Below are 46,651 nucleotides of genomic sequence, written 5' to 3' on the forward strand. Positions count from 1 at the left end.
CCCCTGACCCCCAATCCCATCCTTCCCGCAGGGCCTCGCCCGGCATTGCCCATTCATGACGTTCCGACACGACATCCCATGAAACAGCTCGAATCAGCATTGAGACGCCGAGGCCTTTGGCTCTCGGCCAGCCTTCTCATCCTCGGAGGCGCCGCCGCCTTCGCCCTCGGTGGCGGCGAAGCCCTCACGGAACAGGAGATCGACGAGAAGGTAGCCCAGGCCAGCCTCAATCCCATGCCTCCGCTGGGCGGCCCCACCCAGTTCGGTGAGTCGCCGGTAAGCCCCGTCCCCCTTGGCTCCCTCAGGCCCGGTTACTCCCATACCGACCTGAAGCTCGCCGGCGCGTTTGGTGGCGTCTCCCTGGAGCGCACCTATAGCGGCGCCAACAACGCCTGGCGGGAGGGGCGGCCCGCGCACAAGCTGCCCGCCCCGTTCGGCCACTCCTCGGCGCAGGGCTCGCAAACGGGCGCCTCGCTCCAGTGGTGGCACGGCCTCCACAGCTTCATCCTCCTGCGGGTCAACACCAATTCAGACTGTATCGGGGAAGGCCGCGATCAGGTCTGCGAGGACGCCCACTACTGGGACCTCCATGGTGGCCCGGCCGGCACGAAGAAGTCGTTCCGCGCCTGTGAGACGGACTCCTGCTTCGGAAGCAATGAGTCCGAGCAGGTCCTGAAGCTCCAGAAGAAGGGCAACGGCTTCATCGTCCACACCCCGCAGGGCCGCTTCCACTATCGCGACCTCCGGTCGATGTACGTCATCCAGGACCTCCCCTACCGGTCCCAGCAGATCATCTGGAGTGGCGCCTACTATCTCAGCTACATCGAACCGCTCCAATACGACGAGCAGGCATGCGCGGCGGAGGGCAAGGAGGACGCGGGCTCGGATCAGGTCCTCTCCTGCCACCGCCGCGCGGCGCGACTCACCTACGCGCTCCCCGGAGCGGAGTGCACCAGCGCCACCACCACGCCCCTGGGTGCGAACCTCCCCCTGCTGAAGTCTGCCCTGGCGTCCAGTGGCTCCCAGCTGGTCTTCCATTATCAGTCCCTGCCAACGCGCGCGCCGGCCGAGCTGAACGGCCTCACCGAGGAGTGCGTCCTGCGCTCCGTCGACATCGTCGGGCGTGATGGCAGCGTGGAGCAGGATGCGGTCCGCTACACGTACCTGGAGAACAAGGCGGGCCTCCTGTCCCAGGCCCTCTGGCCGGACCGCGCCGGGGGCCCCGTCACGAGCCGGGTGCTGGACTATCTCTATCAGCTGCCCAACGGAGCCCCGGCCTGGGAGGTGCGCGAGGACGGCGTCTCGCTGGTCAAGCAGGTGCTCTCACAAGGCGCGCCGGGCGAACTCTACGTCTCCCAGAGCATCAATCCCTATGAGGCCTATACCGTTTCCGTCGGAGGCAACGGCTGCGCTCCGGGCCACTTCTCGCTCAGCCAGACCTCTCCGTGCGGCGCGGCCCAGACGCAGCGCTTCACCACCCTCGCCCCCCAGGTGGGGGATGGCAGCGGAACCACCGTCACGGCCGTCGACCGCAGCTTCAACATGCTGCTGGCCGGCATGGAGCCGGACGGCGACCAGGGCCCGCTGCTGCGGAACTCCCAGACGTCGGTGCATTGCGAGAGCAACTGTCCCGGCACCGAGCCGGGTGGAGTGCACAGTGCCTGGGGCTGGACCAGCATCCCGCTTTCCCAGCGGGTGGGAGTCATCGAGCTGCCCACCCACACGCTCAACCCCAATGGCAGCTACACCGTCTATCAAGCCCAGGTCTCGACCAATCCGGTCGTGAATGCGGCGGGCTACCTTCCCCCGGCGGAACTCCGGCGGGTGATGTTGGGCGCGGAGCAGCCGGACGGCGGCGCGGCGCTCCAGCAGCGGGAGTACACCTATACCTATGGCTCGGCGGGCGGCCTGGGGCTCTATTACCCGCGAGAGCAGCTCCTGGAGACGGAGACAGCACCCTCCACCTTCAGTGACGAGCTGGCTTCGCTGACGACCACCGAGAAGCGTCTGTACGATCCGGCGACGAACCGGCTCACGGGCATCACCCGCTCCGGGTTCACCTGGAACTTCGCGAGCGGCGCCTGGTATCGGCTGCCCCGGTCGGTGGGCACCTACTACCGCACCCAGGACGTCTGTGGTGCCCCGGGCACCTCGGACCCCCAGGGCCGCGTCCGGACCGTGATGGGGCCTTGCAGCGTGCTCGGAGTCGGGTCTCCCACCTGCAACAATGGAGGGCTCGTCCCCATCACCGTCTACGACTACTGGGCGGAGACGACACCCGACGCTCGCGCGGGCCGAATGAAGGCGAAGCGCGTCTATCCCAACGGCTGTGGCTCAACCCCTGTCGAAACGCGCTTCGACTCCTACGACGCGCGAGGCCGGCTGTTGCGGCAGACGGACCCCAATGGCGTCATCACCGAATATGTCTACGAGGGGGAGCGTCTGGTCCAGACCACCGCCGCCGTGGGCACCGCGCTGCAGAGCACCATCGAATACGGCTATGACGACGCGGCGCACGGCGACTACGTCAAGCACCCTGACGGTCGCTACGAGGTCCTCTGCTTCCGCACGGGAACGACCCCGGGCCAGGGGTGCCGTGGAGGCGTGAAGAGCGCCCTGTTGCAGTGGAAGGCCACCTCCGCCACGCCGGACGGTGCCGTGGCCAGCGAACGGGTTGACTACACGTACTATCTGGGCAAGCTCCGGAGCGAGACGTTCCGCGACGGGCAGGGGCAGATCCGCAGCACGCGCTATTACGAAGGCGATCCGCTGGGGAGGCAGACCTTCGAATCCTGGGGCGCCGCCAATCCTTCGACGCCGGGCCAGGACACCGTCTACGCCCAGACCAGGCTGTTCGACAGCCAGGGCAACCGGGTGGGCCTGGGCCTTCCCTATCAGCCCAGCGCCGCGGCCCCGGCCGCGCTCTGCGCCGGCTTTGATCCGGCCAGCACGCTGCCGGGAGCGCCGCGCCAGCCGAAGAGCCCGCACTGCAAGGCCTTCGCGTACGACCGCCTCAACCGCCTCAACCAGTTCCTCGAGCCCCTGGACACCACCTCCAGCACCGGAGCCGCGGTCAGCACGCGAATCACCTACGACGTGGCGGGCAACGTCCGCACCATTCAGCAGGGGTGCGGCCGGAGCGCGTCCTGCAGCCAGCCCGTCCTGGAGTACAAGCACGACGACTTCGGCAACGTCGTCAAGGTCGTTGCCCCCTGGGCGGATGGAACGCCAGACGCAGCGGGACGCGGGCTCTACCAGTTCAGCTACGACGCGCAGGGGCATGTGGTGCGCAAGCAGACGCCCGCCATGCGCGCCAGCGCCACCGGGCAGTGGCTGGAGTACAGCTATGACGCCCTCGGACGACTGCTCCAGAACGAGTCGGTCCAGTACATCGAGGGCGCCGAGCAGCGCGAGACCCTCTTCTCCTACGTCTATGATCAGCAGGCGCCGTCCGCGTCGCAGTGCCCGGGCAGCAGCGCCAGCCATCCGGCCCTGTCGATGGGCCGGGCCCAGGTGCTGACCGACTCGTTCGGGGACACCTGGTACCAGTACGACGTCCATGGCCGGGTCATCGGGCAGTGGCGGACGCGCGCCAGCGCGGGCACCGCGCCCAGGGTCCAGAGCTGCAACCCGGTGCACGAGCCCACGTCTCCCAATCGCTTCCTCACCTACGACGGCGCGGGGCGGCTGCTTTCGGAAGCCCTCCCGGGCGGCCGGACCATCTCCTATCAGTATCCGGCGCCGGCGACGGGCAGGCCCCATCAGGTCTCCGGGCTGGGCATCACGCTGTGGGACGGAGCGGGCTGGAACCAGACCCAGCCGCTCCTGGAGGACATCCGCTGGGAGCCGTTCGGAGGCATCCGTTCCTACGTGATGGTCGCCTCCCAGGCCCCCTCGGGAGCCAACAAGGCCCGCGTCGAATTCCACACAGGCGGGGCCAACCAGCCACTCGCCCTGTGCAACGGCACCGCGTTCACCGGAGGAACGGACACGTCCGGGCGCTTGGCGGCCCTGACCGTCTCCGGGACGGAAGGTGGCAGCGCGCTGGGCGGCATCTTCAAGCGCGTCTACACCTGGAAGGCGGACCAGGTGCTCCAGGAGGACACCTGCCTGCTGGAGTCAGGCAATGTGGCCCCCAGCTCCATCCGGTACACGGAGAAGAGCAGCGGCCAGCCGGGTTACGACGCCCGGCTCCAGCTGAAAGCAGCGCACCGTCCGGCAGCCTCGTCCCTGTCGGGAGGCTCCTTCACCAGCCGCGCCTATGAGTACGACGCACGCGGCAACCGGACCGTGGCCGTGCAGGACGGTTGGCGGTTCTCGACCGAGTACGGAAACTTCAACGGCAGGGTGGACTGGCTGGGATCGCGCGTCCTGGACGGACAGCAGTGCACGGGCGGACTCTGTGCGCCGCCTTATTCCGTCACCCAGCGCTATGCCCATGACACGGATGGCCGGGTCCAGCAGGTCGCGACCTACAAGAACCTGGGCGACACGGCCGGGACGCCCTTCAACACCCTGACGTTGGATGCGTCCACGACCGGAGCCAACGCGGCGGTCGGGGCGGTCTACCGCCAGGTGACGGACAGCGACGGGCGCATCTACGAGTACTTCTACGATGCCTTCGGGCGCCGGCGGCTCAAACGCTACGCCCTCAGTTCCTCGACGGCGGTTGTCGAGGATGAGTTCTTCTACGACGAGACCCGCCTGCTGGAGGACTGGGGCAACACGAGCCTGGACCCGGCCACCGCGGATGGCGTCCATGACGAATACATCTGGCTGGATAACCGGCCGGTCGCCTTCGTCAAGAGCCGTTTCTACGAGCACCAGTACCGTGAGGAGGACTTCGCCGGGGACTGCCCCCGCAACGGGGAGTCCGCGCCCTGCGGTGTCTACTTCCTGGTCTCGGACGGACTGCGCAAGCCCGTCCTTGCGCTCGACTCGCAGCGGCGCGTGACGGGGGTGGGCGACTACGACCCCTTCGGGCACGTCAATCGCACCACGCTCGTTGCGGCCATTCCCAATCAGGCGCGGCCGAACACCGTGATGGCCTCCATGCAGGCTCCGGCCTCCACGGCGATGACGACCCAGGTCCGCGCACGCTGGGCCTTCCTGGATCTGCGGCGCGGCGGCAAGCTGACATTGACCCGGAGCGACGGCACGGTCGCGACGGATGACAACGGTGTGCCGGCCACCCTCTCCTCCGGCAGCGGGGTACGGCTCAGCACGCCCTGGGCGAACACCGAGGCGGGAGGGACCCTGAATCTCTCCTTCCAGAACCCGTTCCCCAGGCAGGACTCCACCGGCCTGACGGCGAGCTACGAGTACCGGCGATTCCAGTCCGGCGCCGCCCCGGTCTGGACGCCCCTGCGCTACCCCGGGCAGTACCACGACTCGGAAACGGACCTCTTCGAGAACTGGAACCGGTTCTACGACCCGGAGCTGGGCCGATACCTGGGCGCGGACCCCATGCTCGGCTCGTCCCTGTACATCCTGAATGCTGCGCAGCAGGGGCTGGGCGTCAATGCCTACGCCTATGGCAACTCCAACCCGATCGCATTCACTGACCCGACGGGGGAGATCATCCCCCTCATCCTGGTGGGCGTCTGCGTGTCGGGCGTGTGCGAAGCGGCGGCGGCGGCGGCGGTGGCCTCGGTCGCGACCATCGGCGCCATCTACGTGGGTGAGAAGCTCGGGACGGCGATGGCGGAGGCCGCCAAGGAGCCGGCGGCCACCGTTTCGGAAGCCGGGGAAACCGCCGCCACCGACGATGCATCCGTGACCACCGAGGAAGCGCCGGCAGCTGCGCCGGACCTCTCTCCCAGCCGTCCGGCCGTCCCGGGGACGCCCTACAGTCCCGGAGCGGTCAGCACCCGCATCAGCGCGGCAATCGCGCATTACGAAGGCCCGAATGCGAACCTTGACCCTGATAAGAGGAAAGCGGCTGATACCAAGCCGGCCGCCGAGACTCCCAAGGTGGACCCCAAGGCCGCACGAGGGCAGCGGCACAAAACGGGTGAACGCAACGTGAGTTCCAAGGAGGAACATTCCCGTGTCGCCAAAGGAAGCAATGGACAGCCGAGAAGACGATAGGCTTTCGAGGACGTTCCGGCTTCCCTCCAATGAAGGCGACGACCGCCTGGAGGGAACGCTCCTTCGCCCGGTGCGCATCCGTGAAGAGCCATGCCTGGTTCTCGAACTGCGCAGCAAGGGGGACGCGTTCAACCGCGATGGCAGCCCTCCTGACGAGGTGATGGAGGACTACGCGTTCCAGCTGTTCCAGGTGGTCGTGTCACGAGACCGCATGGATGAACTGCTGGGCCACCTGCGCCGCTGGCAGACGGCTCCGGAGGACTTCAGCGTCGACCTGGAACCCGAGGGACATGCAGCCACCTTCACGATGGAGGTCGGGATGCGCGAAGACATGCGCTGCGGACCGGGCAAGCCCGCCTTCACGCTGTACTACTCCAGCGTGAAGAACCGCGTTGAGGTCACGTTCATCGTCGACCCCTCCTGTCTGCAGGAGTGGGCGGATACGCTGGAGAAGGCCCTGGCGACCGTCGTCTCCTGAAGTACGCCGGCCCGCCGGAGGAAACCTGTCTCCGGCGGGCCGCGCCGTCTTTCGCTTCAGTTCGCGGTGAACGTCGTGTCGTTGCGGTACAGCAGCGTCTGGGACCAGTCCGCCGTGTAGACCAGCGTGTCCACGCGGTAGGTGCCCGCGCTCAGCGACGTGGGGAGGGTGAACGCGGACGTGTAGCTCCGCGTCTGGCCCGCCGTGAAGGCCTGGTTCACGTACTGCGCGGACGTCACCAGTGCCGAGTTGGCCGCGTTGCGGATCTCATACTTCAGCACCAGCGTGCGCGCGGTGGGCGACGTCACGGTGCCCGTCACGTTGAAGGACTGGCCGCGCGTCACCGTCGCCGGGCTCACCGAGGCCTTCGTGGTGGACAGCTGTGGGTTCTGGCCCGCGTAGAAGTTCTTGAAGGCCGCCGCGGCGTTGGGGAACTCGGTGACGAAGGTGTTGCCGCCGGTGTTGTCCGCGCTGGACAGCTGGTGGTGGCCGTCCGCCGCCTGGATGTCGAAGTACGAGTGGTAGCCCACGTTGTTCGCCGGGTCGAAGATGAACGCCAGCATCTGCTGCACGTAGTACGTGTCATCCCCGCCGCCGTGCGTGGCCGCGTCGTTGACGCCCCACTCGGGCACGGACAGCCGCTTGTTGTGGGACCGGGCGAAGGTCTTGAACTTCGCCAGCGCCGGACCGAACTGCGCGTTCCACACCGACTGCCACCGCGTGAGCGCGCACGAACCCGCGCAGCCCGCGGGAATCGGGTAGGCGCCGTTCCAGCCCTGGTCGTACATGTCCAGGCCGATGTAGTCGACGTACGCGTCGCCCGGGTACGTGGCGCTCAGGTCCGCGGCGGAGATGTCGTAGTTCGGGTTCCAGTCGAACTCGAAGCCCGCGTTCGGCTGCTGCGTGCGCATGGCCGTCACGATGCGGCGGAAGCACGCGGCGAAGTTCGCCTGCTGGCCGTTGCCCGAGTACCAGGGCATCCAGCTGCCGCTGAACTCCCAGCCCAGCCGGATGATGGTGCCCTGGAGTTCGTAGGCCACCAGGTTGGACGCCAGGTTCTTGAAGCGCTGGTCATACGCACCCGCCGCGCACGACGCGAGGGTGCCCTGGCCGCTGGGGAACATCGCCACCGAGTAGTTGAAGCGCCGCCCCGCCTTCGCCTTCACCCACGTGCGCCACGAGCCCAGCTGCCAGCCCGGGTTCTCGATGTTGCCCCAGGAGTCCTTCGCCTGATGCCCCTGCCCCATCTTCACGTCGAAGCCCAGCCAGGTGGAGTACGCGTTCACCGTGTTGGGCTGTGAGTACACCTCGCCCCGGTACACGCCCGTCAGCGGATCCGCCGCGGCGCTCAGGCCGGCACACAGCGTGGACACCACGGAGGCGGAGACGAACAGGCGCTTGAGGCGCGAATGCATGGAGCGGGCTCCTGGAGGGGGAAAGAAGCTATTTCCGAATCACCAGGAATTACCATTTACGTGTCAATGGAGACCCGGGCCGGTTCGTTGTCCGTGGGAGCCCGCCGGTACGCGCCGGGTCCCACGCCCCAGCGGCGCTTGAAGGCCTTGCTGAAGGCGGGCGCGCTTTCGTAGCCGGCGCGCTCGGCGATGGTGTCCAGGCTGTCGGTGGATTCACGCAGCCAACGCGCGGCGCGGATCATCCGCCAGTTGGCCAGGTAGTGCAGCGGCGTCTCGCCCACCAGCGCGTGGAAGCGCGCGGCGAACCCGGAGCGGGACACGCCCACGGACTGCGCCAGCCGCTCCACCGTCCATGGGGTACCGGGCTGTTCGTGCATCAGCGACAGCGCGTTCCCGATGGCGGGATCCGCCAGCGCCTTCCATCCCGCCTGCCGCGCTCCCGCCAGCGCCGTCTGGGCCCGCAGCGCATGGACGAGCAGCACATCCGCCAGCCGCCCCAGCACCAGCGCGCTGCCCGGTCCCGGCGTGGCGGTCTCCGCGGTGATGAGCTGCACGGTGGCCGCGAGCGAGGGCGTCCCCTGCCCGTCCTGCGTGGACAGCCGGACGATGGAGGGGAAGGCCCGCAGCAGCGGATGCGTGGGGTCCACGCCGAACTGGAAGCAGCCGGTGACCAGCGTGGTGAGCGGCCCTGTTCCACCCAATCGCAGGTGGGGTGGGCGGAACAACCGGGACGGAATGAAGTCACTCGCGGCGGGAGCGCGGCGGCTGCCGTCATCCAGCACGTGCGCGGGCGCTCGGGGCAGCAGCACCACGTCCCCGGCGGACAGGAACACCGGCTTCGCCGTGCCCTCCACCTGGAGGCGCAGGCTTCCGCGCGCCACCACGTAGAAGGACGCGTTGGCCTTGCGGGGCAGGCGCAGCGCCCAGGGAGCCCCCAGCTCGAAGCGGCCGAAGAGCAGCGTCTTGAACCGCAGCGTCTCCAGCACGTCGGAGACCACGTCGGTCTTTTCGTCCGGAGGCATTGGACTCGAAGACAGTTCTTTTGGACGCAGTGACATGGAGCGTCCATAACGGGAGGCCTATTCCTGGTCCATCACCTCTTGCTGGAGGCCGCACATGGACCCCACTCCCCCTGACCTGCTCCGGCTGATGGACGCGCACCTCGCGCTCATCGCCACGGACGTCGAACGCTGGCTCGCCCTGTTCGCGGAGGATGCCGTCGTCGAGTTTCCCTACGCCCCCTCGCTCGGCACGTCCTCGCGGCTGGAGGGCATCGACGCCATCCGCGCCTACTTCGCCCCCATCACCCAGCACTTCCAGGGGCTCACGTTCACGAACGTCCAGCGCTACCCGAGCGTGGATCCAACGACGGGCTGGCTGGAGGTGCACGGCACCGCGACGCTGCAACCCGGGAGCATCCCCTACGCACAGGACTACGTGATGCGGGTGCAGGTGCGGGAGGGCCGCATCGTGCACTACCGCGAATACTGGAACCCGCTGGCCGCGCCCCGGGGCACCTTCGAGTCCTTCACCCGGGAGCAGCCATGACGCGCGTCCTCGTCATCGGAGCGGCCGGCAACACGGGACGTCCCATCGCGGAGGGGCTCACGGCGGAGGGCCTCACGGTGCGCACCGCCACGCGCGGCACGCGACCGCCCGTCAGCGCGGCCGAGCACGTCCGCTTCGACTGGGCGGATCCGTCCACGCATGGGGCCGCGCTGGAAGGCGTGGACCGCATGTATGTCCTGGCCCCCGCGCTGGTGGAGGACCCTTCCGCCCTCATGCTTCCCGTGCTCGAGCGCGCGTTCGCCGGGGGTGTGCGGCGCGTCGTCCTGCTCTCCGCCTCCGCCGTTGCAGAAGGGGGCCCGGGGCTGGGACAGGTGCATCACCTCCTGCGCACGCAGGCGCCGGAGTGGTGCGTCCTCCAGCCATCCTGGTTCATGCAGAACTTCACCGACCCGCGTCACCACTGGGCGGCCGGCCTCCAGCGCGACGGCACGCTGACGACGGCCACGGGCGACGGGCGCGTGGGGTTCGTGGACGCGGCGGACATCGCCGCGGTGGGCGTCCGGGCGCTCGCGGATGACGTGTCCCATGACACCGCGCACGTCATCACCGGGCCCCAGGCGCTGAGCTACGACGACGTCGCGGCCCACCTGTCGCGGGTGTGGAACCGCCCCATCCGGCACGTGCACGCGAGCCCGGAAGAAGCCCGGCGGCACCTGCGGGATGGGGGCATGCCGGACACGTACGCGCGCCTGCTGACGATGCTCGACGGGCTCATCCGCGACGGAGCCGAGGACCGCGTGACGGACACCGTGCTCCGGGTGACCGGGCGGGCGCCGCGCGACTTCGGGTCATTCGTCCGGGCTCACGCCAGCGTCTGGCGTTGAATCCGAACCCTCTCCGGCAAACGCGCCGCCGCCCGGCTGGCGGACGGCGGCGCGGACGGCTCAGGTGCAGGTCTTCGGATAGCTGCTGTTCGGCAGGCAGGTCTTCACCTGTCCGCCGTTGCAGCCGCACCAGTTGGACGTGCACTGGGAATCGCTGGTGCACGCCGTCCAGTTGCCACACTGCTTCGGATACGACGGCCCCGGCAGACACACGCGGCTCGTACCCCCGTTGCAGCCACAGCGGTTGGAGACGCAGTCCGCGTCACCGCTGCACGACGCCCAGTTGGGCTGCAGCTGCGACTCCACACTGCCCATCTCCGTATCCGGCGTCACATCCTCCGACGCCACGTCCACGCCGCCGCACGCCAGCAGCGGCAACACCAACAAGGCCAGGAACAGGCTCTGACGCTTCATCACATCGCCTCCACGCAGGGGTGATGTCCCGGGTTGTTGGGAATGCAGTCCCGGAACACCTGATCCCTACCAAGACCATGAATACGCGTCAAAACCGCTTAATTTGATTTAATTGTACTATCTGTAAATTTCCAGCCATTCAACCAGCCGTGTTGAACCGCCCGCAGGTTCATCACCCCGCGGTCCCATTGTCTGTCCACAGGCGAACGCGCGCGCTCCGTGAAAGCGCACGCCCGCGGATGACACGGTGCGTCCGCCCCGGGACGGCACCGGGCGGAGGCCGCTGGACAGCCGCTTCACCCTTCCGTTGCCCCGGGCGGGCAATGCGCCTATGGGAGGGGCATGGCTGACGTGCCTCTTACCGCAGCGGACTTCCCGCCCCCTTCCGTCGAGGAGTGGCGCCGGCTGGTGGACAAGGACCTCAAGGGCAAGCCCTTCACGGTGCTCCAGTCGCCTCTTGAAGGCGGCCTGTCCCTCCAGCCCCTCTACACGCCCCAGGACGCCCCGGCGCCCTCCGAACCACCCGGCGTCGCGCCCTACGTGCGCGGCACCCAGCCCCTGGGACACACCGAGGGCGGCTGGCTGCTGTGCCAGGAGTACGCGGGCCCGGACCTGGCCGCGACCGCCGACGCGCTCCGCGAGGACCTGGAGCGCGGCACGCAGGGCGTCTGGCTGCTCCTGGACGCGCCCCACGGCCTGGAAGTGAAGGACGAGGCCACGCTGACGCGGCTGCTCGCGCACGTGCCCCTGGACCGCACGCCGGTGCACCTGGAGCCGGCCGCGGACGTGCTCCGCCCCGCTTCCCTGCTGCTGGAGGTGCTGGCGAAGAAGGCCGGCGCCGCGAAGGGGGCCCTGCGCGGCAGCCTGGGCATCGACCCCATCGCGGCGCTCGCGCGCCATGGCGCCGCGAAGGTGGACGTGGCCCGCACGCTGGCGGAGGCCGCGCCCATCGTCACGTCGCTGCTCAAGGACGCGCCGGGCCTGCGCGCGCTGCTGGTGTCGTCGCGCCCCTGGGCGGACGCGGGCGCCACGTCCGTGCACGAGCTGGCGTGGAGCATCGCCACCGGCGTGGAGTACCTGCGCGAGTTGGAGCGCGCGGGCGTGTCCCCGGGAGACGCCGCGCGGTCCATGCAGTTCGCCCTGTCCGTGGGCGGCCAGTTCTTCCCCGAAATCGCCAAGCTGCGCGCGGCGCGGCTGCTCTGGTCCAAGGTCGTCGCCGCTTCGGGTGGCGCGCCGGAGTCGCAGGCCATGGCGCTGCACGCGCGCACCGCCAGCGCCACCAAGACGCGGCGTGACCCGTGGGTGAACATCCTGCGCGGCACCGCGGAGTCCTTCGCCGCCGTCGTCGCGGGCGCGGACAGCGTGAGCACCTCCCCCTTCGACGAGCCCCTGGGCACGCCGGACGAACTGGGCCGGCGCCTCGCGCGCAACACGCAGCTCATCCTGCGCGACGAGTCCAGCCTCAACCGCGTCGCGGACCCCGCGGGCGGCAGCTACTACCTGGAGCAGCTCACCGGCGAGTTCGCCCGCGCGGCCTGGACGGAGCTCCAGCGCATCGAAGCGCTGGGCGGTCTCTCCCGCGCCATCGCGGCGGGCGACGTGGCCCGCGTCCTCACGGAGACGCGCACCGCGCGCGACAAGGCCGTGCGCACGCGCAAGCTCCCCATCGTGGGCGTCAGCGAGTTCCCCCACCTCCACGAAGCCCCCGTGCAGCGCGAGGCCCGTCCGGCCGCGTCCGCGCAGGGTGAAGGTGCCGTCACGCCTCCCCAGCCCGTCCGCGTGGCGGAGGCCTTCGAGTCCCTGCGCGACGCGAGCGACCGCCACCACGCGGCGCACGGCGTCCGTCCCCGCGCCTTCATGGCGAACCTGGGCACCGTGGCGGAGCACACCGCGCGCTCCACGTGGATTTCCAACGTGCTCGCCGTGGGCGGCATCGAGCCCGACGAGCACCACGGCTTCGCGGACGCGAACGCCGCCGCGGAGCTGTTCGCGAAGGCGGGCACGACGCTCGCCGTCCTCTCCGGCCCGGATGCGCTCTATCCGGAGGCCGTGCCTGTCTACGTCGCCGCCCTCAAGGCGAAGGGCGCCCGCACGGTCGCCGTCGCGGGCCGCCCCGGTGAACACGAGGCCGCCTTCCGCGCGGCCGGCGTGGACCTCTTCCTCTACGCGGGGGCGGACCTGTTCCAGCTCCTGAAGACGCTGCACACGCAACTGGGAGTGGCCTGATGCGCCCCACCGTTCCGGACTTCTCCCGCGTCGCCTTCGACGCCCCCGAAACCCAGACGCCCGCGCCGGCTGTCGAGAAGCAGCGCGCGAACGCGAGCCAGGCCACGCGCGCCGCGGAGGCCTGGGACACGCCCGAGGGCATCCCGGTGAAGCCGCTCTACACCCGCGAGGACCTGGAGGGCGTGGCGCACCTGGGCTCGCTGCCGGGCCTGCCTCCGTTCGTGCGCGGCCCCTACTCCACCATGTACGTGCAGCAGCCGTGGACGGTGCGCCAGTACGCAGGCTTCTCCACGGCCGAGGCGTCCAACGCCTTCTACCGCCGCAACCTCGCGGCCGGGCAGAAGGGCCTGTCCATCGCGTTCGACCTGGCCACGCACCGGGGCTACGACAGCGACCACCCGCGCGTCGCGGGTGACGTGGGCATGGCGGGCGTCGCCATCGACTCCATCAAGGACATGCGCATCCTGTTCGACCGCATCCCGCTCGACCAGATGAGCGTGTCGATGACGATGAACGGCGCCGTCCTCCCCGTGCTCGCGCTCTACGTGGTCGCGGCCGAGGAACAGGGCGTGAAGCCCGAGCAGCTCAGCGGGACCATCCAGAACGACATCCTCAAGGAGTTCATGGTCCGCAACACGTACATCTATCCGCCCGGCCCCTCGATGCGGATCATCGGGGACATCTTCAAGTTCACGGCGGAGCGGATGCCGCGCTTCAACAGCATCAGCATCAGCGGCTACCACATGCAGGAGGCCGGCGCGACGCAGGACCTGGAGCTGGGCTACACGCTCGCGGACGGCGTGGAGTACGTGCGCGCGGGCCTCGCCGCCGGCCTGGGCGTGGACGCGTTCGCCCCGCGCCTGTCGTTCTTCTGGGCCATCGGGATGAACTTCTTCATGGAGGTGGCCAAGATGCGCGCGGCCCGCCTCCTGTGGGCCCGCCTCATCAAGGGCTTCAACCCCAAGAGCGACAAGAGCCTGGCGCTGCGCACCCACTGCCAGACGTCCGGCTGGAGCCTCACCGCGCAGGACGTCTACAACAACGTCGTGCGCACCTGCGTGGAGGCCATGGCCGCGACGCAGGGCCACACCCAGAGCCTGCACACCAACTCGCTGGATGAAGCCATCGCGCTGCCCACGGACTTCAGCGCGCGCATCGCTCGCAACACCCAGCTGTACCTCCAGCTGGAGAGCGGCACCACGCGCGTCATCGACCCGTGGGGCGGCAGCTACTACGTGGAGCGCCTCACCCACGAGCTGGCGCAGAAGGCCTGGGGCCACATCCAGGAGGTGGAGGCGCTGGGCGGCATGACCAAGGCCATTGAAGCGGGCCTGCCCAAGCTGCGCATCGAAGAGGCCGCCGCGCGGACGCAGGCGCGCATCGACTCCGGACGCCAGGCCATCATCGGCGTGAACAAGTACCCACCGGAGCGCGCGGACAACATTGAAATCCTCAAGGTGGACAACTCCGCCGTGCGCGAGTCGCAGATTGCCCGCCTGCGCGAGCTGCGCGCGGAGCGCAACGGGGAAGAGGTCCGCCGCCGCCTGGACGCGCTCACCGAGGCGGGCCGGCGCAACGAGGGCAACCTGCTGGCGCTGGCCATCGACGCGGCGCGGGCGAAGGCCACCGTGGGCGAGATCAGCGACGCACTGGAGAAGGTCTACGGGCGCTACGAGGCCACGGTGCGCGGGGTGACGGGCGTGTACTCAGCGGAAGCGGGACAGGCGCAGGGCATCATGGAGGCGCGGGCGAAGGCGGATGACTTCCTGGCGCGCTTCGGCCGCCGGCCGCGCATCCTCATCGCGAAGATGGGCCAGGACGGCCACGACCGCGGGCAGAAGGTCATCGCCACCGCGTTCGCGGACCTGGGCTTCGACGTGGACATCGGGCCGCTGTTCCAGACGCCGGAGGAGTCCGCGCGCCAGGCGGTGGAGAACGACGTGCACGTGGTGGGCGCGTCCTCCCTGGCCGCGGGCCACCTCACGCTGGTGCCGCAGCTCAAGCACGCCCTCAAGGCCCTGGGCCGCGAGGACATCATGGTCGTGGTGGGCGGCGTCATCCCGCCCCAGGACTACGACGCGCTCCGCGCCGCTGGCGCCTCCGCCATCTTCGGCCCGGGCACCGTCATCGCGAAGGCCGCCATCGAGCTGCTCGACAAGCTGGCCGCCGAGCAGGAGGCGGCGTGAAGCTGCTGCCCGCGGACACCTACGTGGACGGCGTGCGCGCGGGCGACAGGGCGGTGCTCGCGCGCGCCATCACGCTGGTGGAGAGCGAGCACCCGCGCCACGCCGGACTCGCGCAGGAGGTGCTGACGAAGCTGCTGCCCCACACCGGCAGGAGCCGCCGCGTGGGCATCAGCGGCGTGCCGGGCGTGGGCAAGAGCACCTTCATCGACGCGCTGGGCATGCACCTGGTGGGAAGCGGCCACAAGGTGGCGGTGCTCGCCATCGACCCGTCCAGCAGCATCACGGGCGGCAGCATCCTGGGCGACAAGACGCGCATGTACCGGCTGGCGCGCGAGACGTCCGCGTACATCCGGCCCAGCCCCTCCAGCGGCACGCTGGGCGGTGTCGCGCGCAAGACGCGGGAGACGCTGCTGCTCTGCGAGGCCGCGGGCTTCGACGTGGTGCTGGTGGAGACGGTGGGCGTGGGCCAGTCCGAGACGGTGGTCGCGGACCTGGTGGACTTCTACCTGGTGCTGATGCTCGCGGGCGCCGGGGACGAACTGCAGGGCATCAAGCGCGGCATCCTCGAAGTCGCGGACATGGTGGCCATCAACAAGGCGGACGGCGACAACCTGCCGCGTGCCACCCGGGCCCGCGCGGAGTACCGCGCCGCCCTGCACCTGATGCGCCCCGGCGCGGAGCCGGTGGTCACCACGTGCAGCGCCATGGAGGGCACCGGCATCGACACGCTGTGGGCCTCCGTGGAGGACGTCGTCGCCAAGCGCGAGGCCTCCGGGGAGCTGCTGCACCGGCGCACCCAGCAGCAGGTGGGCTGGATGTGGGCCATGGTGCACGACGGTCTGCGAGCGGCCTTGCGGGCGCACCCCGAGGTGGCCGCCCTGGTGCCGGTGCTGGAGCAGGCCGTACGCGAAGGACGCGCGACGCCCACCTCCGCCGCACTGCGTGTGTTGGGCGCGTTCCTGCCCCAATCGCAGGCCTGACAGGCCGCGTCGTCCAACGGGCAACGTCTGTCTCAATCGCTTGCCGGGCCTGCACCGCACTCCTAGTGTACGCCCGTGCGACACCCCCAACCGACCACCGCTCCCCAGCCGTACCGGCCCCGCCACCACGTCCGCATCGTCACGGCCGCCAGCCTCTTTGACGGACACGACGCGGCCATCAACGTGATGCGCCGCCTGATGCAGTCCTCCGGCGCGGAGATCATCCACCTGGGCCACAACCGGTCCGTGGCGGAGATCGTCGACTGCGCCATCCAGGAGGACGCCCAGGGCATCGCCCTCACGTCCTACCAGGGCGGCCACGTCGAGTACTTCAAGTACATGATTGATTTGCTGCGCGAGCGCGGCGCGAACATCAAGGTGTTCGGCGGCGGCGGCGGCACCATCCTCCCCACGGAGATCGAGGAGCTGCACCAGTACGGTGTCGCTCGCATCTATTCCCCGGACGACGGCCGCGCCATGGGCCTCCAGGGGATGATTGACGACCTCATCTCCCAATGTGACTTCGAGAAGCGCCCGGCGGACTACAAGGGCCTGTTGAAGCAGCCCCTGCCGCGCGAGCCGGAGCGCATCGCGTCGCTCATCACCATCGCGGAGAACTTCGCGGAGGCCGGAGAGGAGCTGCGCACCGCGCTCCAGGCCGCCAGCGTGGAGGCGCCGCGCGTGCCCGTGCTGGGCATCACCGGCACCGGTGGCGCCGGCAAGTCCAGCCTCGTGGACGAGCTGGTGCGCCGCTTCCTGGCGGACTTCCCGGACAAGACGCTCGCCGTGCTCTCCGTGGATCCGTCCAAGCGCAAGTCCGGCGGCGCGCTGCTGGGCGACCGCATCCGCATGAACGCCATCGACAACCCGCGCGTCTACATGCGCTCGATGGCCACCCGTCAGAGCAACCTGGCCCTGTCCCGGCACGTCGCTCACTCCATTGAAGTCTGCAAGGCGGCGGGCTTCGACCTCATCGTGGTGGAGACCTCCGGCATCGGGCAGTCGGACACGGAGATCACCGAGCACTCGGACGTGGCGCTCTACGTGATGACGGCCGAGTACGGCGCGGCGACGCAGCTCGAGAAGATCGACATGCTCGACTTCGCGGACGTCATCGCCATCAACAAGTTCGACAAGCGCGGGTCGCTGGACGCGCTGCGCGACGTGCGCAAGCAGTGGAAGCGCAACCACAACGCCTTCACCCTGGCCGAGGACGCGGTGCCCGTGTACGGCACCATCGCGTCGCAGTTCAACGACCCGGGCATGAACACGCTCTACCGGGCCCTCATCGACGCGCTGGTGAAGAAGACGGGCGCCACGCTGGACAGCCGCTTCTCCCTCACGCCCGGCATGAGCGAGAAGAAGTGGATCATCCCCCCGGAGCGCACGCGCTACCTGGCGGAGATCGTCGAAGCCTGCGAGTCCTACGACGGCTTCGTGCGCGCCCAGGCCGCCATCGCCCGGCGCATGTACCAGCTGCACGGCACCATCCAGGCCCTGCGCCAGAACGTGGGCAAGAAGAAGCTCGAAATCGTCGAGCCGAAGGACGCCACCGACGTGGTGCAGGTGACAGAGCGCGTGGAGGGCGAACCCGCGTACCTGGGCGACCTGGTGGCGCTGTACCAGGACCTGGAGAGCCGCCTGCATGCGGACTGCCGGCGCCTGCTGGCCGAGTGGCCCGCGACGAAGAAGCGCTACGCCGCGTCCAAGTACCAGTTCCAGGTGCGCGACAAGGTCATCGAGCTGGACCTCATCAGCGAGACGCTGTCGCACCTGCGCGTGCCCAAGATTGCGTTGCCCAAGTATGAGGACTGGGGCGACATCCTGACGTGGCTGCTGCGGGAGAACGCGCCGGGCGCCTTCCCGTTCACCGCGGGCGTCTTCCCGCTCAAGCGCGAGGGCGAGGACCCCGCGCGCATGTTCGCGGGCGAGGGCGGCCCGGAGCGCACCAACAAGCGCTTCCACTACGTGTCGCGCGGCCTGCCGGCGAAGCGCCTGTCCACGGCGTTCGACTCGGTGACGCTGTACGGCGAGGACCCGGACCACCGGCCGGACATCTACGGCAAGGTGGGCAACTCGGGCGTGTCCATCGCGAACGTGGACGACGCGAAGAAGCTCTACTCCGGCTTCGACCTGGCGGACCCGTCCACGTCCGTGTCCATGACCATCAACGGCCCGGCCCCCATGCTGCTGGGCTTCTTCCTCAACGCCGCGGTGGATCAGCAGTGCGAGAAGTGGATCCGCGCCAACGGCAAGGTGGACGAGGTCGAGAAGAAGATTGACGCCCTCTACAAGGAGCGCGGCCTGCCGCGTCCGCGCTACCAGGGCGAACTGCCCCAGGGCAACGACGGGCTGGGGCTGCTGCTGCTGGGCGTGTCCGGGGATGAAGTGCTGCCCGCGGACGTCTACGCGAAGATTCGCGCGTCCACGCTCCAGGCGGTGCGCGGCACGGTGCAGGCGGACATCCTCAAGGAGGACCAGGCGCAGAACACCTGCATCTTCTCCACCGAGTTCGCCCTGCGCGTGATGGGCGACATCCAGCAGTACTTCATCGACCAGAAGGTGCGGAACTTCTACTCGGTGTCCATCAGCGGCTACCACATCGCTGAGGCCGGGGCGAACCCCATCTCCCAGCTGGCCTTCACGCTGGCGAACGGCTTCACCTTCGTCGAGTACTACCTGTCGCGCGGGATGCACATCGACGACTTCGCGCCCAACCTGTCGTTCTTCTTCTCCAACGGCATGGACCCGGAATACGCGGTGCTGGGGCGCGTGGCCCGCCGCATCTGGGCCAAGGCCATCCGGGACAAGTACGGCGGCAACGACCGGTCGCAGAAGCTGAAGTATCACATCCAGACGTCCGGCCGGTCCCTGCACGCGCAGGAGATTGCCTTCAACGACATCCGCACCACGCTGCAGGCGTTGCTGGCGCTCAACGACAACTGCAACTCGTTGCACACGAACGCCTACGACGAGGCCATCACCACGCCCACGGAGGAGAGCGTCCGGCGCGCGCTGGCCATCCAGCTGGTCATCAACAAGGAGTTCGGCCTGTCGAAGAACGAGAACCCCAACCAGGGCTCGTTCATCATCGAGGAGCTGACGGACCTGGTGGAGGCGGCGGTGCTCAACGAGTTCCGCGCCATCTCCGAGCGCGGCGGCGTGCTGGGCGCCATGGAGCGCATGTACCAGCGCTCCAAGATCCAGGAAGAGTCGCTCTACTACGAGATGCAGAAGCACGACGGGACGCTGCCCATCATCGGCGTGAACACCTTCCTGGATCCGAAGGGCTCCCCCACCGTGACGCCGCCGGAAGTCATCCGCGCGACGAAGGATGAGAAGGACTACGCCATCACGTCCCGCGACGCCTTCTGGAAGCGCAACGCGAAGACGGCGCCCGAGGCGCTGGAGGCGGTGCGCCGCGCGGCCCTGGACAACGGCAACGTGTTCGGCGCGCTGATGGACGCCTGCAAGGTGTGCACGCTGGGCCAGCTGTCCCGCGCGTTGTACGAAGTGGGCGGCCAGTACCGGCGCAACATGTGATGCGAGCGCCACGGTCCCGGGCAGGTGTCCCGGGACCGCGGCGCCGGTTCATCAGGGGGCCAGCACGTCGAACTGGCAGGTGGAGTCCCCCAGGACGGTGAACGTGGGGTCCGTCCGCAGGTCGATGCCGTAGGTGCCGGAGCCCTGCGCCGTGAAGGTCTGCACCCAGCGCGCGCCCACGTGCTCGCGCGAGTACGACACCCAGTTGCCCTGCGCGTCGCGGAAGTCCGCGTAGAACTGCACCTGGCCCGGGCTGTCCTTCCAATCACAGGCGAACTGGTAGCGCTGACCGGCGGTGGCCTGGAAGGAGAAGAAGTCGTGGTCGACCGGGTCCAGGATGCGGGCGGACACCGCCTGCGTCGGGCCCGTCAGCGGTGTCGCCGTGGCCAGCGTGTCCCCGTGGTCATCCGCGCCCAGGTCCTCGAATTGGAGGGTGTAGCGCCCTTCCACCCAACGTGTCGGCACGACCGGGGAGGTGTTCACGCTCACGAAGTGCGTGGACTGCGAAGCCTTGAAGGCGGCCCTCGTGCGGTCACCCTGCGGACTGACGAACTCGCCGCCCGGTGCGGCGGTCCGGACCTCGCATGGCCTGTTGCCGTCGAGGGTGCACGACGCCCGGTAGTGGTGACCGGACACGACGCCCAGGGAGAAGACATCCGTATCCGTGAAGGTTTCAAACTTCGCCTGCACGGACGCAGTGCCCGCCGCGAGCGCGGTGGCGGTCTGCATGGAGTCCCCGTGGTCCTCCTTCCCCATGTCCTTCAAGACGCAGGTGTACGGCTGGGTGGAGGTGTTGTCCTTCTGGTCCTTGATGGAGGCATAGAACACACCCCCTGGGGACTTGAAGGCCGTGGCCGCCTGGGTCTCCTCGAAGGTGGTGTTGTCGGTGACGCCGTAGCGCTGTCCGCGAAAGTTGAGGATGGAGAGGTCCCAGTACGGCGTGGGGAAGGTGCACTCGAGTGCGTAGACATTGTCCGCCACGCTCTGGAAGGAGAGCAGGTCCCGCTCTCCCCAGTGCTCACCGCTCCCCGTCAGGACCTGCTCCGAGGGCGTCCAGGGCGTCGCCGTGGCATAGAGGTCCCCGTGGTCGTCCGGGCCCATGTCCACGAGGCGAAAGGTGAAGGGCAACCGGGGGGCCTCCGAGTACTCGGAGAACCACGTCAACTCCAGCGCCTGGACGGCGCCCTCCGTGAACCCGGACCAATGCCACACATCGGGGGTGGCGCTGACGGAGTGGGACAGGACTTTGTACTCGAGCGAATTCCCTGCACCGTCCCGCAGGTCCAGGACGTAGCCCTCATTGCCCGCCTCGACGACGAAGTCGTAGTGGTGCCCGGCCTGGGCCACGAAGGCGAACCGGAGCGGGGTCCCCGCGTCCTCCCAGGGAACGGCGTGGAGCTCCGTCGCGGACGGCGTCAGCAGCGTGTGGCCCTCCGGGATGACAGGCGGCGGTTGTTCCGTCCCGGCGTCGGTCCCCGCATCCGAGCCGGCATCGACGGCGGTGCCCGCGTCGGGCGTGGGGTCATCCTTGGAATCACAGGCGCCCAGCGTGAACAGACAGGCGCCGAGCAGGAAGGCAGACAGGGATTGTTTCATCATGTTCATGGGTGGCGCTCAGGGGGTCAGCGCTTCGAATTGGAAGGTGTAGTCGCCCAGGTTCGCTTCGATGCCCGCGCGGAACTCGACGAAGTAGGTCCCCGTTGCCGGGGCCGTGAAGGTCTGGACCCAGTTCGAACCGACGTGCGTGCGGGGCGCCACCTGGGCGCTGCCCTGCTCAGTGGTGATGAAGGAGAACACCTGCTCCTGTCCCTCCCGCCACGGCGAGCTGAACTGGTAGCGCTGTCCCTCGACGGTCTGGAAGGAGAAGACGTCGTGGTCGTTGAGGACGAAGAAGCGGGCCTGGACGGTTTGCGACAGTCCCTTGAGCGGCGTCGCCGTGTACGTGGAGTCACCGTGGTCATCCGTGCCCAGGTCCTCGAACTGGAGGGTATAGGGGAGCGCCGTCCACCGTGCCGGAACGACGCGGTCCCCCTGCGCCCACACGAAGTGCCGGGACTGCTCCGCCTTGAAGGTCACACTCGGATGCGGGTCTGTCTGGTCGGAGCCGTGCTCCGCGTGGACGTTGCAGGGCGTCGGGCCCTCCAGGGTGCACGACGCCCGGTAGAAGTGCCCGGGCAGGACGCCCAGGTCGAAGACGTCGACGTCCTCGATGTAGTCGAGCTTCCCCTGCGCGGACGTCGTGCCCTGGGGCAGCTGGGTCCCGGTGTTGAACAGGTTTCCGTGGTCCTCCAGGCCCTTGTCCCTCAACACGCAGCTGTACGTCTCTGACGACGGAGCCGGGCGCAGGTCCTGGATGGAGACGAGGTGCAGCCCGCCCTGGGACTTGAAGGCCGTGGCGGCCTGCGTCTGCGCGAACGCGTCGCTGTTCACGACGCTGTAATTCGCCCCCTCGAGGTTGAAGAAGTACAGCTGCCAGTCCTGGGCCGGGAAGGTGCAGTCGATGGCGTAGACATGGTCCGCCACGGTGGCGAAGGACAGCACGTCCCGTTCACCGGAATGCTCGCCCAGGCCCGTCAGGGGCTGCTCCAGGGCGCCCCACGGGGACGCGGTGAGGGGCAGGTCCCCGTGGTCATCCAGGCCCTGGTCCAGGAAGCGGAAGACCCACGCTTCCCCGGCCGCGGAGGGCCCCTGCGAGAGCTCCACGGTGTAGACGGCCCCCTCGGTGAGCCCCGACCAGTGCCAGGTGAAGGGAAAGCCTGGCCGCGGGTCGAACTGGTCCAGCGTGACGCCCGCCGCGTCACGCAGGGTCAGGACGTAGCCCTGCTGCCGCGCCTCCGCGGCGAAGTCATAGTGCCGCCCGGACCGGGCCACGAAGGCGAGCCGCGGCGGCTTCACCGCCCCGTCCCAGGCCAGGGTCTGGCGCTCCGGCGAGGGCGTCAGCAGCGTGTGGCCCTCAGGGATGACGGGCGGCGGTTGCTCGGTGGAACCCGCGTCCGAACCGGCATCGGTCCCGGCGTCCACGCCGGGTCCCGCGTCGGGCGTGGGGTCGTCCTTGGAATCACAGGCGCTCAGCGCGAACAGACAGGCGCCGAGCATGAAGGCAGACAGCGGGCGTTTCAACACGGGCATTGGATGGGCTCCCCCTCAGCAGGACGCCCACCCTATGCCACGTCTGACACCCGGCCAATGCACTATCAGTACGCGCTGGAAGTGGGGCGGATGATGATTTCGCTCACGTCCACGTCCGCGGGCTGGCTGATGGCATACGCGATGGACCGGGCGATGGCCTCCGCGGGGATCGCGCCCTTGCGGAACTCGCGCATGTACTCACGCGACGCGGGGTCGCTGATGCTCTCCGCCAGCTCCGACGTGGTGACGCCCGGGGAAATCACCGTCACGCGGATGTCCGCGCCCACCTCCTGACGCAGGCCTTCCGAGATGGCAATCACCGCGTACTTCGTGGCGCAGTAGACCGCCGCCGTCGGTACCACCGAGTGCCCGCCAATGGAAGACAGGTTGATGAACTGCCCCGACTTCTGACGCTTCATCACCGGCAGCCCCGCCGCGATGCCGTGCAGCACGCCCCGGATGTTCACGTCCACCATCCGGTCCCACTCCTCCACCTTCAGCTCCTCCAGCTTGGACAGCGGCATCACCCCCGCGTTGTTGATGAGCACGTCCAGCCGCCCGAACTCCTTCAGCGTGAAGTCCACGAAGCCCTGCACGTCCTCGCGCTTCGTCACGTCCAGCGCCCGGTAGCGCGCCTCACCGCCCTTCGTCCGCAGTTCGCCCGTCAGCGTCTCCAGCCGGTCCGTCCGGCGCGCGCCCAGCACCACCTTCGCGCCCTGTGCGGCGAGCAGGCGGGCCGTCGCCTCGCCAATGCCGCTGCTCGCGCCCGTGATCGCCACGACCTTGCCCTGGATGTTCGTCGTCATCGCTTTGTGTCCTTTGAAGGCCCGGCGCGGGAAGGGCGCCGGGGATGAACGCACCCTCTCAAGGACCGTGGGAACGGCGGTATCCGGATGCTCGCGGACTCTTGCCCATTCCTGCACGAGCGCCCGTTCCCGGCAGGGGTTAAGACGGGAGTGCATGCCGACCGCCCGTCCCGCCTCCGCCCCAAGCCCGCACCTGTCCGAGCTGGCGGCCCTCCTGGAGCGCCACACGCCCACGGATGGCATCCACCCCACCGCCATCCCCCGCGTGGTGCTCATCCGCGCCTCCCAGCCCACCACGCCGTTGCACGCGCTGCACGAACCCGCGCTGTGCATCGTGGCGCGGGGCCGCAAGCAGGTGATGCTGGGCGAGGAGCTGTATGTCTATGGCCCGGACCAGTGCCTGGTCGCGTCGGTGGGCCTGCCCGTCACGGGGCAGGTGGTGGAGGCCTCGCCCGCCGCGCCCTACCTCTGCTTCCGGCTGGACCTGGAGCCCGGGCAGCTGGGCAGCCTGATGATGGAGGCGGAGCTGGACGCGCCCGGACCCACGGACATGGTCCGGGGCCTGGCGCTGGGGCCGGTGGGCGCGCCGCTCCTGGACGCGACGTCGCGGCTGGTGCGGCTGTTGGACACGCCGCGCGACATCCCGGTGCTCGCGCCGCTCATCATCCGCGAAATCCTCTACCGCCTGCTGTCCGGGGAGAACTCCGAACGGCTGCGGCGCATCGCCGTGGCGGACAGCCGCCGGGAGTCCGTCACCCGCGCCATCCACTGGCTCAAGGAACACTACGCCGCGCCGCTGCGCATTGAACGGCTGGCGCGCGCGGTCCACATGAGCCCGTCCGCGCTCCACCACCACTTCAAGTCCGTCACCGCGATGAGCCCGCTGCAGTACCAGAAGCAGCTGCGGCTCCAGGAGGCCCGCCGTCTGATGCTGGCCCAGGCCATGGACGCGGCGATGGCGGGCCACTCCGTGGGCTACGAGAGCCCGTCCCAGTTCAGCCGCGAGTACAGCCGGATGTTTGGTGCACCACCCTCCCGTGACATCGCGAGGCTGCGGGAGTCCCTGGGCTCCTCCCCGGCGGCGGTGCGCTAACCCCCCAGGGCCGATGGCGGTCCCAGCGCATCGTTTCCACGTTGTGCCCCCTTCCGGGGCCATCGCGCCGGAATGCATGCCCCAGGGGAGGGTCGCGATGTCATCTGGAGAAGGGAGTGATTGGGGGCTGAAGCACGCGGCGGAACAGCTCACCGTGGAGGAGCTGGAGCAGGTGGCCCACGAGGAGCGGTTCCGGGACTCCGCCCTGCCTCCCACGGGCAGCGCCGTGCGGTTCCTGCGCGTGCACCTCATGCGCATCGCGGGGCACCTGGGCGAGCTGCACCTGCCGGACTTCCAGGAGGTGGTGGGAAACGCGCTCCAGGCCGCGGAGGGCCCCACGCCCCTGCTCTTCGTCGCCCAGCTGCGGGAGCGGCTCGCGTTCGAGCGGACCAGCTCGCGGCTCTACGCGGGCCTGCTGATGAAGACCCATGTCCTGGGCAGCTACCCCGGTGGCCCCACGCCGGAGCGGCTGGTGGAGCTGCACAACCAGGAGCTGGACCACCTCAACCTCATCCGCGAGTGCATCTACCGGCTCGGGGTGGACGCCCCCCGGATGATGGCGCAGGGAGACAGCGCGGATCCGAGGACCCATGGGTTGCTCCGGGCCGTGGACGACCCGTGCGCCACGCTCCAGGACGCGCTGCGGGCGGTGCTCATCTCGGAGATCCTCAACAACGCGGGCTGGGCGCTGCTCGTGGACCTGGCCCAGGAGCTGGGACCGCCCGACCTGGTGGATGCCTTCCGCGAGGTCCTGCGCGAAGAGACGCTCCACCTGGAGGAGGTCACCGAATGGGTCGCCAACCTTCCGGACGACATCCGCGTCACCAGCACGCGGAGCTCCACCGGCTGACCGCCCTGGCCGCCGCCACGAGGACGGCAGGCCCCCGTCAGCGGGTCACGGGCCGCCGCCGCGCGACGCGCTCCCGCACGGTGGCGATGAAGCGGGGCTTGTCCGCGCTCCCCTTCACGCCGTCGAAGTCCAGGTCCAGGTTCTCCGCGATGGCCCGGAGGTATTCCAGACAGGGCTCGTCCGCGGGCGTCTTGCCCTCCGCGAACAGCGGGTGACAGATGGGGCAGTAGTTGACCACCCAGACGCGCTCGCCCTCCGGAATCTCCAGCGACACGGGGCTGCCGTCGCTCGCGTCCTCGTCGAACGGCTCGATGCACCAGACGCCCGTGGCGTCGTCGTCGTCCATGAGCAGCTCGCGGTAGTTGAGGCTGGGGACGAACTCCCATTCACCCCAGTCGTAGCCGAAGGGCTGCGTCCGCGTGCGCCGGGCGCGGCCCCGGGCCTCCTCGAAGGACTCGACGTCTTCGGGCGCCTCGTCGGCGGCGAAGAAGAACAGGTCCAGGATGGCCTCATCGTTGCCGATGCCCTCCTCCTCGCACTCCTTGCCGGTCTTCTCACCGCACTCGAACGACGAGGGAGGACCGCAGACGCTGCATCGGTAGTCGTGGACACCCATGGCTTGAGCCTATCAATCCCCGCCGTGCCGCTCAGTCGTCGTCATCGTCACCACCGCCGCCGCCGCCGTCACTCAAGTCGGGTTCGCTGAAGTAGAGCCGGTCCGTGATGTTGAAGGTGCACGTCAGCTCGCCCCCGGTCTCATAGCGATAGACGAACCGGCCCTGGGCCTGGCCATCTCCGTGGACCAGCCGGTCCAACGTCAGCGTTCCCTCCACCGGGACGCCGGTGACGGAGGGAAAGCCCGCCTGCCCCAGGCCGATGAACGCGCCCCACTCGCGGATCCGGGACGTGTCCTCGGCCACCAGCGCGTCTCCCTGGCGCAGGAGCTTCACGGTCCACGGCTCGCCGGCCACCGTGGGCTCTCCCGGCATCTGGATGGTCACCCCGAAGTCCTGGAGGCCGGTGGCGCCTTCCGGCACGTAGGCCAGGTAGAGCTGCGTGCCCTGGGCCCCATCGAAGTGGAAGGACGGGGTCATCAGGGCGTTCTCGCTGATGGGCCACACCACGCTCTGGGCGCCATACGCCCCCCGGCATTCGCCTTCGGGCTTGGGAACGGAATCACAACCGGCGGACAGGGCGCACGCCAGCAGCGGCAGCGCGGTGCGGGACAGGAGTCGAAGCATCCGTCCATCCTAACCAGGGTCCCCACCCCTCTCGTCAGTCCCGCCGCGTCATTCACCGGAGGCTTCGAGGACCTCGAAGGTGCACGTCAGCTGGGCGCCGTCCGCATAGCGGTAGTCGAAGCGCCCCTCCGCGGCCACCGCCGTCACCTCGTCCAGCGTCACCGAGCCCTCCACCGGAACCCCGGGCACGGAGAGATAGCCGGACGCCGCGCCGATGTTGCCCACCCACCGCGACACCAGTGACGGCTCCACGGGCACCAGCTGCCCTTCACGAGGGCGGAGGCTCACGGTGCGGTCCTCCTCCACGCGCGCGCCGTCCACCAGGTGGATGTCCACGCCAAAGCCCTCCAGGACCGGCTCGTCCTCCGGCGTGTAGCTCAGGGCGATGAAGGTGTCCGGCAGCTCGCCCGGCCCGGAGCGGTGCACCAGCGAGGAGCGCTCCTCGATGGGCCAGTGCACCCGCCGCCCCTGATGCGTGCCCGTGCACTCGCCCGAGGCCCTGGGCAGGTTGTCCAGCCAGTAGCAGGACGAGACGCAGAAGCCACAGGCCAGCAGCGGCAGCACGGTGCGCGGAGAGAGGGCCATGGCCCGTATCCTAGCCGCCGGAGCCATGGCCCCGGAGGAGCACGCACGACCCGCCGGGCCGCGTGCCTCCGTATGAGAGGGCATGCGAGCCATGACCCTCCGTCGGACGCGGTATCTGCTGGGCGCCCTGCTGTCGTGGGGCGCCTCCGCCTGCACCGGGACGGACGGGCCCGCGTCGCCGTGCGAGGGCGCGGACTGCGCGGCGTCCGGGCTCGCCCGGGCGTTCGACCAGGGCACGCCGTCCTCGCGGGTGCAGCCGCGCGCGGGCTTCGGTGGGCTCAAGGTGCGGCGGGTCTCCGGACGCACCTTCGTGCTGGAGACGACGCGGGACGCGGAAGGACGGGACACCCGCCGGCTCACCGTGTCCGCGCAGGACGGCACGCAGTCGTGGCGGTTCGACGCCGGGGCCGGCGAACACCTGAGCGACTTCACCGTGCACCCCTCCGGGGAGACCACCCTGGGCGTCGAGCGCACGGACGCGACGGCGGAGGCCTTCGACCTGGTGCGCCTGTCCATAGACGGGCAGGTGCTGTCGCGGCAGCCGCTGCCCGCCCCCGCGACGGTGCCCGGCTCCGACCTGGGAGGCACCCTGCCCTCTCCAGTGTTCCGCATGAAGTCGCCCTGGGTGCATGCCCTCACGGACGGCTGGCTGCGCACGGAGGCGCGCGGCGAGGACGTGGCCGTGGCCTTCCTGTCGCTCGTGGCCATTCCGGAGGGCGGGCCCACGACGCAGGAGCTGGCGTCAGGCCTGATGACGCTCCAGTGGACGGACGGGCGCTACACCGAGCAGTGGACCCGCGTCGTGGACGGAAGCCACTCCACGCAGCCAGCCGCCTGGGCCTACGACGAGTTCCGCTGGCGCGAGGCCCCGCTCCGTCCGCTGCTCGCGGTGGACGTGGACGGACGGCTGGTGGTGGGCCGCACCTGGAACAGCTCGCGCTGCCTGGCCTCCAGCCGCACGTTCAATGACTTCACCTCCGTGCACTGCCGCTCCGGTGACGACGTCACCACGCCGGTGGACACCGAGCGCCAGCCCTTCGCCGTGACGGCCTTCACTCCGGTGGGGACACGCATCGGGACGCACGTCTTCGTCCCCGCCCGGGCGGCGGAGTTCGTCGTCTTCGACATGGCGGTGCGGGAGGGGGACGTAGCGCTCGCGGGCACCGTGGTGACGGAGGGCGCGGATGGCACCCTCGCCTACTACCCGTCCGCTCCGGGGGCGCAGGACCGGATGACGCCCTACGACGGCTACCTGGGCGTGCTGTCGCTCGACTCGGGCGCACTGCGCTTCGAGCACCGCGTGGACACGGGCCGCGCGGACCACTTCTCCGCGCTGCGCTGGACGGACGCGGGGCTTGTCGCCGTGGGCGCCTCCGGATGGGACCGGTGGTACGGCGGGATGAGCATCTCGCGCGGCGCCGGGCCCCTGCTCGCGCTGGCGTCCAGTGATGGCCAGACGGTGCGCACGCAGCGGCCCGGCCCCGAGGGACAGGGCCGCCACTTCCACCTGCTGGGGGTGGACGCGGACGGGGACTCGCTGGTGGCGGTGGGGCTCGCGGAGGCGCCGATGACGCACTCCGGAGATGGCGGTCACCAGGAGGCCATGACCTTCGGCGGGCTCGGCGTGGAGCTGCGCTGAAGGCCGCCCGGGCGCCCGGCTGGAGCGGGGCGCCCGGAATGCACTTCAATTGATGGGCGTCACGTAGCAGAAGTCAGACAGGAAGGGGCAGTCCTGGGCGCAGCTGGAAGGCGTCTCGCCGTCGCAGCACACGGAGTCACCACAGATGGGTCCGAACCGGCAGTCCTGCGGGCAGTTGTAGGTGTTCTCCGTGTTGGGATTGCACACGCTGTCGCCGCAGTAGCCGCCGGGGCTGCCGCAGTCCTGCGGGCAGTTGTAGCTGTTCTCCGTGTTGGGATTGCACACGCTGTCGCCGCAGTAGCCGCCGGGGCTGCCGCAGTCCTGCGGGCAGTTGTAGCTGTTCTCCGCGCTGGGGTCGCAATAGCTGTCACCGCAGACGGCGCAAAGGCCGGCGGCGGACGCGGACGCGAACCCCAGGGGCGTCACGTAGCAGAAGTCCGACAGGAAGGGGCAGTCCTGGGCGCAGCTGGACGGCGTCTCGCCGTCACAACACACGGAGTCGCCACAGATGGGCCCGCTGCCACAGTCCTGCGGGCAGTTGAAGGGGTTCTCCGTGCCGGGGTCGCAGATGAAGTCGCCGCAGGTACCGCACAGGGCCTTCTCCTGCCGCGCCAGCTCGGGCGCGGCGGTCTCCGTGTCCACCGTCCCTCCGCACGCCAGCAGCAGGCCCGACACCAGGGCCAGGAGCCCCATCTTCATTCCGTTCATGGTCCGTGTCCTTGTATTCAACGCTTCCGCCCTAAGCGGGCCTTCGCTTGTTAATACGGAAGGCGGATGACGCTCAAAGCCCCGGAGAGCGCGGCGTAGACTGCCGGGCATGACGACCTCCGCTTCCGACGCCTCGCGGCTCTTGGACCTGCTGTGGGAGCGCTATGCCTCCGAAGTCCCCTTCGCGCGCACCTTCGTGGCGCTGTCCGGGGGACGCTTCCGCAACGACCACGTCGCGTTCCGCACGCTCGCGCGGCCGGAGGGAGGCATCGCCCTGTTCTCCCGCGTGTTCGAGCGGTTCGGGTGGCGGCCGGCCGGCACGTACACGTTCCCGGACGCGCACCTGTCCGCCATCTACCTGTCGCACCCGGAAGGACTGCCGCGCGTCTTCCTGTCCGAATTGAAGTCGGAGGAGCTGTCGCCGCGTGCCCGCGAGCTGCTTGCGGCGCTGCCGGTGGATCCGCCCCCGCCGGAGGATGTGGAGGCGCTGGCGGCGTGGTTCACGGCGCCGCCGCCTCCGGATGAAGGCTCGCTGCTGGAGCTGGAGAAGGAGACGCAGTACGGCGCGTGGCTGCTGGCCTTCGGCCGCAAGGTGAATCACTTCACCGGCGCGGTGGATGACGTGGAGGCGTGGCAGCGGCGCATGCGGGAAGCGGGCGTGCCCATGAAGACAGACATCGAGGGCGCGCCCGGCACGTCGCTCCGGCAGACGGCCACGCACGCGGCTCCGCTGCCCCTGACGCTCCGGGGCGGTGGCACGCGCGCATGGCCGTATGCGTATTTTGAGATTGCCGAGCGCTCGGGAGGGTTCGACGGGTTCCTGGGGCCGCAGGCCCGCGCGCTGTTCGACATGACGAAGCGAGGCTGAGACCCGCCTGTCCGCTCCGGGATGGAGGGGTCCATCCCGGGGGTGGGGCCTTCAGGCACAGCGGCGTCGGGGGACGTGTTGCGAGGGTGGAGCCGCCTCTCCACCTTGCCGCACGACGAACCCACGACAGAGGAGGCACAGCATGCCCATGTTCCGACTTCCATTGACGCTCGCCGCGGCCGCGGCGCTTTGTTTCTCCGCCGGTTGTTCCAAGAAGGGAATGCACAAGGAGGAGTCGAAGCAGCCGATGTCCTCGTCCACCGCGATGTCGGCCTCGGCGGATCAACGCTGCCCCATGTCGGTGCCGGGCACGCAGGTCCAGACGCAGGACACCTCCGACGGCGTGTCGCTCATGTTCACCACGTCCGACCCGTCGCAGGTGGCGGACCTCCAGACGCGTGCCCGGCGGATGTTGAACGAGCAGTCCCAGCGCACCAACGCGCAGACGCCCATGGACCTGGCGCAGGAGGAGGACCTGGGCGACAGCCCCACGGAAATCCAGGACGGCCTTGACGATAGCGGCACCGGCGGCGGCGGCACCCAGGGCATGGCCGGGGCCCCCTCCGTTCTCTCCAAGGCGGTGGCGACGGACACGCCGGAGGGCATCACCATCACCTACTCCGCCCAGAATGAGATGCAGAAGCGCCAGCTCATCGACGAGGTCCACGAGACCGCCCGTCAGCTGAAGGGCGGCCACTGCCCCGGCATGTAGCCACACGCCGGGACGGCGGGGAGAACGCCGTCCCGGTGGAAGGCCCTACCGGCGGAACACCACGGTGAGGTTGTTGCTCGGCATCTCCACCACGCGCTCGCGTTGGAGCCCGTGGCGTTCGGCCTCCGCCGTCACCGCGCCCAGCTCGCGCACGCCCCAGGCCGGGTCGCGCGAGCGGAGCGATTCATCGAAGGCGAGGTTGCCCGGCGCGGTCTGCTTCCCTTCCACGAAGTAGGGCCCGTACAGCACCAGCCGCCCGCCCGGCCGCAGCACCCGCGCCGCGCCCCGCATCAATCCCTGACAGGCCTCCCACGGCGCGATGTGGATCATGTTCACGCAGAGCAGGGCGTCCGCGTGCGCCACCGGCCACGTGTCCGAGCTCGCATCCAGCACGCGGGCGGGCAGCACGTTGGTCAGCCCCTCCTCGGTGCACCACGCGTCAATGCTCTCCAGCGCCGCCGGGTCCCCATCCGTCGGCTGCCAGGTCAGCCCCGGGAAGGCCCGGGCGAAGAAGGCCGCATGCTGGCCCGTGCCGCTCGCCACCTCCAGCAGCGTGCCCTCCGGGGGCAGCACCTCCTGGAGGACGGCGAGGAGCGGTTCGCGGTTGCGGTCGGTGGCGGGGGCGTGACGCTTCATGCCCCCACCCTATCCTCGCGCCATCATCCCCGCCGCCCCGGGGGAAGGCCCTCCCGGCGGAACACCACCGTGAAGTTTTCCATGGGATTCTCCGCCACACGCTCGCACTGGAGCCCGTGGCGGGCGGCCTCCTCGATCACCGCCTCCAACTCGCGCACGCCGTGGGACAGGTCGCGCGAGCGGAGCGATTCGTCGAGGGTACGGTTGCGCGGCGTCTCGACTCCCTCCACGAGGAAGGGCCCGTACAGCACCAGTGGTCCGCCTGGGCGCAGCACCCGCCCCGCGCCCCGCATCAATCCCTGGCAGGCCTCCCACGGAGCTCTGTCGATCATGTACACACAGAGAATGGCGTCCGCGTGCGTGACCGGCCACGTGTCCGAACTCGGATCCAGCAGGGGGGAGGGCAGGATGTTGGCATGCCCCTCCTGCACGCGCCTCGTTTCGATGTCCGCCAGCACCTCCGGGTCCGCACTCGCGAACTGGAGGGTCAGCCCCGGGAAGAAATAGCGGAGGCCGCTGAAGGTCGAGAGCTTGCCTGGGATGCTGTCCACCTCCAGCAGCGTGCCCTCCGAGGGCAGCACCTCCCGGAGGACGTCGCTGAGCAGTCCGCGGTTGCGTTCAATGGCGGGGATATGCCGCTTCATGCCCCCATCCTATCCTCGCGCTATCATCCGCCGCCCCAGCGAGGAGCACCCATCCGGTGAAGAGCAGCACGCGCACACGCATCCTGGGAGGCACCGCGCTGGCCGGCGTGCTCGCCGTGGCCCTCTGGGCGGGCTCCCGCGCCTCCCGTCCCGCGCCCCTGCCCCGGGAACGGACGGAGCCGGAGGCCGTAACCGCGCCCCTGCCCTCCGGCCGCCTGGGCTTCGTGGGCGTCGTCATCAGCGAGAGCGCGGACGTCAGCGCTCCGTTCGACGGCGTCTTGGAGCGGCTCACGGTGCGCCTGGACGACGCGGTGGAGGCGGGCACGGAGCTGGGCCGCCTGGACCCGACGCCCCTCCAGCAGGAGGCCGCCATGGCCGAGGCCCGGCTGGCCGCCGCCCAGGCGGAAGCCGACCGCGCCTCGCTGGAGGCCCAGGCCGCCAGTGAGCTGCTGGAGCGCTACCTGCGCTCCCCCACGGAGACCTTCTCCGAGACGGAGCTGTCCCAGACGCGCTACCAGCAGAAGGCCGCCCAGGTCCGCCACTCCGCCGCGCTGGCCGGCGTCCGCGAGCGGCAGGCCGCGCTCGCCCAGGCCCGGAAGCGGCTGGCGGATACCACCCTGCGCGCCCCCTTCGCGGGCCGCGTGGTGGAGCGCTTCGTGGACGCCGGCGGTCGCGTCCACGGGGGCGCCCCCCTGGTGCGGCTGTTGCGCACGGGGCCGGTGCAGGTGCGCTTCGCCATCCCGGAAGAACAGCTGGGCGAGGTGCGCGCGGGCGCCCCGGTGGGGCTGGAGCTGTCCTCGTCCGGCCGCACCCTGCCAGGTCATGTGGAGCGCATCGCACCGGAAGTGGACGCCGCCTCGCGGATGGTGTTCGCGCTGGCCACCTTCGACGCCCCCGGTGACGTGACCTCCGTCATCGTGGGCACGGCCGCGCGCGTCGTCCCCCGCCCCGTGCAGGCCCGCTAGCTGGCGCCCCCCTCGGGGGCGGACTACGCTTTGCCCCGAGGAGACGCGACCGCCGTGGCAGAGGACGACCGGGCCAGACTGTTCCGCACGGAGGCCCTCGAGCACTACACGCAAGGCTGGGAGCGTGGCGGACTGCTGCGCCTGGCGCCCGCGTGGACGACGCCCGTCTTCTGGGTGCTCCTGGGCGCGTGCGTCTTCGCCCTGCTCTTCAGCGCGGTCGTCCACGTCTCCGAGTACGCGGAAGGCCCCGCCGTCATCCGACTGGAGGGCCGCGTCGACCTGCCCTCGCCCGTGCGGGGCACCGTGGCCTCCGTGGAGGTCCGCAGCGGCCAGCGCGTCGCCGCGGGCCAGGTGCTGGCGCGGCTGGGCGCGCCGCAGGAGCTGGCGGAGCTGGAGCGCTACGAGCGCGAGTTCGAGCTGCTCCTGCGCCGCCGCCTGCGCGACCCGTCCGATGAGGGCGCCCGCCAGTCGCTTTCGTCCCTGCGCGCGCAGCTGGAGCTGGCCCGCGTGCGGCTGGACCAGTGGACCGTGCGCGCCCCGGAGGCGGGCATCGTCAACGACGTGCGCATCCACCGGGGCCAGCACCTGGCGGAAGGCGAGGTCGTCGCATCGCTCGTCAGCGCGGACGCCGCCACGCTGGTGACGGCGCTGCTGCCCGGCGAGTACCGGCCCCTGCTCGTCCCCGGCGGCCCCTTGCGCCTGGAGCTGCGCGGCTTTCCCCACCAGTACCAGGAGCTCACCATCGACGAGGTGGGCGGCGAGGTGGTGGGCCCGCACGAGGTGCAGCGCGCCCTGGGCCCCACCCTGTCCTCCAGCGTGGAGGTGAGCGGCGCGGTGGTGATGGTGCGCGCGCGGCTGGCCTCGCGCGCCTTCGAGGCGGATGGCGCGAACATCCAGTACTTCGACGGGATGCTCGGCCAGGCGGATGCGCGCGTGCGCTCGCGGCCCATCCTCCTCCTGCTCGTCCCCGGCCTGCGCGCGCTCTGGCCCTGAAATCTCCCCATGTCCGCCCCCGAGCCCTCCGCGCCCGAGCCGTCGCCCGAGCCACCCCTGAATCCGTCCGCCGGGCCGGCACCGAAGCCGCCGCCCGGTCCATCCGGAGAGCCCTCCCTGCTGGACCGCTTCCCGGTGCTGCGCCGGCTGGGCCCGCGTCCCACCCAGCGCCGCGTGCCCTTCGTGCAGCAGGTGAGCGTGTCGGAGTGCGGCGCCGCCTGCCTCTCCATGGTGCTGGCCTGGTACGGCCGCGAGGTGCCGCTGGAGGAGGTGCGCGACGTGATGGGCGTGAGCATCAACGGCGTCAGCGCCCTGGACATCCTGGACACCGCGCACCGCTACGGCCTGCGGGGCCGGGGCACGCGCCTGGAACTGGAGGAGCTGGAGTTCCTGCCCACCGGCAGCATCCTGCACTGGGACTTCCGCCACTTCGTCGTCTTCGAGCGGCTGCGCGCGGGCTGGGTGGACATCGTGGATCCGGCCATGGGCCGGCGCTCGCTGCCCCTGGAGCAGTTCCGGCGGCACTTCACCGGCGTGGCGGTGCTGCTGGAGCCGTCCGACACCTTCGAGCCCGCCAAACGCCCGCCGCGCACCGTCTGGCGCTATGCGCACCACCTGCTGACCCAGCGTGCGCTGCTCTTCCGCATCCTCGCCACGTCCGTGATGGTGCAGGTGTTCGCGCTGGGGCCGCCCCTGCTCGTCGGGCTCGTCACCGACCGCGTCATCCCCCGGGGGGACCGGGCGCTCTTGTGGGTGATGGGCGCGGGCTCCGTGGGGCTCCTGCTCTTCCAGTTCCTCACGTCGCTCGTGCGCTCGCACCTGCTGTTGCACCTGCGCACGGAGTTCGACGTGCGGGTGACGCTGGGCTTCCTGGAACACCTGATGGAGCTGCCGTACGTCTTCTTCCAGCAGCGCACCGCGGGCGACCTGAGCAACCGCCTCAACAGCAACTCCATCGTGCGCGAGCTCCTGACGTCAGGCGCGCTGTCGGGCATCCTGGACGGCTCCATGGTGCTGGCGTACCTGGCGGTGCTGCTCGTGGCGAGCCCCGCGCTGTGCGCGCTGGTGGTGGTGCTGGGCCTGCTTCAAATCGCCATCTTCCTGGGCGCGAAGAAGCGCCAGCGCGAGCTCATGTCGCGCAACCTGGAGACGGAGGCGCGCTCGCAGGCGTACCAGATTGAAGTGCTGGCGGGCATGGAGACGCTCAAGGCGACGGGCTGCGAGCCGCGCGCGCTGGAGCACTGGTCCAGCCTCTTCGTGGACGTGCTCAACGTGTCGCTGGAGCGCGGCCGGCTGACGCTGATGACCGAGTCCCTCCTGGGCGTGCTGCGCCTGGGCTCGCCCCTGTTCATCCTCTGCTTCGGCGCGGCGCAGGTGCTGGACGGCAACCTGAGCCTGGGCGCGATGCTGGCGCTCAACTCGCTGGCGCTGGGCCTGTTGGGCCCGCTGTCCAACCTGGTGGCCACGGTCATCCAGTTCCAGCTGCTGGGCACGTACCTGGCGCGCATCAACGACGTGCTGGACACGCCGCGTGAACAGGCCGTGCGCCAGGTGCGCCCCACCCCGCGCCTGAAGGGCGGCATCACGCTGGAGAAGGTGTCGTTCCGCTACACGCGCCAGGGGCCCACCACGCTGGAGGACATCTCCGTGGACATCCGCCCCGGGCAGCTGGTGGCGCTGGTGGGGCGCTCCGGCTCCGGCAAGTCCACGCTGGCGAAGCTGCTCCTGGGCATGTACCGGCCGGACTCCGGCCGCATCCTCTACGACGGGCAGGAGCTGTTCGAGATGGACCTGCGCGACGTGCGCCGCCAGCTGGGCATCGTCATGCAGAGCCCCTACGTGTTCGGCGACAGCGTGCGCGCCAACATCGCGCTCACGGACCCCAGCCTGCCGCTGGACGCCGTGGTGGAGGCCGCGAAGCAGGCGCAGCTGCACGACGAAATCATGGCCATGCCCATGGCCTACGAGTCCCCGCTGGTGGACCAGGGCTCGTCCCTGTCCGGCGGCCAGCGGCAGCGGCTGGCCCTGGCGAGGGCGCTGGTGCGCAAGCCGTCCGTCCTGCTGCTGGACGAGGCCACGAGCGCGCTGGACGCCATCACCGAGGCCCAGGTACAGCGCGCGCTCGCGGACCTGTCCTGCACGCGCATCGTCATCGCCCACCGGCTGAGCACCATCATGGACGCGGACCTCATCCTCACGCTGGACGGCGGCCGGCTGGTGGAGGCGGGCCGCCACGACGAGTTGCTCGCCAACGGAGGGCGCTACGCGCAGCTGGTCGCGGCCCAGCTGCGCTGACGGCGGGGCGCTACCGGCAGACGGCGTCCAGCACGTCCAGCGGCTGGAGCGGGAACGGCGGATGGGGGACCCGCTTCCCCTCGATGAGCTGCTCCAGGAAGCTGGAGCCCCAGGTGTCCCCCACGCCGGGGTCCACCGCGTAGGCGGGGTCCTGCAGGGCCTCGTCCAGGGTGATGAAGCGCACGCCGGCCTTCTCATAGGACGTCAGGAGCGCGTCCAGCGTCTGGGCCTGGAAGGCGCCCGCGTGCAGCAGCAGCACGTGGCGCATGCGGTGGCCGGTGGCCTGCTGCCCCGCGGCGTCCGCCCAGCGCAGGAAGTTCACCGCCGTCTTGCGGAAGCCCTCGCGCAGCGACTCCTGGGCCTTCGTGTTGCCCGCGGCCACGCAGCGCGCGTAGGCGTCGTTCCAGGCCCAGTCCCCGAAGTCGATGGTCACCTGCGCCACGCGATAGCCCCTGGCGAAGAGGTGCTTGCGGATGGTGTCTCGCGAGGGCAGGTCCGTGCCCTCCTGGAGGTAGGGGTAGCGGAACGTCTTCCACGCGCGGCCGTCGTCCGCGGTGCCGGCCAGCTCCGCCAGCAGCGGCTCGTTGCGGTCGATGTCCTTCAGGTACGCATCCAGTCCCACCTCGCGCAGGTTCGCGTGCGACCAGGTGTGGCTGCCCAGCTGGTTGCCCGCCGCGAGCCACGCCTTCAGCACCTCGCGCTCGTCCGGCCGGGACTCCACGTGGTGGCCGTTCACGTAGCCCACCGCGGGCGGCATCTGGTGCTTGCGCAGCGTCGCGTTGAGCGACTCGATGACGGCCATGCGCGACATGCCGGGGATGGCGGGGCCATGGGCCGGCAGGTCGTCGAATGTCACCGCCACCTCGATGGGCGGCCGGGCCCCGGGCGTGGCGGCGGACGGCGTCGCGGCAGGAGTCTGCATGGCGGCTTCCGGAGACGAAGGGGTGGTGGCGCACGCGGCGGCGACCGACAGCGCGGCTGCCGAGGCCAGCCACCGCGCGACACGCGGGAGGACGAGGGAGTGTCGGAACATGGAAACCCAGCCTACCCTGACTCCACCGGAGGGAGCACATCCAGGGCGGCGAGGACGTCCTGTCGCCGGCGGGCCACGAGGAACGCGAGTTGCTCCAGCGCGTTGTAGAGGCGGTACAGCGGCGCGTGGGCCCGCATGCGTGCATCCGACTCCGGGCGCAGTCGCGCGTAGGTCTCCCGCAGCGAAGGGGACGCGATGCCCGCGACCTCCAGGCGCACGAGCTCCGCCTCCGGCGAGCCCCAGCGCAGGTAGGGGTCGAGCATCGCGCTGATGCGCCAGCGTCCGTCCGCATCCGGACACGCGAGCAGGTTGGTGCCAAACGGGTCACCGTGCGTGAGGCACGGCGGGCCCGCATCCGCGAGCAGCGCATCCAGCCGTGCATGCACGGCGGCAATGCGAACATTCGCCTCCGGAGGCAGCAGCGAGGTGCCGCGCACGTCATCCCAGGCGGGCGAGTAGAGGGAGCGGAAGAAGGCCGGCCACGAAGCGAAGCCACCGGGCCCCGCTGAACCGGACACAGGTCCCCAGTCCGTGCCCTGCACGGTGTGGAGCGTGGCGAGCAACTCGCCCAGGTGGGCCATGAGGCCGTCCCACGCCTCTGGCGCACAGCGCTGGCGGGCCTCCAGCAGGCTCACGCCTTCGTGGAAGGCCATGAGCAGCCAACTTCGAGGCGCGTCCGCCGTGCCCACGAGGTGGGCGTACACACGGGGCGCGGGCAGTCCCCGCTGGCGCAGGGCCTCCAGATGCAGGGCCTCGCGGGCGAGGTCCACGTCACACGCCGTGCGCGACACCTTGGCCACCGCGCGCCGGCCATCCGTGGTGATGAGCAGGAGCGCCACGTGGACGACCCCACCCGTCAATTCGCGAACCTCCTCCAGCACCACGTCCGGGCCCAGGCCCTCGGACAGCATCGCCTGCAAGGCCTCCCAGGAAAGAGGTGGAACGGCCAGCGTGTCCATGCGTGCGAGAGCCCTCCGAAGGCGGGGAACCGCGCCCCACATCCAGCATCCCCTGAACCCCGGGCCGCGAGCGGAAGTTCCGCGTTGAAGGTGGCTCAGGCCCGAGCAGGCCGCGCCAGAAGGAGGCGAACACGTCCGGAGCGAAAGCACCGCGCGGGCGGATGCATCCGGGAGGCGCTCCACCCAAGGCGATGGCAATCAAAGCTTCAATCAGGTTGTTCTGGGAGTGAGCGATGAAAGAGTCAGACGGGCACAGCCCATGGGCCCCTTGTCCCGCGGGTGGGTGGGAGCCCTGAGGCGGCCCGCCCTCCTTGGCCATCACCCCGAGGGAATTGGAGGGTGGAGGCTCGGGCGGGAGGCCTGCCTCCGGAGACGAAGCGTCCGGACCTGTCCGTCAGTCGGACAGGTTTCCCAAGACCGCGCCCGGCAAGTCTCTCCCGGTGCCCTCACCCGCAGGTCCGCAGGGGGTAAGCCCCGAGGCGGCAGGCAACCGCGGCGTCCCGCAGTCCGGCGCCACAGGAATGTCCCCGCCATGGGAGGGGGACGCCCCTCCAAGCGCCTCGGTTGTCCTCGGTAGCGGGCGCGAGACGGCCGGGGTCGCCAACCTCAAAGCGCGCCATGTCTCAGACGCATCATCCGGTGTGGCAATTGGCGCGAAGAGGCCCCTCTCCGCAACACAAGAACGTGCCTCGGGAGCATCGCCTTGCGTGGCCACCGCGGCGAGGTGGTGGAGGCCCCGCTCCTCAACGCATGGGAGTGCCTTAGGAGCATCGTCCTGCGCTGTGGCTGGCGCGGTAACGCCGCAGTCATGCACTCCACTCTGGGGGTGGGCCGCATGAGCATCGCCCTCCCTGGCGGCTGACGCGAGACGACCAAGGCCCTGCTCCCCAGCGCGGAGACCTGCATCAAACGCCTCATCCTGCTCGCAGGTTGACGTAGGAACGCAGAGGCCACGCGTCTCACCGCAGGGGCGTGCCTCCAGCGCTTCGTCCTGCTCGGTGACTGACACGAGGGCGCCAAGGCCAACCGTCTCAACGCGGGGTTGTGCTTCATATGCCCCATCCTGCCCGGGGACTGACACGGGGACACCGAGGCCACACGTCTCAACGCAGGGCTGTGCCACATATGCCTCATCCTGCTCGGTGACTGACACGGGGCCGCCGAAGCCACGCGTCTCACCGCAGGGGTGTGCCTCTAACGCTTCGTCCTGCTCGTTGACTGACACGGGGACACCGAGGCCACGCGTCTCACCGCAGTGGCATGCCTCTAACGCTTCGTCCTGCTCGTTGACTGACACAGGGCCGCCGAGGCCACGCGTCTCACCGCAGTGGCATGCCTCTAACGCCTCGTCCTGCTTGGTGACTGACACGGGGGCACCGGGGCCGCGCGTCTCACCGCAGGGGTGTGTCTCGTGCGCATCGTCCTGCGCGGAGTCTGTCGCTGGGGCGTCGACGCTGCCCTCCTGAGCGTGGTGGGCCTCGGGGGCCGCCTGCTCCCGAGGGACAGGAGCGAGTTGGTCGAGCACAAGCTCATCGTACGTCTTCATCAGCGCCGGCAGCTGGTGCTGAAGCGCCTGCACGTCGCGCGCATACAGCGCATCCAACGCGCAGATGACCCACTGGCGCATCGCATCGCCGCCCATGAAGGGCAGCAGCCGGTCCGCGATGCCCCGGAAGGCCCGCTGCAGCGACTGGATGAGGAGCAGGTGCCCGGGCCGTGAAGCCACCTGGGCACAAAGCCGCAGCAACTCGAATTCCAGCTGCGCGCAGCGCTCCTTGGGGTGGTACCAGCGCGCCGCGTCCTGGAGCGCGTAGCAGGTGCTCTCCAGCGGCCCCAGGGCCACGGCGGAGGCATTCGCGCAGCAGTCGGAAAGCAGCTCCACCAGCACCTGCCGCTTGAGGCTGAAGAAGCCCTCCAGCAGCCGCCGGGACTCCTGGGTGCGCGTGTCATGCAGCGCCAGCCCCAGGTTCTCCAGCGTCAGGGACTCGTCCAGCGCCACCGCGCGCGCCTGTCGCCCGGGACGCAGCACCACCAGGCCCCGCGCCGCCAGCCGCCGCAAGGCCTCGCGCACCGTGCCCCGGCATACCCCAAAGCGGCGCGCCATCTTCCGCTCCGAGGCCAACCCCCCATTCCTCGGCAGCCTCCTCTGCGCAATGTCCCGCTCAATCTGCTCCTCCACGTACTCCACCAGCCCCACCCTCACCATTCCCGCCGCCCTCCTCGCCCGATGCTTCGCCCATCCAACCAGACGGGTCTGACATGGACGCGCGGGGCAAGCCTGCTGGGACAGCGCGCCCGGGGCCCGGACGGCGCGAACTGGTCCGACAGTCGGACCAGTTGGGCGACGTCGCTTCCGGCAGGGGGACTCGGCCCATGGCTCCGCCTTGGCATCCGCTCGAGCACACCGCCTCGGCACACCGCTGCGCTTCTCCCAAGTGCATCCTCGCGGAGGGCTTCGGTTCCCAGGATGGATTGGCGCGCTTCTGGCAACTGAATCAGTCGCGGAAGTAGGACGCCTGCTGGAAGCGGAGGCCCGCGAGGATCTGTTCGACGCGCGCGTTGGAGAGCGCCCCGATACGCTCACCCAGCCGGACCTTCTCTACCGAGGACACCTGCGACACGACCACGACGCTCTGTTTCGCCAGGTCGCCCTCCCCCACTTCGAGCAGCACGTTTCCGGGCTCGCTCGCCTTCTTCAGGTTGGAGGTCAGCGCGCAGACGATGACAGTGTGGATGCGGGAGCGGTTGAAGACGTCTTCCTGGAGGACCACGTAGGGGTGGGCAATGGGCGGGACGGAGCCCCGCGCCTCGTCTGGCTCGCACCAGAAGAGGTCGCCTCGGCGGATCGTCTTCGGGCCCGTGCTCATGTGCCGGGTTGTCCCACGCGGCGCCGAAGGGGGGCAATCCTTCCCCTGGTCGCGCGTTGGTTGTAGGCAGGGTTCGCGATCAAGCTCCAAGGGGAATCACCATGCGGTCCGTGTTCCGGGATGGCGAAGGGCACTTGCGCAACGGCTGGAAGGGGCTGGGCTTTCTCTTGCCGACCGTCGCCCTGGTGGGCCTGCTGCTGTGGCTCTGGACGCTGTTGCCCGCGTCCGTGAAGCCTTTCGTGCCCCACTCCTTCCTCGCGTTCCTGGGGGTGCTGCTCGGGACCCTTGGAGCCCTGCGGCTCGAACGCCAGCCGCTGGCGTCGCTCGGCATGTCCGTGGGGCGGGGCACTGGGCGCGACTTCGGCGCGGGTGCCCTGGCCGGCGTGGTCCTGGTGGGGGTCGTGGCCATCTGCGGCTGGGTGGCGGGTGGGTTCCACCTGGAGCACGCCGCGAACGCCCAGGTGGCCGCGGTCGTGAAGGCGGCCTGGCTGATGCTGGGCGTCGGGCTCTTCGAGGAGGCGCTGTTCCACGGCTACCTCTTCCAGCGCGCCATCCGGGGCCTTGGCACCTTCTGGGCGCAGGTCGTCATCTCCCTCCTCTTCTGCCTCGCCCACCCCTTCAACACCCAGATGGAAGTCCCCACGCGCGTCGTGGCGATGCTCACCACCTTCCTCGCGGGCTGGATGCTGGGCCTGTGCTACCTGCGCACGCGGCACCTCGCGCTCCCGGTCGGCGTGCACATGGGGTGGAACTGGTTCCTGGGCCTGATGGGCTTCGGCGTGAGCGGCAAGGAGTCCCACGGCTGGTGGACGCCTGTCTTCCACGGCCGCCCGGAATGGCTCACGGGCGGCGCCTATGGATTGGAAGCGTCCATCTTCTGCGTCGTCGTCCTGAGCGTGGCGCTCATCGCCCTGACGCGCTGGAAGGGGTCGGCCGCGCCGGAGCCGCGGGCAATGCCGCGCCCCGACGAGGCTCCAGCGCTGCACGGATAGGCGCTCACGCCCTCAGCGGGCTGCCCATTCCCTGGCAAGCATCGCGTACTGGAATTCGTCGCCCCAGGCGCCCTTGAAGAAGATGTTCTCGATGAAGTGCCCCTCACGGCGCATGCCCAGACGCGCCAACAGGGCCGCGGCCCCGGTGTTCTTCGCGTCCGTCACGGCGAAGACGCGATGCAGGGACAGGGTGCCAAAGACGTAGCCGAGCAGGGCCTTCACGGCCTCGGTGCCCAGCCCCTGCCCCTGGTGAGGCCTCGACAGCGTGAAGCCAATTTCGCCCAGCCGCGGGTCGTCGACGTCCACCCGCAGGGCGCAGTCCCCGATCAGGGCGTTCGTGTCCTTCAGCGCGATGGCGAACTGGAACCAGCCGGGCTCGCCAGGCTGACGTGCCTGCATGAACTCGATGAGCTGGCGCCCCCGCTGAGCGTCGTAGTCCGTCCAGCTCTGGTACCGCGCCACCTCCGGGTCGTTCCGGTAGGCCACCAGGGGCTCCAGGTCCTCAGGCACCAGCCGCCGCAACACCAGCCTGGGCATCACGACCCTGTCGAACGCAGGCACCGCCATGGCGGGCATCACGTCCACATCCCCGTTCGTTTCATCATCGTGCGCCCACGCTAGCGCATCCGGAGGCGTGGCCTCCTCAATCGCGACGGGGCCCGAAGCGGCGCTACTCGCGCGAGGGCAGCGCGGGCCCCGGGCGCGGCGTGTACACGTTGGCGCTCACGGAGCGCGCCGCCGTGGTGATGCCAATCAGGCTCTCCGCGTGCCCCAGGAAGAAGTAGCCCGTCTCCGGCAGCCGCGAGAGCAGCCCCTGGATGACGCGCGCCCGGGCCTCCGGGCCGAAGTAGATGAGCACGTTGCGGCAGAAGATGATGTCGAACGGCCCCATGGGCCACGTGGCCGGCGCGTGCAGGTTCGCGCGGGCGAAGCGCATGAAGTGGCGCAGCTCCGGGCCCGCCGTCATCAGGCCCTCCTGCGTGCGCACGCCCTTCAGCATGTACTTGCGCAGCAGCACCGGCGGAATGCTCCGGGCCCGCTCCATGCTCCAGAGCCCCTCCTCCGCGCGCTTCACCGCCCAGGTGGACAGGTCCGTGGCGACGACCTCCAGGCTCCAGCCAGAGCCCTTGGGGAACGCCTCCAGGAGTTCCATCGCCAGCGAGTACGGCTCCTCGCCCGTGGAGCAACCGGCGCTCCAGACGCGGATGCTCCGGGGCCTCCGGCCCTGCGCCGCCTGGGCCGCCCACTCCGGGAAGACATGCTCGCGCAGGAGGTCGAAGTGGCGGGGCTCGCGGAAGAAGGACGTCTCGTGGGTGCAGAGGCTGTCCAGCATCCGCACCTTCTCCGCCTCGTTCCCCCGCGCGGTGACGTACGCGTGGTAGGCGGCGAAGGACGGCAGCCCCAGCTCCCGCAGCCGCCGCGACAGCCGGTTCGCCACCAGCGCGTTCTTCGCGGAGGACAGGTGGATGCCGGCCTCCGCCTCCACCAGGTGCTGGAACAGCGCCAGCTCCGAGTGCGACAACGCCGGAGGCAGCACCGACGGCCAGAGGTCCTCCCCGCCACTCATCCCCTCACCCGTTGCCTGACACTTCCGGGGCCGGCGGCGCCGCCAGGGCCTGGGACGGCACGGGAGCCAGGGACTCGTCGGTGGCGGCCGTCAGCCGGAGCAATTCCTCCAGCGACAGGAGCCGGTCCAGGTCCAAGAGCAGGATGAAGGTGTCGTTGTGGCGGCCCATGCCCCGGAGGAACTCCAGCCGCACGCGCGTGCCGAAGGCCGGGGGCGGTTCGATGTCCGCGGGCCCCAGCTCCAGCACCTCGCGCACGGTGTCCGTGAGCAGCCCCAGCACCGTCTGCTGGCCGTCGAGCGCCACCTCCACGATGACGAAGCAGGACCAGCGCGTGATGGGCCGGGGCGGCAGCCCGAACTTCACCGCCAGGTCCACGACGGGCACCACGCTGCCGCGCAGGTTGATGACGCCCTGCACGGCCGCGGGCATCCCCGGCACGCGCGTGACGGGGCGGTGTTCGATGATCTCCCGCACCCGCAGGAGGCCCACGGCGTACTCCTCGCCCGCGAGCATGAAGCTCAGGTAGCTGGACCTGCCGCCACCCGGTTCGATGGATTGACTCATGGTGCGCGCGCCTCCCTAGAACCGCTGGAAGTCATGGGGGGCCGGCGCTTCCGCGCCGTTCTGGAGCCGGGCCAGCGACGCGGGCGTGGACGCGGCGAGCGGCCCCTGCGCCGCCGCATGGAGCCCCCGGGCGGGCGAGGCCGGCAGCCGCTGGGCCATGGGACGATGCTGCTGCGCGGAGTGGGTGTTGAAGCTGAAGCCCTCCACCAGCCGGAAGAAGGTCATCATCTGGAGCAGCGACTCCGCCTGGGTGGCCATCTCCTCCGCGGTGGAGGACAGCTCCTCCGCGGCGGATGCGTTGCGCTGCGTGACTTGATCCACCTGCGTCATGGCGCGGTTCATCTGCGACACGCCGACGGACTGCTCGCGCGAGGCGTTGGTCACCTGCTGCACCAGCTCCGACGTGCGGCGGATGGCGGGCACCAGCTCCGACAGCAGCTGGCCGCTGCGCTCCGCGACCTTCACGCTGGAGGTGGCCAGGCCGCCAATCTCCTTCGCGGCCTTCTGGCTGCGCTCCGCCAGCTTGCGCACCTCCGTGGCGACGACGGAGAAGCCCCGGCCGTGCTCACCGGCGCGCGCCGCCTCCACGGCGGCGTTCAGCGCGAGCAGGTTCGTCTGGTAGGCAATCTCCTCCACGATGGAGATGCGCTCCGCGATGGCGTTCATCGCCTCCACGGTCTCCTTCACCGCGCGGCCGCTCTCCTCCGCGTCGCGGGCGCCCTTGAGGGCCGTCTGCTCCATCTCCCGGCTGTTCTCCGAGTTCTGGCGGATGCTGACGTTGAGCTGCTCCAGGCTGGCGGTGGTCTCCTCCACGGAGGCCGCCTGGGAGCTGGTGCCCTGCGACAGCCCCTGCGCGGCGGACGCCACCTGGAGGGACGCGGACGACAGCGAGCCCGCCGCGCCGCGCACCTCGCTGATGACGCCCGACAGCCGCTGGATCATGTCCCGCATGCTGCCCATCATCCGGCCCGTCTCGTCGCTGCCGCGCGCCTGGATGTTCGCGGTGAGGTCACCCGCCGTCACCTGCGCCGTCACCTGCACGGCCTCCGTGAGCGGCTGCACGATGCTGCGGGTGAGGAAGAAGGACAGCAGGGCCGCGATCAACGCGCCCATGACGCCACCGGTGATGATCACGTTGTACAGGTCCTTCACCATGGCCCCGGTCCGGGCGTTGCGCTCCAGCAGGAGCGCCGTCTCGTCGTCCGCGAGCTTGGTGAGCAGCATCCGGATGCGGTCCGCGGTCTGCTTGCCGCGCGCGGACTGCTCCACCGCCACCAGCTGGGCCAGCTCCCCCCGGCCCGCATTGACCTCGCGGCGCTGGGCGATGAGGGGCTCCAGGTGCTGGTTGATCCACTGCTGCAGCAGGTCGCGGATCTCCTGCTGGCGCTCCTGCTGGCGGTGGTCGCTCTGGGTGAGCTGGCGGAGGCTGTCCAGGTTCTGAGACACGCTCAGCCGGGCCAGGCTGTAGGGCTCCAGGAACTTGTCGTCGCCGGTGATGATGAAGCCGCGCTGCCCTGTCTCCAGGTCGGCCATGTCACCCTCCAGGGTGCGCAGGGCGATCAGCACCCGCTGGCTCTCGGTGTCGCCCTCGGCGATCTTCGCGGTCCTGTCCAGGGTGGTGTACACCATCGTCACCACGCTGATGATGATGGCGACCATCGCGCCGAAGGCGAGCGTCAGCTTCGCCGTGATGCTCAGATTGTTGAACATGGGGACTCCGGTACAGCGGCTGAACGCTACGGCGCCCGGGGGGCGTTCGCGGGGGAAGGGGTTTCCAGG

At 69.9% G+C, this 46,651-nt stretch carries 37 protein-coding genes and 1 pseudogene; 18 read left to right on the plus strand and 20 right to left on the minus strand.

Annotated elements, in window-relative coordinates; translation table 11 throughout:
* Window positions 1-78 precede the first annotated feature (78 nt).
* A complete protein-coding gene (locus tag D7W81_RS07995) occupies window positions 79-6,090 on the plus strand; it encodes an RHS repeat-associated core domain-containing protein (protein WP_120554740.1) in 6,012 nt (2,003 codons plus the stop codon).
* Window positions 6,091-6,160: 70 nt separating this feature from the next.
* On the plus strand, window positions 6,161-6,568 hold the full coding sequence (locus D7W81_RS08000; RefSeq protein ID WP_120554741.1) for a hypothetical protein: 408 nt from the start codon (window positions 6,161-6,163) through the stop codon (window positions 6,566-6,568).
* A gap of 56 nt (window positions 6,569-6,624) precedes the next feature.
* Here D7W81_RS08000 and D7W81_RS08005 read toward each other — a convergent pair whose 3' ends face one another.
* On the minus strand, window positions 6,625-7,983 hold the full coding sequence (locus tag D7W81_RS08005) for a glycoside hydrolase family 26 protein (protein WP_120554742.1): 1,359 nt from the start codon (window positions 7,981-7,983) through the stop codon (window positions 6,625-6,627).
* Between the two features lie 56 nt (window positions 7,984-8,039).
* Window positions 8,040-9,005 carry an AraC family transcriptional regulator gene (locus D7W81_RS08010; protein ID WP_120554743.1) on the minus strand — a complete coding sequence of 322 codons (966 nt, stop codon included), beginning with the start codon at window positions 9,003-9,005 and terminating at the stop codon, window positions 8,040-8,042.
* Between the two features lie 94 nt (window positions 9,006-9,099).
* On the opposite strand from D7W81_RS08010, the gene D7W81_RS08015 reads away from it, so the two are divergent.
* Entirely contained in the window at window positions 9,100-9,531 is a 432-nt protein-coding gene (locus D7W81_RS08015) for a nuclear transport factor 2 family protein (protein WP_120554744.1), read from the plus strand.
* Window positions 9,528-10,376: an NAD(P)H-binding protein gene (locus D7W81_RS08020; protein ID WP_120554745.1), complete on the plus strand. Its 849-nt coding sequence runs from the start codon at window positions 9,528-9,530 to the stop codon at window positions 10,374-10,376. The genes D7W81_RS08015 and D7W81_RS08020 overlap by 4 nt, the downstream gene beginning before the upstream one ends.
* Before the next feature lie 60 nt (window positions 10,377-10,436).
* Here the strand turns inward: D7W81_RS08020 and D7W81_RS08025 are convergent, their stop codons facing one another.
* Window positions 10,437-10,790, minus strand: coding sequence for a hypothetical protein (locus D7W81_RS08025; protein ID WP_120554746.1), 354 nt, complete (start codon window positions 10,788-10,790; stop codon window positions 10,437-10,439).
* A gap of 342 nt (window positions 10,791-11,132) precedes the next feature.
* Between D7W81_RS08025 and D7W81_RS08030 the strand changes: the two genes are divergently transcribed.
* The 4 genes from D7W81_RS08030 (at window position 11,133) to D7W81_RS08045 (ending at window position 19,725) form a co-directional block, all read left to right on the plus strand.
* Entirely contained in the window at window positions 11,133-13,016 is a 1,884-nt protein-coding gene (locus D7W81_RS08030) for a methylmalonyl-CoA mutase family protein (RefSeq protein WP_120554747.1), read from the plus strand.
* Window positions 13,016-15,202 (plus strand): methylmalonyl-CoA mutase, encoded by a 2,187-nt coding sequence (scpA, locus tag D7W81_RS08035; protein ID WP_120554748.1) that lies wholly within the window; start codon window positions 13,016-13,018, stop codon window positions 15,200-15,202. Before D7W81_RS08030 ends, scpA begins: the two co-directional genes overlap by 1 nt.
* On the plus strand, window positions 15,199-16,182 hold the full coding sequence (meaB, locus tag D7W81_RS08040; protein WP_120554749.1) for a methylmalonyl Co-A mutase-associated GTPase MeaB: 984 nt from the start codon (window positions 15,199-15,201) through the stop codon (window positions 16,180-16,182). Before scpA ends, meaB begins: the two co-directional genes overlap by 4 nt.
* A 75-nt stretch (window positions 16,183-16,257) precedes the next feature.
* Window positions 16,258-19,725: a methylmalonyl-CoA mutase family protein gene (locus D7W81_RS08045; protein WP_120554750.1), complete on the plus strand. Its 3,468-nt coding sequence runs from the start codon at window positions 16,258-16,260 to the stop codon at window positions 19,723-19,725.
* A 51-nt stretch (window positions 19,726-19,776) separates the two neighbouring features.
* On the opposite strand, the gene D7W81_RS08050 is transcribed toward D7W81_RS08045, so the two are convergent.
* The 3 genes from D7W81_RS08050 to D7W81_RS08060 form a co-directional block, all read right to left on the minus strand.
* Window positions 19,777-21,330, minus strand: coding sequence for a hypothetical protein (locus tag D7W81_RS08050; protein ID WP_120554751.1), 1,554 nt, complete (start codon window positions 21,328-21,330; stop codon window positions 19,777-19,779).
* A 9-nt stretch (window positions 21,331-21,339) separates the two neighbouring features.
* Window positions 21,340-22,854: a hypothetical protein gene (locus D7W81_RS08055; RefSeq protein WP_147445380.1), complete on the minus strand. Its 1,515-nt coding sequence runs from the start codon at window positions 22,852-22,854 to the stop codon at window positions 21,340-21,342.
* A 65-nt stretch (window positions 22,855-22,919) separates the two neighbouring features.
* Window positions 22,920-23,660 carry an SDR family oxidoreductase gene (locus tag D7W81_RS08060; protein ID WP_120554753.1) on the minus strand — a complete coding sequence of 247 codons (741 nt, stop codon included), beginning with the start codon at window positions 23,658-23,660 and terminating at the stop codon, window positions 22,920-22,922.
* A gap of 154 nt (window positions 23,661-23,814) precedes the next feature.
* Here D7W81_RS08060 and D7W81_RS08065 point away from each other — a divergent pair, with 154 nt between their 5' ends.
* Both D7W81_RS08065 and D7W81_RS08070 read left to right on the plus strand, forming a co-directional pair.
* The gene (locus tag D7W81_RS08065) at window positions 23,815-24,753 is read left to right on the plus strand and encodes an AraC family transcriptional regulator (protein ID WP_120554754.1); all 939 of its coding nucleotides are present in this window, start codon (window positions 23,815-23,817) and stop codon (window positions 24,751-24,753) included.
* A 97-nt stretch (window positions 24,754-24,850) separates the two neighbouring features.
* Entirely contained in the window at window positions 24,851-25,603 is a 753-nt protein-coding gene (locus tag D7W81_RS08070) for a ferritin-like domain-containing protein (protein ID WP_120554755.1), read from the plus strand.
* A 37-nt stretch (window positions 25,604-25,640) separates the two neighbouring features.
* Here D7W81_RS08070 and D7W81_RS08075 read toward each other — a convergent pair whose 3' ends face one another.
* From D7W81_RS08075 to D7W81_RS08085, 3 genes are read right to left on the minus strand one after another with little or no spacing between them, the layout of a single operon-like run.
* The gene (locus D7W81_RS08075; protein ID WP_120554756.1) at window positions 25,641-26,219 is read right to left on the minus strand and encodes a hypothetical protein; all 579 of its coding nucleotides are present in this window, start codon (window positions 26,217-26,219) and stop codon (window positions 25,641-25,643) included.
* Between the two features lie 31 nt (window positions 26,220-26,250).
* Window positions 26,251-26,844 carry a hypothetical protein gene (locus D7W81_RS08080; RefSeq protein ID WP_120554757.1) on the minus strand — a complete coding sequence of 198 codons (594 nt, stop codon included), beginning with the start codon at window positions 26,842-26,844 and terminating at the stop codon, window positions 26,251-26,253.
* Between the two features lie 48 nt (window positions 26,845-26,892).
* Window positions 26,893-27,429, minus strand: a complete 537-nt coding sequence (locus D7W81_RS08085) for a hypothetical protein (protein ID WP_120554758.1) — start codon at window positions 27,427-27,429, stop codon at window positions 26,893-26,895.
* Window positions 27,430-27,520: 91 nt separating this feature from the next.
* Here D7W81_RS08085 and D7W81_RS08090 point away from each other — a divergent pair, with 91 nt between their 5' ends.
* Window positions 27,521-29,068: a hypothetical protein gene (locus D7W81_RS08090; protein ID WP_120554759.1), complete on the plus strand. Its 1,548-nt coding sequence runs from the start codon at window positions 27,521-27,523 to the stop codon at window positions 29,066-29,068.
* A gap of 45 nt (window positions 29,069-29,113) precedes the next feature.
* On the opposite strand, the gene D7W81_RS08095 is transcribed toward D7W81_RS08090, so the two are convergent.
* Window positions 29,114-29,776 (minus strand): hypothetical protein, encoded by a 663-nt coding sequence (locus tag D7W81_RS08095; protein WP_120554760.1) that lies wholly within the window; start codon window positions 29,774-29,776, stop codon window positions 29,114-29,116.
* Between the two features lie 109 nt (window positions 29,777-29,885).
* Between D7W81_RS08095 and D7W81_RS08100 the strand changes: the two genes are divergently transcribed.
* Window positions 29,886-30,644 carry a DUF1338 domain-containing protein gene (locus tag D7W81_RS08100; protein WP_120554761.1) on the plus strand — a complete coding sequence of 253 codons (759 nt, stop codon included), beginning with the start codon at window positions 29,886-29,888 and terminating at the stop codon, window positions 30,642-30,644.
* Window positions 30,645-30,786: 142 nt separating this feature from the next.
* Complete coding sequence (locus D7W81_RS08105) at window positions 30,787-31,356, plus strand: hypothetical protein (RefSeq protein WP_147445381.1); 570 nt, start codon at window positions 30,787-30,789, stop codon at window positions 31,354-31,356.
* A gap of 45 nt (window positions 31,357-31,401) precedes the next feature.
* Here the strand turns inward: D7W81_RS08105 and D7W81_RS08110 are convergent, their stop codons facing one another.
* Together D7W81_RS08110 and D7W81_RS08115 are read right to left on the minus strand one after the other, a co-directional pair.
* Window positions 31,402-31,992, minus strand: a complete 591-nt coding sequence (locus tag D7W81_RS08110) for a DUF938 domain-containing protein (RefSeq protein ID WP_120554763.1) — start codon at window positions 31,990-31,992, stop codon at window positions 31,402-31,404.
* Window positions 31,993-32,015: 23 nt separating this feature from the next.
* Window positions 32,016-32,636 (minus strand): DUF938 domain-containing protein, encoded by a 621-nt coding sequence (locus tag D7W81_RS08115; protein WP_120554764.1) that lies wholly within the window; start codon window positions 32,634-32,636, stop codon window positions 32,016-32,018.
* A gap of 56 nt (window positions 32,637-32,692) precedes the next feature.
* Here D7W81_RS08115 and D7W81_RS08120 point away from each other — a divergent pair, with 56 nt between their 5' ends.
* Genes D7W81_RS08120 through D7W81_RS08130 form a run of 3 tightly spaced genes read left to right on the plus strand, consistent with a single transcriptional unit; the run spans window position 32,693 to window position 36,889 of the window.
* The gene (locus D7W81_RS08120; RefSeq protein ID WP_158621488.1) at window positions 32,693-33,601 is read left to right on the plus strand and encodes an efflux RND transporter periplasmic adaptor subunit; all 909 of its coding nucleotides are present in this window, start codon (window positions 32,693-32,695) and stop codon (window positions 33,599-33,601) included.
* Window positions 33,602-33,655: 54 nt separating this feature from the next.
* On the plus strand, window positions 33,656-34,594 hold the full coding sequence (locus D7W81_RS08125; protein WP_120554766.1) for an efflux RND transporter periplasmic adaptor subunit: 939 nt from the start codon (window positions 33,656-33,658) through the stop codon (window positions 34,592-34,594).
* Between the two features lie 9 nt (window positions 34,595-34,603).
* The gene (locus D7W81_RS08130) at window positions 34,604-36,889 is read left to right on the plus strand and encodes a peptidase domain-containing ABC transporter (protein ID WP_120554767.1); all 2,286 of its coding nucleotides are present in this window, start codon (window positions 34,604-34,606) and stop codon (window positions 36,887-36,889) included.
* A 10-nt stretch (window positions 36,890-36,899) separates the two neighbouring features.
* Here the strand turns inward: D7W81_RS08130 and D7W81_RS08135 are convergent, their stop codons facing one another.
* Together D7W81_RS08135 and D7W81_RS08140 are read right to left on the minus strand one after the other, a co-directional pair.
* The gene (locus D7W81_RS08135) at window positions 36,900-37,922 is read right to left on the minus strand and encodes a polysaccharide deacetylase family protein (protein WP_120554768.1); all 1,023 of its coding nucleotides are present in this window, start codon (window positions 37,920-37,922) and stop codon (window positions 36,900-36,902) included.
* An 11-nt stretch (window positions 37,923-37,933) separates the two neighbouring features.
* Complete coding sequence (locus D7W81_RS08140; RefSeq protein WP_158621490.1) at window positions 37,934-38,881, minus strand: aminoglycoside phosphotransferase family protein; 948 nt, start codon at window positions 38,879-38,881, stop codon at window positions 37,934-37,936.
* Between the two features lie 1,411 nt (window positions 38,882-40,292).
* Between D7W81_RS08140 and D7W81_RS44305 the strand changes: the two genes are divergently transcribed.
* Window positions 40,293-40,601, plus strand: coding sequence for a hypothetical protein (locus D7W81_RS44305; RefSeq protein WP_306440876.1), 309 nt, complete (start codon window positions 40,293-40,295; stop codon window positions 40,599-40,601).
* 303 nt (window positions 40,602-40,904) lie between these two features.
* On the opposite strand, the pseudogene D7W81_RS44310 reads toward D7W81_RS44305, so the two are convergent.
* Window positions 40,905-41,087: pseudogene (locus D7W81_RS44310) on the minus strand (GntR family transcriptional regulator); the annotation flags it as partial.
* A 289-nt stretch (window positions 41,088-41,376) separates the two neighbouring features.
* Window positions 41,377-41,748 (minus strand): type II toxin-antitoxin system PemK/MazF family toxin, encoded by a 372-nt coding sequence (locus D7W81_RS08150; protein ID WP_120554771.1) that lies wholly within the window; start codon window positions 41,746-41,748, stop codon window positions 41,377-41,379.
* Window positions 41,749-41,849: 101 nt separating this feature from the next.
* On the opposite strand from D7W81_RS08150, the gene D7W81_RS08155 reads away from it, so the two are divergent.
* Entirely contained in the window at window positions 41,850-42,740 is an 891-nt protein-coding gene (locus D7W81_RS08155) for a CPBP family intramembrane glutamic endopeptidase (RefSeq protein WP_120554772.1), read from the plus strand.
* A 12-nt stretch (window positions 42,741-42,752) separates the two neighbouring features.
* Here the strand turns inward: D7W81_RS08155 and D7W81_RS08160 are convergent, their stop codons facing one another.
* The 4 genes from D7W81_RS08160 to D7W81_RS08175 form a co-directional block, all read right to left on the minus strand.
* Window positions 42,753-43,307, minus strand: coding sequence for a GNAT family N-acetyltransferase (locus D7W81_RS08160; protein ID WP_120554776.1), 555 nt, complete (start codon window positions 43,305-43,307; stop codon window positions 42,753-42,755).
* A 103-nt stretch (window positions 43,308-43,410) separates the two neighbouring features.
* Entirely contained in the window at window positions 43,411-44,307 is an 897-nt protein-coding gene (locus D7W81_RS08165) for a CheR family methyltransferase (protein ID WP_120554773.1), read from the minus strand.
* A gap of 4 nt (window positions 44,308-44,311) precedes the next feature.
* Window positions 44,312-44,872 carry a chemotaxis protein CheW gene (locus tag D7W81_RS08170; protein WP_120554774.1) on the minus strand — a complete coding sequence of 187 codons (561 nt, stop codon included), beginning with the start codon at window positions 44,870-44,872 and terminating at the stop codon, window positions 44,312-44,314.
* 15 nt (window positions 44,873-44,887) lie between these two features.
* Window positions 44,888-46,582 carry a methyl-accepting chemotaxis protein gene (locus D7W81_RS08175; protein ID WP_120554775.1) on the minus strand — a complete coding sequence of 565 codons (1,695 nt, stop codon included), beginning with the start codon at window positions 46,580-46,582 and terminating at the stop codon, window positions 44,888-44,890.
* Window positions 46,583-46,651 lie beyond the last annotated feature (69 nt).

Source organism: Corallococcus aberystwythensis (assembly GCF_003612165.1).
GTDB classification, from domain to species: Bacteria; Myxococcota; Myxococcia; order Myxococcales; family Myxococcaceae; genus Corallococcus; species Corallococcus aberystwythensis.

What these genes read in the sequence shown, in the direction of transcription:
- D7W81_RS08130 (WP_120554767.1), top strand. Translation starts at nt 34,604, where the DNA reads ATGTCCGCCCCCGAGCCCTCCGCGCCCGAGCCGTCGCCCGAGCCACCC.
- D7W81_RS08165 (WP_120554773.1), bottom strand. Translation starts at nt 44,307, where the DNA reads ATGAGTGGCGGGGAGGACCTCTGGCCGTCGGTGCTGCCTCCGGCGTTG.
- D7W81_RS08070 (WP_120554755.1), top strand. Translation starts at nt 24,851, where the DNA reads ATGTCATCTGGAGAAGGGAGTGATTGGGGGCTGAAGCACGCGGCGGAA.
- D7W81_RS08150 (WP_120554771.1), bottom strand. Translation starts at nt 41,748, where the DNA reads ATGAGCACGGGCCCGAAGACGATCCGCCGAGGCGACCTCTTCTGGTGC.
- D7W81_RS08115 (WP_120554764.1), bottom strand. Translation starts at nt 32,636, where the DNA reads ATGAAGCGGCATATCCCCGCCATTGAACGCAACCGCGGACTGCTCAGC.
- D7W81_RS08160 (WP_120554776.1), bottom strand. Translation starts at nt 43,307, where the DNA reads ATGGCGGTGCCTGCGTTCGACAGGGTCGTGATGCCCAGGCTGGTGTTG.
- D7W81_RS08095 (WP_120554760.1), bottom strand. Translation starts at nt 29,776, where the DNA reads ATGAACGGAATGAAGATGGGGCTCCTGGCCCTGGTGTCGGGCCTGCTG.
- D7W81_RS08080 (WP_120554757.1), bottom strand. Translation starts at nt 26,844, where the DNA reads ATGCTTCGACTCCTGTCCCGCACCGCGCTGCCGCTGCTGGCGTGCGCC.
- D7W81_RS08015 (WP_120554744.1), top strand. Translation starts at nt 9,100, where the DNA reads ATGGACCCCACTCCCCCTGACCTGCTCCGGCTGATGGACGCGCACCTC.
- D7W81_RS08050 (WP_120554751.1), bottom strand. Translation starts at nt 21,330, where the DNA reads ATGAACATGATGAAACAATCCCTGTCTGCCTTCCTGCTCGGCGCCTGT.
- D7W81_RS08170 (WP_120554774.1), bottom strand. Translation starts at nt 44,872, where the DNA reads ATGAGTCAATCCATCGAACCGGGTGGCGGCAGGTCCAGCTACCTGAGC.
- D7W81_RS08090 (WP_120554759.1), top strand. Translation starts at nt 27,521, where the DNA reads ATGACCCTCCGTCGGACGCGGTATCTGCTGGGCGCCCTGCTGTCGTGG.
- D7W81_RS08075 (WP_120554756.1), bottom strand. Translation starts at nt 26,219, where the DNA reads ATGGGTGTCCACGACTACCGATGCAGCGTCTGCGGTCCTCCCTCGTCG.
- D7W81_RS08025 (WP_120554746.1), bottom strand. Translation starts at nt 10,790, where the DNA reads ATGAAGCGTCAGAGCCTGTTCCTGGCCTTGTTGGTGTTGCCGCTGCTG.
- D7W81_RS08060 (WP_120554753.1), bottom strand. Translation starts at nt 23,660, where the DNA reads ATGACGACGAACATCCAGGGCAAGGTCGTGGCGATCACGGGCGCGAGC.
- D7W81_RS08010 (WP_120554743.1), bottom strand. Translation starts at nt 9,005, where the DNA reads ATGCCTCCGGACGAAAAGACCGACGTGGTCTCCGACGTGCTGGAGACG.
- D7W81_RS08030 (WP_120554747.1), top strand. Translation starts at nt 11,133, where the DNA reads ATGGCTGACGTGCCTCTTACCGCAGCGGACTTCCCGCCCCCTTCCGTC.
- D7W81_RS07995 (WP_120554740.1), top strand. Translation starts at nt 79, where the DNA reads ATGAAACAGCTCGAATCAGCATTGAGACGCCGAGGCCTTTGGCTCTCG.
- D7W81_RS08155 (WP_120554772.1), top strand. Translation starts at nt 41,850, where the DNA reads ATGCGGTCCGTGTTCCGGGATGGCGAAGGGCACTTGCGCAACGGCTGG.
- D7W81_RS08100 (WP_120554761.1), top strand. Translation starts at nt 29,886, where the DNA reads ATGACGACCTCCGCTTCCGACGCCTCGCGGCTCTTGGACCTGCTGTGG.
- D7W81_RS08065 (WP_120554754.1), top strand. Translation starts at nt 23,815, where the DNA reads ATGCCGACCGCCCGTCCCGCCTCCGCCCCAAGCCCGCACCTGTCCGAG.
- D7W81_RS08110 (WP_120554763.1), bottom strand. Translation starts at nt 31,992, where the DNA reads ATGAAGCGTCACGCCCCCGCCACCGACCGCAACCGCGAACCGCTCCTC.
- D7W81_RS08020 (WP_120554745.1), top strand. Translation starts at nt 9,528, where the DNA reads ATGACGCGCGTCCTCGTCATCGGAGCGGCCGGCAACACGGGACGTCCC.
- D7W81_RS08135 (WP_120554768.1), bottom strand. Translation starts at nt 37,922, where the DNA reads ATGTTCCGACACTCCCTCGTCCTCCCGCGTGTCGCGCGGTGGCTGGCC.
- D7W81_RS08105 (WP_147445381.1), top strand. Translation starts at nt 30,787, where the DNA reads ATGCCCATGTTCCGACTTCCATTGACGCTCGCCGCGGCCGCGGCGCTT.
- scpA (WP_120554748.1), top strand. Translation starts at nt 13,016, where the DNA reads ATGCGCCCCACCGTTCCGGACTTCTCCCGCGTCGCCTTCGACGCCCCC.
- D7W81_RS08055 (WP_147445380.1), bottom strand. Translation starts at nt 22,854, where the DNA reads ATGCCCGTGTTGAAACGCCCGCTGTCTGCCTTCATGCTCGGCGCCTGT.
- D7W81_RS08085 (WP_120554758.1), bottom strand. Translation starts at nt 27,429, where the DNA reads ATGGCCCTCTCTCCGCGCACCGTGCTGCCGCTGCTGGCCTGTGGCTTC.
- D7W81_RS08140 (WP_158621490.1), bottom strand. Translation starts at nt 38,881, where the DNA reads ATGGACACGCTGGCCGTTCCACCTCTTTCCTGGGAGGCCTTGCAGGCG.
- D7W81_RS08005 (WP_120554742.1), bottom strand. Translation starts at nt 7,983, where the DNA reads ATGCATTCGCGCCTCAAGCGCCTGTTCGTCTCCGCCTCCGTGGTGTCC.
- D7W81_RS08175 (WP_120554775.1), bottom strand. Translation starts at nt 46,582, where the DNA reads ATGTTCAACAATCTGAGCATCACGGCGAAGCTGACGCTCGCCTTCGGC.